At 68.9% G+C, this 57671-nt stretch carries 50 protein-coding genes; 33 read left to right on the top strand and 17 right to left on the bottom strand.

Features of this window, described 5'->3' with window-relative positions; translation table 11 throughout:
- Positions 1-13 precede the first annotated feature (13 nt).
- From ACFOWZ_RS18205 to ACFOWZ_RS18195, 3 genes are read right to left on the bottom strand one after another with little or no spacing between them, the layout of a single operon-like run.
- The gene (locus ACFOWZ_RS18205) at positions 14-1252 is read right to left on the bottom strand and encodes a cytochrome P450 family protein (protein WP_382373934.1); all 1239 of its coding nucleotides are present in this window, start codon (positions 1250-1252) and stop codon (positions 14-16) included.
- Between the two features lie 32 nt (positions 1253-1284).
- A complete protein-coding gene (locus ACFOWZ_RS18200; RefSeq protein WP_382373932.1) occupies positions 1285-2046 on the bottom strand; it encodes an Fpg/Nei family DNA glycosylase in 762 nt (253 codons plus the stop codon).
- Positions 2039-2884, bottom strand: coding sequence for a ParA family protein (locus ACFOWZ_RS18195; RefSeq protein WP_382373930.1), 846 nt, complete (start codon positions 2882-2884; stop codon positions 2039-2041). The genes ACFOWZ_RS18200 and ACFOWZ_RS18195 overlap by 8 nt, the downstream gene beginning before the upstream one ends.
- 33 nt (positions 2885-2917) lie before the next feature.
- Here ACFOWZ_RS18195 and ACFOWZ_RS18190 point away from each other — a divergent pair, with 33 nt between their 5' ends.
- The 6 genes from ACFOWZ_RS18190 to ACFOWZ_RS18165 all read left to right on the top strand — a co-directional run bounded on the left by ACFOWZ_RS18190 (position 2918) and on the right by ACFOWZ_RS18165 (position 7173).
- Complete coding sequence (locus ACFOWZ_RS18190) at positions 2918-3637, top strand: class I SAM-dependent methyltransferase (protein WP_382373928.1); 720 nt, start codon at positions 2918-2920, stop codon at positions 3635-3637.
- Between the two features lie 100 nt (positions 3638-3737).
- Positions 3738-4307, top strand: coding sequence for a sigma-70 family RNA polymerase sigma factor (locus ACFOWZ_RS18185; RefSeq protein ID WP_382373926.1), 570 nt, complete (start codon positions 3738-3740; stop codon positions 4305-4307).
- Positions 4304-5020 carry a class I SAM-dependent methyltransferase gene (locus ACFOWZ_RS18180; RefSeq protein WP_382373924.1) on the top strand — a complete coding sequence of 239 codons (717 nt, stop codon included), beginning with the start codon at positions 4304-4306 and terminating at the stop codon, positions 5018-5020. The genes ACFOWZ_RS18185 and ACFOWZ_RS18180 overlap by 4 nt, the downstream gene beginning before the upstream one ends.
- An 84-nt stretch (positions 5021-5104) precedes the next feature.
- A complete protein-coding gene (locus ACFOWZ_RS18175; protein ID WP_382373922.1) occupies positions 5105-5671 on the top strand; it encodes a sigma-70 family RNA polymerase sigma factor in 567 nt (188 codons plus the stop codon).
- A gap of 102 nt (positions 5672-5773) precedes the next feature.
- The gene (locus ACFOWZ_RS18170; protein ID WP_382373920.1) at positions 5774-6451 is read left to right on the top strand and encodes an RNA polymerase sigma factor; all 678 of its coding nucleotides are present in this window, start codon (positions 5774-5776) and stop codon (positions 6449-6451) included.
- Between the two features lie 209 nt (positions 6452-6660).
- Positions 6661-7173 (top strand): sigma-70 family RNA polymerase sigma factor, encoded by a 513-nt coding sequence (locus ACFOWZ_RS18165; protein ID WP_382375076.1) that lies wholly within the window; start codon positions 6661-6663, stop codon positions 7171-7173.
- Here the strand turns inward: ACFOWZ_RS18165 and ACFOWZ_RS18160 are convergent.
- Positions 7154-8464: a glutamine synthetase gene (locus tag ACFOWZ_RS18160; RefSeq protein WP_382373918.1), complete on the bottom strand. Its 1311-nt coding sequence runs from the start codon at positions 8462-8464 to the stop codon at positions 7154-7156. The genes ACFOWZ_RS18165 and ACFOWZ_RS18160 overlap by 20 nt on opposite strands.
- A 12-nt stretch (positions 8465-8476) precedes the next feature.
- Here ACFOWZ_RS18160 and ACFOWZ_RS18155 point away from each other — a divergent pair, with 12 nt between their 5' ends.
- The 3 genes from ACFOWZ_RS18155 (at position 8477) to ACFOWZ_RS18145 (ending at position 11619) form a co-directional block, all read left to right on the top strand.
- Entirely contained in the window at positions 8477-9565 is a 1089-nt protein-coding gene (locus ACFOWZ_RS18155) for an amidohydrolase family protein (protein WP_382373916.1), read from the top strand.
- Positions 9566-9599: 34 nt separating this feature from the next.
- Positions 9600-10874 (top strand): DNA polymerase IV, encoded by a 1275-nt coding sequence (locus ACFOWZ_RS18150; RefSeq protein ID WP_382373914.1) that lies wholly within the window; start codon positions 9600-9602, stop codon positions 10872-10874.
- Between the two features lie 85 nt (positions 10875-10959).
- Complete coding sequence (locus ACFOWZ_RS18145; protein ID WP_382373912.1) at positions 10960-11619, top strand: hypothetical protein; 660 nt, start codon at positions 10960-10962, stop codon at positions 11617-11619.
- Between the two features lie 526 nt (positions 11620-12145).
- Here ACFOWZ_RS18145 and ACFOWZ_RS18140 read toward each other — a convergent pair.
- On the bottom strand, positions 12146-13240 hold the full coding sequence (locus ACFOWZ_RS18140) for a DUF4034 domain-containing protein (protein WP_382373910.1): 1095 nt from the start codon (positions 13238-13240) through the stop codon (positions 12146-12148).
- Positions 13241-13259: 19 nt separating this feature from the next.
- Positions 13260-14759: a M48 family metalloprotease gene (locus ACFOWZ_RS18135; protein WP_382373908.1), complete on the bottom strand. Its 1500-nt coding sequence runs from the start codon at positions 14757-14759 to the stop codon at positions 13260-13262.
- Positions 14760-15023: 264 nt separating this feature from the next.
- On the opposite strand from ACFOWZ_RS18135, the gene ACFOWZ_RS18130 reads away from it, so the two are divergent.
- Both ACFOWZ_RS18130 and ACFOWZ_RS18125 read left to right on the top strand, forming a co-directional pair.
- On the top strand, positions 15024-18173 hold the full coding sequence (locus tag ACFOWZ_RS18130; RefSeq protein WP_382373906.1) for a S8 family peptidase: 3150 nt from the start codon (positions 15024-15026) through the stop codon (positions 18171-18173).
- A gap of 398 nt (positions 18174-18571) precedes the next feature.
- A complete protein-coding gene (locus tag ACFOWZ_RS18125) occupies positions 18572-18967 on the top strand; it encodes a DUF3040 domain-containing protein (RefSeq protein ID WP_030471828.1) in 396 nt (131 codons plus the stop codon).
- Positions 18968-19173: 206 nt separating this feature from the next.
- On the opposite strand, the gene ACFOWZ_RS18120 is transcribed toward ACFOWZ_RS18125, so the two are convergent.
- From ACFOWZ_RS18120 to ACFOWZ_RS18110, 3 genes are read right to left on the bottom strand one after another with little or no spacing between them, the layout of a single operon-like run.
- A complete protein-coding gene (locus ACFOWZ_RS18120; protein WP_382373903.1) occupies positions 19174-21648 on the bottom strand; it encodes a transglutaminase family protein in 2475 nt (824 codons plus the stop codon).
- Position 21649: 1 nt separating this feature from the next.
- Positions 21650-22915: a DUF58 domain-containing protein gene (locus tag ACFOWZ_RS18115; protein WP_382373901.1), complete on the bottom strand. Its 1266-nt coding sequence runs from the start codon at positions 22913-22915 to the stop codon at positions 21650-21652.
- Positions 22916-22917: 2 nt separating this feature from the next.
- On the bottom strand, positions 22918-23970 hold the full coding sequence (locus ACFOWZ_RS18110; RefSeq protein WP_372497488.1) for an AAA family ATPase: 1053 nt from the start codon (positions 23968-23970) through the stop codon (positions 22918-22920).
- Between the two features lie 406 nt (positions 23971-24376).
- On the opposite strand from ACFOWZ_RS18110, the gene mraZ reads away from it, so the two are divergent.
- The 5 genes from mraZ (at position 24377) to ACFOWZ_RS18085 (ending at position 29793) form a co-directional block, all read left to right on the top strand.
- A complete protein-coding gene (gene mraZ / locus ACFOWZ_RS18105) occupies positions 24377-24808 on the top strand; it encodes a division/cell wall cluster transcriptional repressor MraZ (protein ID WP_030471832.1) in 432 nt (143 codons plus the stop codon).
- A 167-nt stretch (positions 24809-24975) separates the two neighbouring features.
- Entirely contained in the window at positions 24976-25929 is a 954-nt protein-coding gene (gene rsmH / locus ACFOWZ_RS18100) for a 16S rRNA (cytosine(1402)-N(4))-methyltransferase RsmH (RefSeq protein WP_382373898.1), read from the top strand.
- The gene (locus tag ACFOWZ_RS18095; protein ID WP_382373896.1) at positions 25926-26504 is read left to right on the top strand and encodes a hypothetical protein; all 579 of its coding nucleotides are present in this window, start codon (positions 25926-25928) and stop codon (positions 26502-26504) included. Before rsmH ends, ACFOWZ_RS18095 begins: the two co-directional genes overlap by 4 nt.
- Complete coding sequence (locus tag ACFOWZ_RS18090) at positions 26504-28414, top strand: peptidoglycan D,D-transpeptidase FtsI family protein (RefSeq protein WP_382373894.1); 1911 nt, start codon at positions 26504-26506, stop codon at positions 28412-28414. Before ACFOWZ_RS18095 ends, ACFOWZ_RS18090 begins: the two co-directional genes overlap by 1 nt.
- Positions 28415-28629: 215 nt before the next feature.
- A complete protein-coding gene (locus ACFOWZ_RS18085) occupies positions 28630-29793 on the top strand; it encodes a putative glycoside hydrolase (protein WP_382373892.1) in 1164 nt (387 codons plus the stop codon).
- Here the strand turns inward: ACFOWZ_RS18085 and ACFOWZ_RS18080 are convergent.
- Together ACFOWZ_RS18080 and ACFOWZ_RS18075 are read right to left on the bottom strand one after the other, a co-directional pair.
- Positions 29790-34880 (bottom strand): NACHT N-terminal helical domain 7-containing protein, encoded by a 5091-nt coding sequence (locus tag ACFOWZ_RS18080; protein ID WP_382373890.1) that lies wholly within the window; start codon positions 34878-34880, stop codon positions 29790-29792. The two genes, ACFOWZ_RS18085 and ACFOWZ_RS18080, sit on opposite strands and share 4 nt — an antisense overlap.
- A 44-nt stretch (positions 34881-34924) precedes the next feature.
- Complete coding sequence (locus ACFOWZ_RS18075) at positions 34925-35674, bottom strand: universal stress protein (RefSeq protein ID WP_382373888.1); 750 nt, start codon at positions 35672-35674, stop codon at positions 34925-34927.
- A 275-nt stretch (positions 35675-35949) separates the two neighbouring features.
- On the opposite strand from ACFOWZ_RS18075, the gene ACFOWZ_RS18070 reads away from it, so the two are divergent.
- The 8 genes from ACFOWZ_RS18070 (at position 35950) to ACFOWZ_RS18035 (ending at position 46175) form a co-directional block, all read left to right on the top strand.
- Entirely contained in the window at positions 35950-37476 is a 1527-nt protein-coding gene (locus ACFOWZ_RS18070; protein WP_382373886.1) for a UDP-N-acetylmuramoyl-L-alanyl-D-glutamate--2,6-diaminopimelate ligase, read from the top strand.
- Complete coding sequence (locus tag ACFOWZ_RS18065; protein ID WP_382373884.1) at positions 37473-38933, top strand: UDP-N-acetylmuramoyl-tripeptide--D-alanyl-D-alanine ligase; 1461 nt, start codon at positions 37473-37475, stop codon at positions 38931-38933. Before ACFOWZ_RS18070 ends, ACFOWZ_RS18065 begins: the two co-directional genes overlap by 4 nt.
- Positions 38930-40015, top strand: coding sequence for a phospho-N-acetylmuramoyl-pentapeptide-transferase (mraY, locus tag ACFOWZ_RS18060; protein WP_030471841.1), 1086 nt, complete (start codon positions 38930-38932; stop codon positions 40013-40015). The genes ACFOWZ_RS18065 and mraY overlap by 4 nt, the downstream gene beginning before the upstream one ends.
- Complete coding sequence (gene murD, locus ACFOWZ_RS18055; RefSeq protein ID WP_382373881.1) at positions 40015-41388, top strand: UDP-N-acetylmuramoyl-L-alanine--D-glutamate ligase; 1374 nt, start codon at positions 40015-40017, stop codon at positions 41386-41388. Before mraY ends, murD begins: the two co-directional genes overlap by 1 nt.
- Positions 41389-41533: 145 nt before the next feature.
- The gene (gene ftsW / locus ACFOWZ_RS18050; protein WP_449280283.1) at positions 41534-42922 is read left to right on the top strand and encodes a putative lipid II flippase FtsW; all 1389 of its coding nucleotides are present in this window, start codon (positions 41534-41536) and stop codon (positions 42920-42922) included.
- A gap of 21 nt (positions 42923-42943) precedes the next feature.
- Positions 42944-44047, top strand: coding sequence for an undecaprenyldiphospho-muramoylpentapeptide beta-N-acetylglucosaminyltransferase (gene murG, locus ACFOWZ_RS18045; RefSeq protein ID WP_382373877.1), 1104 nt, complete (start codon positions 42944-42946; stop codon positions 44045-44047).
- Between the two features lie 41 nt (positions 44048-44088).
- Positions 44089-45426 carry a UDP-N-acetylmuramate--L-alanine ligase gene (murC, locus tag ACFOWZ_RS18040; RefSeq protein ID WP_382375074.1) on the top strand — a complete coding sequence of 446 codons (1338 nt, stop codon included), beginning with the start codon at positions 44089-44091 and terminating at the stop codon, positions 45424-45426.
- Complete coding sequence (locus tag ACFOWZ_RS18035; RefSeq protein WP_382373875.1) at positions 45423-46175, top strand: cell division protein FtsQ/DivIB; 753 nt, start codon at positions 45423-45425, stop codon at positions 46173-46175. The genes murC and ACFOWZ_RS18035 overlap by 4 nt, the downstream gene beginning before the upstream one ends.
- On the opposite strand, the gene ACFOWZ_RS18030 is transcribed toward ACFOWZ_RS18035, so the two are convergent.
- Positions 46172-46654 carry a hypothetical protein gene (locus ACFOWZ_RS18030; protein ID WP_382373873.1) on the bottom strand — a complete coding sequence of 161 codons (483 nt, stop codon included), beginning with the start codon at positions 46652-46654 and terminating at the stop codon, positions 46172-46174. The two genes, ACFOWZ_RS18035 and ACFOWZ_RS18030, sit on opposite strands and share 4 nt — an antisense overlap.
- Positions 46655-46839: 185 nt before the next feature.
- Positions 46840-46965 carry a hypothetical protein gene (locus tag ACFOWZ_RS18025; RefSeq protein WP_269083667.1) on the bottom strand — a complete coding sequence of 42 codons (126 nt, stop codon included), beginning with the start codon at positions 46963-46965 and terminating at the stop codon, positions 46840-46842.
- A 94-nt stretch (positions 46966-47059) separates the two neighbouring features.
- Between ACFOWZ_RS18025 and crtI the strand changes: the two genes are divergently transcribed.
- Both crtI and ACFOWZ_RS18015 read left to right on the top strand, forming a co-directional pair.
- Positions 47060-48475 (top strand): phytoene desaturase family protein, encoded by a 1416-nt coding sequence (gene crtI, locus ACFOWZ_RS18020; RefSeq protein WP_382373870.1) that lies wholly within the window; start codon positions 47060-47062, stop codon positions 48473-48475.
- A 27-nt stretch (positions 48476-48502) separates the two neighbouring features.
- Positions 48503-48994, top strand: a complete 492-nt coding sequence (locus ACFOWZ_RS18015; protein ID WP_382373868.1) for a DinB family protein — start codon at positions 48503-48505, stop codon at positions 48992-48994.
- Here the strand turns inward: ACFOWZ_RS18015 and ACFOWZ_RS18010 are convergent.
- Both ACFOWZ_RS18010 and ACFOWZ_RS18005 read right to left on the bottom strand, forming a co-directional pair.
- Complete coding sequence (locus ACFOWZ_RS18010) at positions 48991-49872, bottom strand: RICIN domain-containing protein (protein WP_382373866.1); 882 nt, start codon at positions 49870-49872, stop codon at positions 48991-48993. The genes ACFOWZ_RS18015 and ACFOWZ_RS18010 overlap by 4 nt on opposite strands.
- Positions 49872-50765, bottom strand: coding sequence for an RICIN domain-containing protein (locus tag ACFOWZ_RS18005; RefSeq protein ID WP_382373862.1), 894 nt, complete (start codon positions 50763-50765; stop codon positions 49872-49874). The genes ACFOWZ_RS18010 and ACFOWZ_RS18005 overlap by 1 nt, the downstream gene beginning before the upstream one ends.
- A 331-nt stretch (positions 50766-51096) precedes the next feature.
- On the opposite strand from ACFOWZ_RS18005, the gene ftsZ reads away from it, so the two are divergent.
- The 7 genes from ftsZ (at position 51097) to ACFOWZ_RS17970 (ending at position 56692) form a co-directional block, all read left to right on the top strand.
- Entirely contained in the window at positions 51097-52428 is a 1332-nt protein-coding gene (gene ftsZ / locus ACFOWZ_RS18000) for a cell division protein FtsZ (RefSeq protein WP_382373860.1), read from the top strand.
- A gap of 474 nt (positions 52429-52902) precedes the next feature.
- Positions 52903-53607 carry a peptidoglycan editing factor PgeF gene (gene pgeF / locus ACFOWZ_RS17995; protein WP_382373858.1) on the top strand — a complete coding sequence of 235 codons (705 nt, stop codon included), beginning with the start codon at positions 52903-52905 and terminating at the stop codon, positions 53605-53607.
- A complete protein-coding gene (locus ACFOWZ_RS17990; RefSeq protein ID WP_382373856.1) occupies positions 53604-54302 on the top strand; it encodes a YggS family pyridoxal phosphate-dependent enzyme in 699 nt (232 codons plus the stop codon). The genes pgeF and ACFOWZ_RS17990 overlap by 4 nt, the downstream gene beginning before the upstream one ends.
- Before the next feature lie 68 nt (positions 54303-54370).
- Positions 54371-55027, top strand: coding sequence for a cell division protein SepF (locus ACFOWZ_RS17985; protein WP_382373854.1), 657 nt, complete (start codon positions 54371-54373; stop codon positions 55025-55027).
- A gap of 18 nt (positions 55028-55045) precedes the next feature.
- Complete coding sequence (locus tag ACFOWZ_RS17980; RefSeq protein WP_035914134.1) at positions 55046-55324, top strand: YggT family protein; 279 nt, start codon at positions 55046-55048, stop codon at positions 55322-55324.
- A 48-nt stretch (positions 55325-55372) separates the two neighbouring features.
- Positions 55373-56188, top strand: a complete 816-nt coding sequence (gene wag31, locus ACFOWZ_RS17975) for a DivIVA-like cell division protein Wag31 (protein WP_030474154.1) — start codon at positions 55373-55375, stop codon at positions 56186-56188.
- A gap of 15 nt (positions 56189-56203) precedes the next feature.
- Entirely contained in the window at positions 56204-56692 is a 489-nt protein-coding gene (locus ACFOWZ_RS17970; protein ID WP_382373852.1) for a hypothetical protein, read from the top strand.
- A 7-nt stretch (positions 56693-56699) separates the two neighbouring features.
- On the opposite strand, the gene ACFOWZ_RS17965 is transcribed toward ACFOWZ_RS17970, so the two are convergent.
- Both ACFOWZ_RS17965 and ACFOWZ_RS17960 read right to left on the bottom strand, forming a co-directional pair.
- The gene (locus ACFOWZ_RS17965; RefSeq protein ID WP_382373850.1) at positions 56700-57170 is read right to left on the bottom strand and encodes a hypothetical protein; all 471 of its coding nucleotides are present in this window, start codon (positions 57168-57170) and stop codon (positions 56700-56702) included.
- Entirely contained in the window at positions 57170-57595 is a 426-nt protein-coding gene (locus ACFOWZ_RS17960; RefSeq protein WP_382373848.1) for a hypothetical protein, read from the bottom strand. The genes ACFOWZ_RS17965 and ACFOWZ_RS17960 overlap by 1 nt, the downstream gene beginning before the upstream one ends.
- Positions 57596-57671 lie beyond the last annotated feature (76 nt).

The following is a 57671-nucleotide window of genomic DNA, read 5'->3' as shown; positions in this document are numbered from 1 at the left end:
TCTCCGAACAGCGTTACATCGGCTTCTGGACCTTCACGGTCATCTGCTCGTCGAGCGGCATGGCGGGCTTGGTCCGGAACGTCACCGGCAGCGACCTCAGGCCCCTGCTGCCCAGCGACACCCGCCACCCCAGCGGCTGCGAGGCGTCGAGCGTCAGCCCCGCGCACCGGCCGAGCAGGGTCCGGAACGCCACCTCGCCCTCCAGGCGGGCGAGCGGCGCGCCGAGGCAGAAGTGGATGCCGTGCCCGAACGCCAGGTGCTGGCGGTCCGCCCGTTCGATGTTGAGCTGGTCGGCCCGCGGGTAGCGCGCGCTGTCGTGTTCGGCGGAAGCCAGCGAGAGCAGCACGACGTCACCGGCCGGGATCTGCACGCCGCCGATCGTGAGCGGCTGTGCGGCGAACCGCACCAGGTGCGAGGTCGGGCCGTCGAAGCGCAGGAATTCCTCGATGGCGCCGGGCAGCAGCGACGACGAGCGTTGCAGCAGCTCGAGCTGTTCCGGGTGGCGCAGCAACGCCAGCGCGCCGTTGCCGACCAGGTCGACGGCGGTCGTGTACCCGGCCACGAGCAGCAGGAACGCGAGCGAGGCGAGCTCGGAGTCGCTCAGCGCGGCCTCGCCGGTGGCCCTCGCCAGCGCCCCGATCAGGTCGTCGTCGCCGGACGTCCGCTTGTGCGCCACCAGGTCGCCCAGGTAGCCGGAGGTCTCCTCGCGGGCCGAGGTCGCGTCACCGTCGGCCAGTCCGGTCACGACGTCGGCCCAGTAGCGGAAGTTCTCCTGGTCGACGGCGGGTACGCCGAGCAGTTCCATGATCACGGTGATCGGCAGCGGCGCCGCGAAGTCGGCGATCAGGTCGCACTGCCCCGAGTCGGCGAACGCGTCGGTCAGCGAGGCCGCGAGCTGCTCGACGCGGGGGCGCAGCCCGGCGATGCGTCGTGGCGTGAGCTCGCTCGACACCGCGCGTCGCAGGCGGGTGTGGTCGGGGCCGTCGCTGTTCATCATGTGGTCCGACAGGTCACCGAACCACCACGACGCGAAGTGCGGATGGCCGCGCAGGGGTTCGGCGAGCGCGGAGCCGTGGGAGGACAGCAGCGGGTTGTCCAACGCGGCGCGCACGTCGGGGTAGCGGGTCACGAGCCACATCGGCACGCCGAGGGTCTCGACCCGGTGCACCGGGCCTGCGTCGCGCAGGCTCTTGAGCACCGCGTAGGGGTCGTCGGTGAAGCCGGGGCGCAGCGCATCCAGATTTACCGCCATATTGGGGCACACGGCCAGGAGCGCGTCTCGGTTCAACCGGATTGGCATTTTGGGCAGAAGTACACGAACCTGCCGTCGATCTCGCCCGATCGGACTCTTGTGCCGCAACGCAAACAGGGTTTGCCGGTCCGCTCGAAAACGTAGTGCTGGACGCGCCGGTCACCGGTCGTGATCTGCTCGGGACGCCACTGGTTGGCCTGCAAGAGCTTGCGGGACAACGCAACGGCTCGTGCGGCATCCACAGATGACACCGGTGCCGCCGGGTGAACGCGCAACAGGAAGCAAACTTCCGCGCGGTAGAGATTGCCGACGCCGGCCATGACCCGCTGGTCCAACAAAGCGATCCCCACGGGCCGTGCGGGATCGGCGGTCAGCCGTGCGACGGCCTCGGCCGCGTCGAACTCGGGGGACAGCAGGTCGGGCCCAAGATGTGAGATGAGTTCATCTTCCCGAGAGGTCGGAATGAACTCCATGTCGTGCAACGCGAATCCGATGGCCTGCCGGTCGTCGACCTCGAACACCGCACGCGCCTGGTGCGCGGGGCGGCGCCAGCGCTCGCCGGGGCGGTAGAGGTGCCACGCTCCGTCCATCCGGAAGTGGCTGTGCAGGCTGTTGCCGTCGGAGAAGCGGGTGAACATGCGCTTGCCGTAGGTCCGGACGCCGAGCACGTCCAGGCCCTTGAGGTCCAGTGTGGACAGCCGGGGGTGGCGCAGTTCCCCGCGCCGCAGCGTCTTCCCGGCCAGCGCCTCGTGCATTCGGTGGCCGGCCAGGAAGACGGTGTCGCCCTCAGGCATCCACCGCCTCTTGGATCTCGTCGTCGTCGAAGTCGTGGTGCACGGCCCGGCGTCTGCTCCGCGAGATGCGCTGGATGCGGGCGAGCAGCAGGTTGAACGCCAGTGCCACCTCGCGTGCGCCCGGCGTGCCCCACTCGTGGATCGGCATGCACGCGCCCTGTGCCTGCTGCACGGCCAGACGGTCCGGCAACGCCACGGGCATCACCAACGGGCCGAAGATGTCCCGTAGCTCCTCGATGCGGAACTGGTGCTCATGCGAGCGTGGGCGCACACGGTTCACGACGACACCCAACGGCTGGAGGTCGGCGTTGTTCTGCTCGCGCTCGTTCTGCACCGCCTCGAACGCCCGCTGCACGCCCGCCACCGCGAACATCGTCGGCTCGGTGACCAGCAGCGCCCGGTCGGCCGCGACCAGCGCGGAGCGGGTCAGCTGGCCCAGCGACGGCGGGCAGTCGAGCAGCACGAGGTGGTACGGGAACTCGTCGTACATGTCCCGCAACGTGCGCAACGCGTCTTTCAGCCGGTGCAGCCGCGACTCGTTCGGGTCGGGGTGGTTGAGCAGCTCGGCGTCCTCGGACCCGGACAGCACGTCGATGCCGTCGCCCCACCTGCTCGGGCGGATCGCCTGTTCCAGGTTCTCCTCGGACGGGTCCTGCAGGACGTCGTAGATGCTCGCCTTGGACTCCTCGGGCTCCAGCGTCGACGTGGCGTTGCACTGCGGATCGAGATCGATCACCAGCGTGCGGACGCCACGGCGGAGAGCGGCTGAGGCGAGGCCGAGCACCACCGTCGTCTTGCCGACGCCTCCCTTGAGGCTGAGCACGGACACCGTATGCACAGACCTACTCTAGGGTCTCCTACTCTGTGTGCCATGCGACCGGACGCCGTACACAGGGTGCTCGACGCCGAACTGGCCGCCGCGCGCGAGCGCAGGGGCGGCGAACCACCGCGCGTGCTCGACGTTGGTGGCGGTAGCGGCGTCTGGGCCGTGCCTCTCGCTGCGGCGGGGTGCGCGGTCACGGTCGTGGAGCCGTCGCCGAACGCACTGGCCACGCTGAACACCCGTGCGCGCGAGGCCGGCGTGACGATCAACGCGGTCCAGGGAGACACCGACTCGCTGGGTGTTCCCGCTGGTGAGGCCGATCTGGTGCTCGCGCACGGCCTGCTGGAGGTCGTCGACGACGCACCCGCGGCGCTGTCCGCGCTGGCCGCCGCGGTGACCCCTGGTGGCGCGGTGTCGGTGCTGGTCGCGAACCGGTTCGCGGCGATCCTGCACCGCGCGATCGCGGGCCGGATCGTGGACGCGCGCAGGCTCCTGGACGACGACGCGGGCCAACTTGCGGGCACGCGTGATCCGTTGCAACGTAGGTTCGACGTTCCAGGGCTTGAGAAGCTGGTCCTGGAGGCAGGGCTTTCCGTTGAGCTCCTGCAAGGTCATGGCATTGTTTCGGATCTCGTGCCCGGCGTGGTGCTGGACGCGAATCCGGGTGCCGCCGACGCACTCGCCGAGCTGGAACTGGCCGCCGCCACGCGGTCTCCGCTCCGCGATGTCGCTGCCCGGCTGCACGTGCTGGCCCGTCGTACCGCCTGAAGCGTTTGCATCAGGGACTTTTATGTCCCGGATGAGTGGTCCCAAACGACTTTGCGGCGAAAGATGTGAAGTTCCGCTGCCGACGTGGGGGACCGACGCCATGGAGAGTTCCGACCTGCTGGCCTCTTTGGTCACGGAGGCCGTTGCGGGTGATCGACGTGCCGTCGAACGGCTGCTCGCGACCGTTCGGCCACTCGTGTCGCGGTACTGCCGTGCGCGCGTTGGCCGCAACGAGCGTGCGTACGCGTCTGCGGACGACGTGGCGCAGGAGGTCTGCCTGGCGGTGCTGACAGCGTTGCCGACCTACCGTGAGCAGGGCCGGCCGTTCCTCGCGTTCGTGTACGGCATCGCCGCGCACAAGGTCGCGGACGCGCACCGGGTCTCGGCGCGCAACCGGTCCGAGCCCGTCGCGGAGGTGCCGGACGGGCCGTCGCTGACAGTCGACCCGGAGGAGAACGCGCTGCTCGGGTCGCTCTCGGTGAGGCTGGGCCAGATGCTGCGGGGGCTGCCGGACAAGCAGCGCGAGATCTTGCTGCTGCGGGTCGTGGTGGGTCTGTCGGCGGAGGAGACCGCCGAGGCGATCGGCTCGACGCCGGGCGCCGTGCGGGTGGCCCAGCACCGCGCGCTGGCGAAGCTGCGGTCGTCCGTGGGGGTCGAGGAGCTGATTTGACCGGTGCCTTCTACGACGGTCTGGCGGGGACGTACGACCTGATGTTCCCGGACTGGGACGCGTCGATGGCCCGGCAGGCGTCGCAGCTCGCGGAGTTCATTCCGACGGGCGCGCGCGTTCTGGACTGTGCGTGTGGCATCGGTACGCAGGCGATCGGTCTGGCGTTGCGCGGCTATGAGGTCGTGGGCGCTGATCTGAGTCCCAAGGCGGCGGTACGGGCCGTTGTGGAGGCTTCTGCGCGAGGCGTCGCGTTGCGCGCGTTGGCGTCGGACATGCGTGCGTTGCCGTTCGCCGATGGCTCGTTCGACGTCGTGCTCGCTGCCGACAACGCACTGCCGCACCTGTTGACCTCTGATGATGTGCTGGCGGCGTTGCGTGAGATGCGCCGTGTGCTGCGCCCTGGTGGCCGGCTCATCATTTCGACGCGCGACTACGACACGATTCGGCGCGAACGGCCGTTGTCGACGCCGCCATCAGTCGGTCCGGGTCGAGTCGTGTGGTTCCAGCTCTGGCATTGGGACAACGATCAGTACGAATTGGAGATGTTCCAGCTGCACGAAGCCGACTCGTGGCGCGTTGTCGTGGGCAAGGCACGGTATTGGGCGATTACCCGTCACGAACTCACCGAATTGGCTGAACGTGCAGGTCTACGTCACGTTGAGTGGTCACTCCACGCCTATTACCAACCGCTGATGGTTGCTGCAAATGGGTGACGTTTGAAGTTTCTCCCTACTTTCCGCATAAGGAGTGACGTGTCGCACGTCTCCTCTCCGGGACGTCGACGAGGGGAACTTCGGATGGAGAGTACGGCTTTATCCGCGGAACTGGTCAACCTGGCCGTGCACGGTGAGCGCAGGGCCATTGACCAGCTGCTTCGCTATCTCCGGCCACTGGTGGTGAAGTACTGTCGCGCGCGTGTTGGACGTTCCGCGACAACCGCGGACGACGTCGCGCAGGACGTCTGTCTGGCCGTGCTGACGGCCCTGCCGAACTACCGGGAGCAGGGCAGGCCCTTCCTGGCGTTCGTCTACGGCATCGCGGCGCACAAGGTCGCGGACGCCCATCGGGCCATGGCTCGTAACCGTGCGGAGCCGACGGCCGATGTGCCGGATCAGGCCGTGCGCGGTGGTGGGCCGGAGGAGTTCGTCCTCCAGGACGAGCTGAACGGGACCATGGGCGAGCTGCTGCGCCTTCTGCCCGCCAAGCAGCGCGAGATTCTCGTGCTGCGCGTGGTGGTGGGTCTGTCGGCCGAGGAGACCGCCGAGGCCGTCGGTTCGACACCGGGCGCGGTCCGGGTTGCGCAGCACCGGGCGTTGGGGCGTCTGCGGAAGGAAATCGCGGCCCTGAGTGTCCCGATCGGGTGACATTCGTTTGCTTTCGCGACTAGTCGGGGCTGGGGCGTGGGGTGGACGCACCCAAACGACATACCTAGTTGCAGGAAGACACCGACATAGGGACCAGGGGGCATGGGAAGTTCGGACTCAGCGCTTGCCGCCGAGCGGCTGCGCGTCGACGGGGTGCTGGTGCAGCACTTCCGCGAGTCGGGGCTAACCGGACCGCGCTGGGACCAGTTCCACCGCCAGCTTCTCGGACACGGACTCGACATCGTTACGAAGCTCGTGAGGTCGGGCGCGATGTTCGCCCGCTGCGGGCGGCACGGTCGCTACCTGCACCAGCAGGACATCTCGCCGCAGGAGGCCGAGGAGCTTGCCAGCGACGCGGTGTTCGAGGGGTTCGTCTACTTCCGCGACCGGGGTCTGCTCGGGAAGCAGTGGTCCGTCGAGCACGGGCAGCCGCTGACCGAGTACTTCGTCAACGCCTGCGTGCTGGCGTTCCCGAACGTCTACCGGCGCTGGCAGACGCGGGTGAACGGCTGGCAGGACGTGCGGCTGGTCGACTCGTGGGCCTCCCTCGAACACGTCGTGACCGAGGGGACCCCCGAGGACGCGGTCGTCGAGCAGCAGGCGGCGAACACCGCGTTCGCCGCGCTGAGCGAGGACATCAAGCGGTTGCTCTTCCTCCATGACCAGGGCTATTCGCATGCGGAGATCGGCGAGCTGTTGCGACTCACCCCGCGCGCGGTCGAAGGACGGATCCGGAGGGCGCGGCTCGCCGTGCGCCGGCTTCCAGAAGAGGAGCGGTGATCTGCGTGGAGTTCACACCTGGCCTGCATCGGAAGGTTCCCGCGGAAGCCGTGCGGCACTCTTCTGTCGGTGGTCCGGTCTCCGCGTCGAGGGGCACCATCGACGCGTTGGTCGAGCGGACCACCGTTGAGCAAGGACCAGTCGATCCGCCCCCACCGTCGTACTACTCCCGCCGTCCAGAGGCCGCCGACGACCACGTTGCGCGCGCTGTGGCCGGTGACCGCGTTGCCATCGAACGGCTGCTGGGCACCATCCGGCCGTTGGTCGTCAGGTACTGCCGTGCGCGCGTTGGGTCGTTCGCGTCGGCGGATGACGTCGCACAGGACGTGTGCCTGGCGGTGCTGACCTCGTTGCCGTCGTACCGCGACCAGGGCCGGCCGTTCCTGGCGTTCGTCTACGGCATCGCGGCGCACAAGGTCGCGGACTCGTTCCGCAGCTTCTCCCGCAACCGCGCCGAGGCCGTGCCGGAGTTGCCGGAGTCGATGGACACGGCGGCCGGCCCCGAGCAGATGGCGATGCAGGGAGAGCTCTCCGACCAGATGGCGACGCTTCTGCGCGTGTTGCCCGAGAAGCAGCGCGAGATCGTTGTGCTGCGTGTGGTGGTGGGGTTGTCGGCGGAGGAGACGGCCGAGGCCGTCGGCTCCACACCCGGTGCGGTGCGGGTGGCTCAGCACCGGGCGTTGGCGAGGCTGCGCAAGGAGATCAGTGGCGCCAGCGGGTGACGTTGGCGATGCCCTGAGGGCTGGCGTCCTTGTACCGCTCCATCTCACCGCGCCGGACGTCGGCGATCGTGCCCGCGAGCTCCTTGCCGAACGCCTCGGTGAGCACGGCGTCCTTCTCGAACTCGTCCACGGCCTCCTTGAGCGACGTCGGCAGGCGCGGGACCTCGTCCAGCAGCGCCGGGTCGACGTTGAGGCCCTCCGGGAGGGTGGCCTGCGTGGCGATGCCGTCGAGGCCGGCCGCGATCACGCCCGCGACGACGAGGTAGGGGTTCGCGGTGAGGTCGAAGCACTTGATCTCGAGGTTGTCGTGGATCAGGCGCAGGGCCGTTTCGCGGTTCTCCTCGCCCCACGCCACGAACGGCGCTGACCACGTGTGCGGCACGAGCCTGAGGTAGCTCGCGAGAGAGGGGCAGCCGATGGCGCACAACGCGCGCAGGTGGTTGAGCACGCCCGCGCTGAACTGCTTCGCCTCGTCCTGGAAGCCGTCGAAGAGGTTCGTGTCGTCACGCCAGAGGCTGAAGTGCAGGTGACCACCGTTGCCGACACCGCCGTTGATCACCTTGGGGGAGAACGACGGGCGAATGCCGTGCCGGATCGTGACGGCGCGAATGGTCTCTTTGGTCAGTACTGCGGTGTCTGCTGCTGCGACCGGGTCTTCGGGCGCGGTGGAGATCTCGAACTGGCCGGCCGCGTACTCGGGGTGGAACTGGAGCACCTCGACGTCCTGCTGGTCCAGCGCGTTGAGGAGGTCGACGCAGTAGTCGGACAGCTCGACCTGGCGCGCGTGGCCGTACGCGGAACCGGTCGTCGCGGGGACCCAGTCGTCGGTGCCGGTCTTGCCGACGCACCACTCGATCTCGAAGCCCGCCTTGGCGGTGAGGCCCTGGCCGGCGAGGTTCTGGACGGCTTTGCGCGCTTGGAGGCGCTGGTCCATCGGGTACGGGACGCCGCTCTGGAAGTGGCGGTCGGCGGGTGCCCAGGCCCAGCCGGGCTGGCCCGCGAGCACCGTGAGGCGGTCGAGGTCGGGGTGCAGCCGCAGGTCGCCGACCGGTCCGCCGGCGAACCGGCCCTGGATGATCCAGTCGTCGAACAGGAACACGTCGAACACGGGTGAAGCGCCGACGCCGTGTGCTGCTGCGTGAGCCAGTCTGCGCAGTGGTACGGACTTGGTGCGTGTGATGCCGCTGTTGTCGACCCAGGTGAGCGCCACGACGCTCACGTCCCTGGCGTTGAGCCCGTCGAAGAGCTCCGTCGCCCGGTCGAACCGCTGGTCCCGTTCCGCAGAGTCCACGATCCTAAGGTTATGGGCATCTTGCCGTTCGTCGCCGAACTCGGGCTGATAGATCACCACTGCCACGGCGTGTTGCGCACAGACAGCACGCGTGAGGAGTTCGAGTCGCTGTTGTTGGAGGCTGACGCCGTCTCGCCGTTGGGCGGGTCCTTCTTCGACTCGGCCATCGGATTCGCGGTCCGGCGGTGGTGTGCTCCGCTGCTGGACCTGCCCCGGCACGCGTCCGCCGAGGCGTACCTCGAACGGCGGAACTCTCTGCACATCACCGAGGTGTCGCGGACGTTCCTGATGGCGTCCGGGATCCACACGTTCCTGGTGGACGGCGGGTTCCAGCCCGAGCGGTTGCTGTCAGGCGGCGAGCTGGCGTCGCTGGCCGGGGCCGACTCGCACGAGATCGTGCGGCTGGAGCACCTCGCGGAGGAGCTGTCCGCGGCTGCTTCGGCGGCCGAGTTCGTCCACGAGCTGCGTTCGCGGCTGCGGTCGCCGTCCGTGGTGGGGGCGAAGTCGGTTGCGGCGTACCGGACGGGGCTGGTGATCAGCGGCGAGCGGCCGAGTGAGGCCGAGGCGTTGCGGTCGATGTCCTCGGGGCCGGTGAAGGACCCCGTGATGATCTCGTGGCTGGTGTGGGAGGCGATGGACGCCGGGCTGCCGTTGCAGTTCCACGTGGGCTACGGCGACTCGGACATCGATCTGCACCGTTGCGATCCGTCGTTGTTGACGCCGTTCTTGCGCGCGACGGCGGGCTTGGGCGTGCCGGTGCTGTTGTTGCACAACTACCCGTTCCACCGGCAGGCCGGGTATCTCGCGCAGGTGTTCCCGCACGTGTTCTGCGACCTGGGGCTGGCCACGCACGGGCTGGGGCATCAGGCGTCGCGCGTGTTCGCCGAGGCGTTGGAGATCGTGCCCTACGGCAAGTTCTTGTTCTCCTCCGACGCGTTCGGTCTGCCTGAGTTGTACTACCTCGGTGCGTTGCTGTTCCGGCAGGCGTTGTCGGACTTTCTGGCCGATGGGTTGCGACGCGATGCGTTTCTCGAGGAGGACGCGCACCGGATTGCACGACTCATGGCGTCGGAGAACGCAGCGCGTGTGTACAAACTGTAGGATTCGCTCGAACTGACGTTCGAGAGGGGTGTTCATGGGTCGCAGTGCGAACCTGCCACGCGGCCTGCGTGACCGGTTCCGTGCTCGTGACGGCGTTTGGCCTGATGACACAGGTTGCCGCATGCTGCACGTCGACATGGACGCCTTCTACGCGTCGGTGGAAATTCGCGAACGTCCCGAGCTCGCTTCTGTGCCCGTCGTCGTCGGAGGCGTCAGCGGACGTGGTGTCGTGTGTTCCGCGAACTACCTCGCACGCGAATACGGTGTGCGTTCCGCTATGCCGACCGCGCACGCACGGCGGTTGATCCCCAACGCCGTGTACCTGCCGCCGCAGTTCGACCTCTACCAGGAGGTGTCGCGCGGGGTAATGGCAATCTTCCGCGACATCACGCCACTGGTCGAGCCGCTGTCGCTGGACGAGGCGTTCCTGGACGTCGGTGGCGCACTTCGCCGTCTGGGCATGACGCCGGGTGGTGTGGGGGAGCTGATCAGGTCTCGCGTGTTCGCCGACCACGGCGTGACGTGTTCTGTCGGTGTGGCACCGACGAAGTTCCTCGCGAAGCTCGCCTCCGGCATGTGCAAGCCCGACGGCATGATGGTCGTGCCTGCTGCTTCTGCGCTGGAGTTCCTGCACCCGCTGCCGGTGTCCGCGCTGTGGGGCGTGGGTGCGAAAACCGCTGCGCGCCTTGAGGAACTGGGCCTGGAAACCGTCGCCGACGTGGCCGCCACCCCTCTTCCTCGCCTGCGCCGCATGATCGGCGTGGCGCTGGCGGAGCACCTTTTTGCTTTGGCCGCAGGCGTCGACGACCGGGCCGTGGTGCCGACGTCGCGGGAGAAGTCGATCGGCGCGGAGGAGACGTTCGAGGTCGACCACTACGACCGCGCCGTGCTGCGCCGCGAGCTGTTGCGCCTGTCGGAACGCTCGGCAGGTTCGTTGCGCGCGAAGGGTTTGCACGGCCGAACGATCTCCATCAAGGTCCGCTTCTCGGACTTCACCACGATCACCCGCTCGCGGACCCTGCCCGTCCCGACCGACGTGACCCAGGAGGTCTACCGCACCGCCGTCGAACTCCTGGACACCCAGGTACCGCCCGGCGCGGTCCGTCTGATCGGCGTCCGAATAGAGGGTCTTGACAACGCCGACTCCGCCCAGCAACTGATCTTCGACGCCCCAGAACGCGGCTGGCGAGAAGCCGAGCAAGCCGCTGACCAGGCCCGTTCCCGCTTCGGCTCACTGGCCGTCCGCCCGGCCTCACTGCTGCGCGACAGTCCAGAAAGGACAGCCGAGCCCGAACCGAAGCCCGAGTGATCGCAACCTGTCCACACCCCCGCACTTATCCACAACTTCAGGCTCACGACGCTCCACCCCCACCGCCGAAGCGCACCATGAACCCATGCGCCACCCCATCGACCTGGAAGCCCTGGGCACCCTCTTCGTCCACCGAGTAGCCCCGGTGGCAGCCCTCATCCACATAGGACTGTCCCCGTCCCTGATCGACCAACGCTCCCGCCCAGGCGGCCCCTGGCAGCGTCTGTTCCCAGGCATCTTCCTCCTCTCCAGGGCAGGCCCGTCCCGCGAACAACTCGTCCAGGCGGCCCTCTTCTACGCCGGCGAGCGCTCGATGCTCACCGCCTTCGACGCCCTCTACCTGCACGGCATGAGATCCGTCCTTCCCACGGCAGACGCGATCCACGTCCTGGCTCCACGCCACTCGAGAGCCTGGGGCCACGCCACCCTGCGTCTGGAACGAACAGACCGCCTCCCCAAACCGGCAATCCGAAGAGGCTTCCACGTGGCCCCACTGGAACGAGCGGCGATAGACGCCATCCGCCGCACCCGCTCAATAGCCGACACGAAGGCCATCCTCGAAGAGGCAACCCACTACGTAGGCGTACAAGCCCTGCGAGCCGAACTGGCCATGGCCCCACGCAAGGGCACCACTCTGGCCCGCAAACTGCTGGGCGAATCCCCAGCCCGCCAACTGGAACTGGCTGTGATGGAACGCCGCCACCCAACGGTCCCACCGACCAGAGTCCCCCTACCAACCGGCTAACCCACCCCGGCACCCCGCGCGCGGAGCGGCCGAAACCCGAGCCGCCCCAACGCAATCGCCCCACCGACGCCGACACGTGGGTGCGGGCGCGAGCACCGCCTGGGTAGGAGCGCCGGCATCGGTGCCGCTATGTGGCGACTGCCCCAGGGGGGCGGCGACCGCTGTGCGGTGGTTCGCTGCAACCACTTCGCGCCTGCGGCAAGCGTGACCTACCGCGTGGCTGCCACCAACTGGCCCCATTGCTGCCACCCCACGGCGTGTGGCCATCCCCACCGGCGTGCGATCGCCACCTACCGACCCGAGGCCGCCCACTAACCCACCGCCATCAGCCCGCGCCTACGGCCCACCAGCCCGCGGCGTCACCGCCCACAGCCCGCGGCACCACCGCGACCCGCGAGCCCGCGGCACCACCGCGACCCGCGAGCCCGCGGCACCACCGCGACCCGCGAGCCCGCGGCACCACCATCGCCCACGGGCCCGCTGCACCACCACGAGCCCGCCCAAACCGAAAGGAGCCGCCCCAGCCCTACCGAGCCGAAGCCCTGACCCCTTTCCCCTTGGCCGCAGCCTTGACCGCAATCCCCCGCATGCTCAAGAACGTGATCCGAGGCTCCTCGAAGTAGTCCCAAGGCCCGGCATCAGCCAACGCCCCCAAAGCTCGGAACTGCCCCACCGCTTCCTCGAACCGCTCCAGCTGGATCAACCCGAAAGCCGCATACCCCCGGTCATTCCGCAGCGCATACGTGTCGGCCCCCTCATCAGCCAGCCGAGACAGCAACGCATCCAGGGAAGCCACAACAGCGGGCAACTTCCACGCATCGGAGCCGGTGCTCTCGTAGGCGGCCTGCAACGGCAGCGCCAGCAACTTCGGCGACTTGGCCGCGGCCTCCAGAGCGAACTCCAGCGCCAGCTCGTCGGAGCCGTGCCACTTGCGGCACCAGTACTGCAGGGCCTGCATGTGTCCGTTGTGGTGCAACGGGTCGCGTGCCGTCAGCTCGGACCAGATCGCGCGGAACTCCTCGTGCTCCACCTGCAGGCCGCGGGCGAGGGTGAGCAAGGTGTTCAACGGCGTCGGGTCGTCGGGCAGGACGGAGGCGGCCACCGTTGCGGCCTCGCGGGCCTCGAACAGGACGCGGTGGAAGCCCTCGAACTGTTCGCGGGTCGTTTCGGAGGCGCTCGCGCTGCCGCGGATGTCCCAGGCCAGGGACACGAGCGACATCGCGTGCACCACGAGCCAGTGCGGGTCGCGTGGGCGGGCGGCTTGCCAGGCAGCCATCCACGTGTCGTCCTTGGCGGCCAGGTCGGCGAGGGCCCACACCACTCGCTGGCGGCGGTCCCAGTCGCCGAGCGTGGCGGTCACCAGGTCGGCGGCGTTCTCCCAGTTGCCGGCTCGGACGTCGTCCTTCACGGCCGACAGGGCCAGGTCCTCGATCGGGGAGGTGGACGTCACCTCGGCGTCGGGGACCAGGCCATAGCGCTCCGGGTGGGTCTTCGGCAGGACGTGGGCGGCGACCACGTCGGTGGGGAGGTCTTCGATCTCGACGCCCAGGCGCTTGGCCTCGCGCATCAGGCGGATGACGGTGATGAGTTCCTTCGGCTTGAACAGGAGTGAGAGGACCACGGGGTTTCTCCAGGAGCTTTCAGCGCGCGGGGCGGTAGTCGGGGGCCACGCCGGCTGCGGCCAGCGCGTCGCGCAGGGCCTCGGTGCTGCCGGACACGGCGGCGTCCAGGTGTTCGGCCATGTCGAAGTCGGTGGAGGAGGTGACGAACGTGGTTCGTCCCAGCCAGTCGAGCTCCCAGTGGGCGAGGCCGGCGTCGGAGAAGGCCAGTGCCACCAACGCGGAGAGCTCGGGCAGGACTTCGCCTCGGGCCATTTCGCGGCGGGCTCGGGCGCCGGCTGCGCGGTTGCCCGGTTCGAACGAGCCGAGGTCGGCCAGGCGGCCCGCGTCCAGGGCGTCGAGGACCGTGGTGAGGGAGGGCGGCTGGTTCATCGCGGCGGCTGAGGTCTGCAGGAGACGTTCGGTGCCGTGCACCACGCGGGCACGGGCGCCGATGTGGCCGAGGGTGGCCCAGTCGACGCGTTCCTTCGCGGCCGCGTCGGACACCAGCGAGTTCAGCACGGCGGCGTCGAGCAGCGGCATCGGGTCGGCCAGCAGTTCCAGTGCGGGGCGGTCGCCCCAGCCCGACTCCGGTTCCAGGGCCATGGCCTCGATGGCGGTGATGCGGTTCTGCAGCGGCGGGTGGGAGTCGTACGGGCCGCGGTCGGGGTCGGACGGGTTCTGGCGGATCTCCTCGAGTTTCTCGTGGAGCTCCGGTGCGGTGCGCAGGCGGGCGAAGCCGTCGAAGAACGTCGTGGGGAGGTAGCCGAGCTCCCACGCGACGGTCAGGTGGCGGTTGGTGAAGAGGTCCCACGCGGCGTCGATCACCGGCAGTTCGCGCAGTGCGGACGCGGCGGCGGACGAGCCGGCGAGGGAGGCCGAGAAGCGGTCGGCGGCGAACTCCTGGCGCCTGCTGATCGCCTGGGAGACGCGGAGGTAGAGCTTGGCGTAGCCGCGGAACAGCTTCGCGATCATGCGCTGGAACCAGTGCTCGACGTCCATGTGGGAACCGGCGCGCAGCATCGCGTCGCGGCCGGAGACCACGACGCCGGCCAGGCGGGTGTCCTTGTTGGCGTAGTGCCCGAGCTCGTGCGCGAGCACGGCGATGAGTTGCTTCTCGGTCAAGGAGGTGAGCAGGGGAGCACCGATGAACATCCTGCGCTTCACCACGCGCAGGCCCAGGAAGCGGGTGTCCTCGGCGACACCGGCGTTCACCGCGGCGAGGATCCGGATCTCGTCCGGCGGTCGGGTGCCGACGTCTGCGGCCAGGCGGCGGACGAGGTCCCACAGCGCCGGCTGCTCCGCGGGCGTGACGAGGGTGCCGGGCACCTCCTCCTGCGCGCGGCGTTCCAGCGACACCAGGCCCTTGCCCAGCGCGAACACCACCGGCACGACGAACAGCGCCAGCTTCAGGCCCACGAACGGCCTGTTGATCAGGGCGTAGGTCTCCAGTGCGAGCAGCCCACCGATCAACCCGAAGGCGAGCACGTAGAAACCGACCAGCAGTGTGACCGCGATGGCAGCACGAAATGAAACACGCATGAGTAGAGCGACCTTCCCCCAAGCCCCCAGTGCCGCGCAGACGGCAGCAGCACGCAGTGTGCACGATGGACGGTCACGACTCAATCCCGAAAGGCGGCGGGCACGAACGCGCCGTGGGTGTGTCAACCAGTCGATCGGCCAGTCCTCGTACCTCTGCGGGATGACATCCGTGCCGGGACCACCGGCCTTCAGAGGGAGGTGAGGTGACGCTCGGTGTCCCTACGGTCACTGAGGAAACACCTCATCGAGCAGTGGAGGTAACCAGTGAGAACAGGACAGCGAGGTGCCCGTCGGGGGATCACCGCGCTCGCACTGTCGGCAGGCCTCGTCACCGCGGCAACGGGGACGGCGGCGGTCGCACACGCGGAGGCGCCTGCCTCGGGAGAGCGCGACCACAGCGTCACGCTGATCACCGGCGACCGGGTGCAGCTGGCGGGCAACCGCGTCGTGCGATACGTACCGGGACCGGGCAGGGAGAAGCTCCCCGTGCGCACGTTCACGCGCGACGGACACCAGCACGTGGTTCCGTTGGACGCGTTGCCGTTGGTGGGCAACGGAAAGCTCGACCCGCGGTTGTTCGACGTGACGTCGCTGGCCGAGTTCGGCTATGACGACGCACGGCGCGACACCGTGCCTGTGATCGTGCGGCCGGCGGCGGGCGCACGATCGGGCATCACCGCGTTCGACGCCAAGGGATCCGTGGCCGGCCTGGTGACCGGCGCGGTCGCGAAGTCGGGCAGCGCCTGGGAGTCGCTGCGCGGCGGCGCGGTCGAGAAGGTGTGGCTCGACGGCGTCCGCAAGGTGACGCTCGACCGCAGCACCAAGCAGATCGGTGCACCGGAAGCGTGGCAGGCGGGCGTGACCGGCCAGGGCGTGAAGGTTGCCGTGATCGACACCGGTGTCGACGAGAAGCACCCGGACCTGCAGGGCAAGCAGATCGCCGAGAAGAACTTCACGGACTCGCCGGACACCACCGACGAGGTCGGGCACGGCACGCACGTCGCGTCGACGATCGCCGGCAAGGGCGAGAAGTACCGCGGTGTCGCGCCGGACGCCGGGATTCTCGACGCCAAGGTCTGCCGGCCGGGCGGGTGCACCGAGTCGGCGATCCTCGGCGGCATGCAGTGGGCGGCCGAGCAGGGTGCGCAGGTCGTCAACATGAGCCTGGGCGGCGGCGACACCCCGGACATCGACCCGCTCGAGGAGGCGGTCAACCGGATCTCGCGCGAGACCGGTGCGCTGTTCGTGATCGCGGCGGGCAACTCGGGCCGTCCGGAGACGATCGGGTCGCCCGGCAGCGCCGAGTCCGCGCTGACCGTGGGTGCGGTGGACCGCAACGACGCCATCGCACCGTTCTCCAGCCGCGGCCCGGCTGCGGACGGCGCGGTCAAGCCGGACGTCACCGCGCCCGGTGTCGACATCGTGGCGGCCGAAGCCGGTACGCAGGGACACGTCGCCATGTCCGGCACGTCGATGGCGACGCCGCACGTCGCGGGTGTCGTCGCGCTGCTCAAGCAGCAGCACCCGGACTGGACCGGTGAGCGGCTCAAGGCGACCGTGATGGCGTCGGCGAAGGCCAATACTGCGTTGACGCCGTTCGACCAGGGCACCGGTCGCGTGGACGTGCCGAAGATGCTGGTGCAGCAGGTGGTCTCGGAGCCCAGCAACATCAACTTCGGCGTGCAGCAGTGGCCGCACGACGACGACCAGAAGGTCGTCCGCGAGGTCACCTACCGCAACGGCGGCAAGGAACCCCTGACGCTCGACCTGACCGCGGACGTCAAGGGACCGGACGGCAAGCCCTCGCCCGCCGGTCTGGTCGCGGTGTCCCCGGCGAAGATCACGGTCCCGGCCGGAGGCGAGGCCAAAGCGACGATCACGGCTGACACCAAGGTGAACGCGCCCGACGGCGCCTACAGCGGTGTGATCGTCGCGTCGAACGGCCTGCGCACGCTCGTCAGCGTCAACCGAGAGGTCGAGAGCTACGACGTCGGCGTCTCGGTGATCGGTGCCGACGGCAACCCGGCGGACGACCACGCGACGGTGTTCGTCAACACCAGCACCGGCAAGGCGTACCAGGGGACGTCCAAGAACATCCGGTTGCCCAAGGGCGAGTACCTCGTGGACAGCAGCGTCGTCACTCCGGACTTCAAGGTCTCGTTCATGGTGCAGCCGAAGTTCCAGGTGACCGGCAAGACCTCCACGACGATCGACGCGCGCACCGCCAAGCCCGTCGCGCTCAAGACCCCGGACGCCGCGGCCAAGGGGATCATCGGCACGATCGGGTACAGCACGCAGGTGGCGGGCACGGTGTTCGGCCACGGCTGGGCGTTCTTCGACGGCATGGCCGGCCACGTCTCCACCGCCCAGATCGGATCGGCGCCGCCGGACTTCGTGACGACCGTCGCGGAGCAGTTCCAGGGCACGCCCCGGGACGAGAAGACACCCGTCAGCTATCGCCTGATGTACTCGCAGAAGGGCATGCCGACCGGCTTCGAGCACACGGCGAAGGCGAGCGAACTCGCCCAGATGACGACTGGTTTCCGCTCCGCCGGTGAGGGCCGCAAGCACCTCGTCGCCGTGCTGCCGAACCCGGACGACGGCAGCGGCGGCTTCGGCTGGTTCACCCCGATCCCCGAGGGCGGGCGAGGCATCGATCTCGTCAGCACCGCGACCGGCAAGTGGATCTGGCTCTACGAACGGGTCGCCGCGGACGGCAACAGCGAGTACTCGACGGAGACCCCGGTCCGTTCCTTCAAGGCGGGCAAGAAGTTCTCGCAGACGTTCGGCGGCGCGGTCATGGGTCCGTCGGTGCCGGCCGCGCCCAGCTTCGGCCTCGCCCGGCTCGAGGACCAGATCGCCGTCAGGGTCCCGCTGTTCACCGACGCCAACGGCGGCGCGGGCAGGGCCTACGGCGGAACGGCGAAGACGTCGTTGTCCTACAACGGCACCAAGGTCGGTGAGTCGGACCGGCCGAGCGCGATCTTCGACGTGCCCGCGGCGGAGGGTTCGTACCGCGCCGAGATGGAGCACAGCCGGACGGCGGAGCTGTCGACGAAGGTGAGCGGTGCCTGGACGTTCAAAGCCAAGCACACCACCGACATCACGCACCTGCCGCTCACGGTGGTCCGCTTCCTGCCCAGGCTCGACGACAAGGACACCGCGCACGGCCGTGTGCTGGTCATCCCGCTGAAGGTCGAGCAGGCGCAGAACACGCCGAAGGTCAGGCGCACGACCGTCGAGGTGTCGTTCGACGACGGCGCCACGTGGAAGCAGGTGCGGGTGGCCGGCGGCAACGCGGTCGTGCAGCACCCGAAGGGCGCGAAGTTCGCCTCGCTGCGCGCCAAGACCACGGACGCGGCGGGCAACACCGGTGAGGTGACGATCATCCGGGCCTACAAGATCGCGGGTTGATCGGGATGCGAGGGCGGGCTCCGGTCCGCCCTCGCGTCCTCCTCACGATCGAACTGAGACGTCCGACGCGCAGATGTCACGCTCTGTCGCACCCCCGCCGAAGGGGCGTCGGCAAGACCCTAGATCGGGACGCCGCGCCGTGCCGGAGGGGAATCACCTGGCCGGACCAGGCGTGAACACCCGCTCCTAAGGGCCGTGTGGAGGCCTCACGACAGCCTCACCACTGCCCCAGGAGGATGATGGTGACAGAACCGACCGTATGAGAAGGCCCACTGGGTAGTCGCCGGGGCGCGCGGATCGTATCCTGGAGGGTGACGTCCCCAGGGTGGGCCGTCCGCCGGGTTCGGCGGAAACCGAGAACACCCGGCGCCCGCGACCGCTGTGCCGGAGGAGGAACGATGCCACTCTCCGAGCACGAGCAGCGACTGCTCGACCAGATCGAGCGCGCGCTCTACGCCGAAGACCCGAAGTTCGCATCCACCGTACGAGGCGCCAAGCTGCGACGGCCGTCCAAGCGGCGCCGCGTGCAAGGCATCGTGTTGTTCGTGGTCGGCGTGGCCGCGCTCATCACCGGCGTGATGCTGCCGCAGCTCGCGATCGCCAGCATTCCCGTGGTGAGCGTCTTCGGCTTCCTGCTCATGTTCTTCGGTGTGCTCATCACCCTGACGACATTGCGTCGCGGTGACCAGGTGGCCGAGGGCGCGCAGGAGGACGGCAAGCCGACGCGCAGCCGCAGCTCGTTCTCCGAACGGATGGAGGAGCGCTTCCGTCGTCGTTTCGACGAGGAGCAGTAAGACCTTCAGACGGCAAAGCGATGGGCCCGCCCCCGAGAGGGAGCGGGCCCATCGCTTTGCGTCAGCTAGCGCCTGTATCGAAGTCCGCACCGAGCCCTTGCTGTTTGGCGCGAAAAGCACGTTCGGGCCGATAGATGGCCCGAACGTGCTTTTCGCGCCGAAAAATATGTCCGGTAGGCCTGAGCCGCTCTACCTCGATACAGGCGCTAGACCGGTACCGGCTCGCGTTCCTGCGTCTCGGCCACCGGCGCGGGCGCCGGCTTCAGCACCGACTTGGGGAACATCCTCGCCCGCAGCGACAACGGAGCGTTCTGTCGCAACGACTGTCGCACGGCCGCCAGCGCACCGGGCAGCGACGGGTCCGCGACCGGGTTCGCGCTGTACCAGGACCGTTCGATCGCCCCGACGACCACGCGCAGGCCGTCCTTGCCCGCGTCGTCCAGGTTGTGCTCACGCGCCAACCGGCGAGCGGCTGCCCTGATCGTCTCGGCGGCGGGCACGGGTGCGCCGCGGTCGATCGACTCCGCCATGAGCTCGCTCCAGGCCGCCGAGGACGCGCCAGGACCGAGGGCCGCCACCGTGTGCAGGCGGTTGTGCCTGCGTACGCCCCGCACGAGCAGAGGCGTCAGGACGACTCCCGCCACCACCAGCACGACCGCGAGCCACCACGAGATCAACGCCGCCGCCAGGCCGACTCCGACGAGCCACAACCCGGCCGCGGCCGGTATCAGCAGCTTGCGCGCCCACGAGACGCCGATCAGGCCTGCACTGATCACGCCGAGCAGCCCGAGCACCAGGAACAGCGTCACGAGGAACGCCAGCACCAGCACCACGCCCAGCGCCCACAGGTGCCACGGCTGCGGCCCGGTGCTTCCGGCGTCCGGCAGCGCCTGGCCCTGGTCGGTGCCGTCGGGCGACGCGGACGCCTGGGTCGAGCCGTTCACGGACGACGTCACGGTCTCGGTCTTCGTCTCCGCGGTCGGCACCTCGTCGCCGCCCTGCGGGGTGTCGCGCAGGTACGGCGGCACGACGCCACGGCCGTCGGAGATCGGGGTCGGGTCGAAGGTCATCCAGCCGTGGTTCGGGAAGAAGATCTCGACCCACGCGTGCGCGTCGTCCGTGCTGATCACGCGGTAGGAGTTGTCGGCGGCCGCGACGCCCGCGGTGAAGCCGATCGCCACGCGGGACGGCAGGCCCACCACGCGGGCCATCACGGCCATCGCGGAGGCGAACTGCTCGCAGTAGCCGACCTTGCCGCGCGTCACGAAGTCCGTCAGCGCGTCCTTGGTGACGTCGCCCTGGGTCTTGAGGTCGTACTTGAAGTCGCTGAGGGGCGAGTTGAAGAACTCGCTGAGCTTGGCGGCCTTGTCGAAGTCGTTGGTGGCGCCCTCCACGATCTTGTTCGAGAGGTCGATCACCTCCTGCTCGACGCCTTCGTACTTGTAGTACTCCTGGTCGACCAGGTTCTTCGGCCCGGACGCCATCCGCAGTGCCTGCTTGGTCGGCGTCGACAGCACCGTGTCGAGCTCGTAGGCCTCCGGCTCGCGCTCCCGCTGCGTGAAGATCACGCCCTTCTTCGTGTCGAAGCGGTAGTCGTCGTCCGGGGTCTCGATGCGGCGCACGGAGCCGTAGGTCGGCAGCCAGAAGCTCTTCCAGTCGCGCGGCTCGATGTTGATCCGCGTGGTCTTGCCCTCGCCGCGGTCACCCGGCTGCAACGGCAGCTCGCCGCGCGCGGGCTGGCCACCGGGGTCGCTGCCGCGTTCCCAGCCCTTGTTCGGCACGTACCTGGCCAGCGTGGACGCCCGCATGTACGTCTGCTCCGGCAGGCCGCGGACGTAGAAGACCTCGGCCGTCCTGCCGCGGTTGAGCATGCCGCGCAACGACGTCATCTCGCTCAGGCCGATGCCGCCCTTGCCGCCGCCACCCGAGCCACCGCCCGGCAGCCTGCCGACCGTGCCGACGATCGTGAAGCCCGCACCGACGATCAACGCGATCACCATCGCGATGCTCGCCACCGTGGTCGCGGAACCGCCGGACCCGCTCGCCGACCCCGACCCGAGCCTGCCCCGCCACGCCTCGTGCCGGTGCTGGCCGTCGACGGCGAGCAGCAGCGCGAACGCCGCGGCGCCCAGGATGAACGTCCAGAACGGCAGCATCTCGTCGGCCAGTGACGCGGGCACCGCGAACACGCACAGCAGCACGAGCCCGGACGCCGCCGGGGCCGCCGCCGCCACGGCCAGCGTGTCCACCAGCACCGCGACCAGGCCGATCGCCAGCACCACGAGTGCCTGGATCGCCGGTGTCGCGTGCACCGGCGGGACCCCGGTCTGCACCTGCGCGACGGACTCCGCGAGCACGTCGCCGAGCTCGCCCAACGCGTCGGGGCCGGGGATGAACAGGAAGATGCCCGACCGTGTGTGCAACGCCGTGAGCAGGCACAAAAGCACGAAGACCTGGGCGACGGCGACGAGCGGCGGGGTCAGCCTGGTCGCCCGCAGGAACGCGCCGGTCACGGTGATCGCGACGATCACCACGCCGATGCGCACGAGCCACAGGTCGCCCTCGATCACGCCGGAGAGCGCGGTCGACGCGCACAGCACGGCCAGCGCCGCGATCCACGGCGTCGCCGAGGTGAACCACTCGGGTTCGGTGTTCCTCGACGGCGCGGAACGGGACCCCATCTCAGCCCACCTCCGAGCGAACCGACGGTCCCCGGTTGCCTGCCGAGGCGCACAACTCCTGCCACACCTGCTGCATCGACGCCGACGGCCGTGCGATCGCCACGCCCCAGCCGGCGCCCACCAGCAGCCTCCGCGCGTCCTCGGGATCCGGCGCCGAGGCATCGGACCCGCCGGCCCACGCGTTCACGTCGAGCAGCACGGCCAGGCTGCGCATGCCGCGCGGCCGGTACCGGATCAGCTCCTCGACCGACGCCGGCGACACGCCACCCAGCACCGCGATGACCTCCTGGCCGGCACCGGGGTCGATGCCGCCGCTGAGCTCACGCCGGTGCGAACCCTGCAGCGCCGCCAGCGAGTCCAGCACCACGTGGTCGCTGTGCCCGCCGTCGGACGATCCGCCCGCGAGCACCCGCCCGTCCTCGGAGACCAGGCGCACCTGGTGCCCGAAGTGGTGCAGGTGCAGGCAGATCGACGCCACGAACGAGATCGCCCATTCGAGCGATGCGGTCGGTCCGCTGCCACGGTGTGCGTGCACCCGGTGGTCCAGCAGCACCGTCGTGCCACCGCGCCACGGGCGTTCCTCGACGCGCACCATCAGCTCGTCGCGCCGCGCCGTGGACCGCCAGTGCACCTTCCGCAGGTCGTCGCCCTGGCGGTACGGGCGCACCACCGCGTCGTCCTCGCCCTGGCCGGCGCGCAACCGCACCGAGCCGTCGTCGCCCGCGCCCATGCCGGAACCGCCGGGCAGACCCGCCAGCCGCACGACCCGCGGCACCACGACCAGACGAGACCGGCCGGCGAGCTCGCGGTCGAACTCCGCGAGCCCGAACGGGTCGGTGATCCGCGCCATGAGCGGGCCGACCTGCTGGATGCCGCGCATCACCGGCTTGAGCGGGTAGCGCAACGTCGTGGGCGTGTTGCGGGGCAACCGCTCCACCAGGAACCGCGGCCGTGCGCCCAGCGCGTACGGAACGGTGTCCTCCAGCATCAGCCCGCCCGTGGGCAACCTGCCGGTGCTGCGCAGGTCGAGCTTCACCTCGGACGCGGCCCCGACCGGCACGCGGCTCGGCGCGAGGTACCGGGCGGCGCGCAGGCCCACCCGAGCCCTCGTCGCGAGCCACGCGGCCAGCAGGGGCAGCGCGATGACGAAGGCCGCGACCCGAAGCAGGTCGCGCTCGTTCAGCACCGCGGCGCACACTCCTGCGGCGAACCCCGCGGCGAGCAAGCATCTTCCGCGTGTGGTCAGACCGGAGAGTGCGGTTCGCATCGTTAGCGTGGCGTCCCTGCGTTGTTGTTGTTCATGCTCCGTACGAACGCAGCACTCGGGTCGAGTGCCGCCGTCGGCACCGGCACCCGCTGCAGCAGTGCCCTGATCAGCTCGGCGGGGGACCGGCGAGCGGCCTGCGCCTCCGCGGTCATCACGAGCCGGTGCGCGAGCACCGGGATCGCGATCGCGTGGATGTCGTCCGGCACCACGAAGTCGCGGCCCGCGAGCGCGGCCTGCGCCCGTGCGGCCCGCACGAGGTGGAGCGTGGACCTCGGCGACGCACCCAGCCGCAGCTCCGGCAGACGACGCGTGGCCGACACCAGCTCGACGGCGTACCGGCGCACCTCGGGGGAGAGGTGCACCCGGCGCACGGCCTCGATCAGCCGCAGGATCTGGGCCGCGTCCGAGACGGGCCGCAGGTCGTCGAGCGGGTTGTGGCCGGCGTGCTCGTCGACCATCGCCAGCTCCGCCGCCGGGTCGGGATAGCCGACCGACACGCGCGCGGTGAACCTGTCGCGCTGCGCCTCGGGGAGGGCGTAGGTGCCCTCCATCTCGATCGGGTTCTGCGTCGCGATCACCATGAACGGCGAACCCAGCGGGTACGTGTTCGCGTCGACCGTGACCTGGTGCTCCTCCATGCACTCCAAGAGCGCGGACTGCGTCTTGGGGGAGGCGCGGTTGATCTCGTCGCCGACCACGATGTTCGCGAAGATCGGTCCCGGCCGGAACTCGAAGTCGTTCTCCTGCCGGTTGTAGATGGACGAGCCGGTGATGTCGCTGGGCAACAGGTCCGGCGTGAACTGCACTCGACTCACGGTGCAGTCGATCGAACGGGCAAGCGCTTTCGCAAGTGAGGTCTTGCCGACTCCCGGCACGTCCTCCACGAGCAGGTGCCCCTCGGCGAGCAGCGTGACCAGGGCCAGACGGACCACGTCGGGTTTGCCGACGAGCACCCGTTCGACGTTGGCGGCGATCCGCTGGACGGCGCCGTGCAACTCCCCCAGGACCTGATCGACCGGCGCGTGGCTGTTCGCGCTTGGGCTTCCCGGTGTCACTAAACCTCCAGCAGCCGTGTCCGGAACACGGACGTGTGAGCGTTTCACGCAGTGTGTCAAACCACGGCTAAGTGCCCTACACCTGCGGGCTACATCGGGTTCGCACCACCAGTTTCCACCTTCCCCCACCACCGCGCCTCAACCCCACGTTTTGCCTGAAATTTCTAGGCCGTTCGAGTGGCAAATCAGTCCCCAACCCTCACCCGCGAAGGTGGAGCCTGACCGGGCTCCCCACCGTCCCCCCACGCCTCCCCACTCGATCTACCTGGGAAAACGGGTCACGAGTTGGTGTGTAAACACCTGTTTCAACGTTGACTGTGGTGAAAAGTGGGGTACTGTGGCGGCCGGTGGGGCAGACGGGGGCTCCACTGCCGGTCTCGTCGCCCGGCAAGGGAGGTGACTGCCGATGTTCCTCGGCACTCACTACCCGCGCCTGGACGACAAAGGTCGGCTGACACTGCCTGCGAAGTTCCGGGACGAACTGGCGGGAGGTCTCATGGTCACCAAAGGCCAGGACCACTGCCTGTACGTGTTCCCCCGGGCTGAGTTCGAGCAGATGGCGAGGAAGGTCGCCGAGGCGCCGTTCACGAACGACGCCGTACGCGCCTATCAGCGGTATCTGTTCGCAGGTACGGACGAGCAGCGTCCGGACGGTCAGGGCCGCGTTCTGATCGCACCGGAACTGCGCCGGTATGCCGGGCTGACCAAGGAGTGCGTGGTCGTCGGCGCGTTCACCAGGTTGGAGATCTGGGACGCGGCGGCCTGGCAGACCTATCTCGAAGAGCACGAGGACGGCTACGCCACGGCTCGCGAGGAGGTCATTCCGGGCGTCTTCTGATGGCGGTCAGCCGAGCAACAGGCCGGATGTTCCACACGCGATTCGGGTGCCGTGAGGCCTCGGTCCGCTCGACTATCGGCCCTGGCGCACCTTCCCCGGCGCCAGGTTCGACGGGCGGGCGGGGACCTGACGTCACCCGAAACGCGCATCAGGGGAGTCGAGGGACGATGGATCAGCCGCGGCACGTTCCGGTGCTGCTGGACCGCGTCCTGGAACTCTTCGCTCCAGCGCTGCACGGCAAGCCCGCAGTCGTCGTCGACACGACGCTCGGCATGGGCGGCCACTCCGACGCGTTGTTGAGCGCCCACCCGGAACTCACGCTCATCGGGCTCGACCGCGACCCGCAGGCCATCGAGATGGCAGGCAGGCGTCTGGCGCGCCACGGTGATCGCGTTCACCTGGTCAACGTCACCTACGACCACATCGGCGAAGCCGTGGAAGACCTCGGCTACTCGCATGTGGACGGTGTGCTGATGGACCTCGGCGTGTCCTCGTTGCAGCTGGACGAGGAGGACCGCGGGTTCGCGTACTCGAAGGACGCCCCGCTCGACATGCGGATGTCCAAGGGCACCGGCATGACGGCGGCGGACGTGCTCAACACGTACTCGCACGGCGACCTCGCGCGGATCCTCTCCACCTACGGCGAGGAGCGGTTCGCGGGCAAGATCGCGTCGGCGGTGCTCAGGGAGCGCGAGAAGGAGCCGTTCACGAACTCCGGCCGGCTCGTCGAGCTGCTCTACAACGTCGTTCCCGCCGCTTCCCGCCGCACCGGTGGGCATCCGGCCAAGCGCACGTTCCAGGCGTTGCGGATCGAGGTCAACGGCGAACTGGAGTCGTTGCGGCTGGCGCTGCCCGCGGCGCTGGGCGTGCTGGGCGTGGGCGGGCGGATCGTCGTGGAGTCGTACCAGTCCCTAGAGGACCGGATGGTGAAGCAGGCGTTCGCGGAACTGGCGAAGTCGAAGACGCCGCCGGGGCTGCCGGTCGAGCTGCCGGGTCACGGGCCCGAGATCAAGTTGCTCACGAAGGGCGCGGAGCTCGCGTCGGAGCAGGAAATCGAGGACAACCCGCGTGCGGCGCCGGTGCGGCTGCGCGCGGCGGAACGGATCGGAGAACCGAGATGACGGCTGCACCCGCGAGGGTCGGTGGGCCGTCGCCCCGAGACCCCTCCAAGAAGAAGGCCGAGGAGCAGGACAAGGCACGGCGGCGGACCGCCGGTGCCGAACGCGCCTACGCCCGGCGGGCCCAGCGCGCCCAGAACCTGCGGGGTGCCGCCGCGGCGCCGCAGCAGAAGCCGGTGTCGAAGGCGCCGTTCGTCGTGCTGGTGATGCTCGTGCTCGGCGCGGGCGTCGCCGGGATCATGTACTTCTCGACCCAGGCCGCCGCCGACACGTACCGCCTGCAGGAGGCGAAGGCCGAGGCGGAGAAGCTGACGTTGCGGATGGAGCAGCTGCGCCGTGAGGTGGCGCTGCTCGAGTCGCCGACGGACCTCGCGCGCAGGGCCACCGAGATGGGCCTCGTCGAGCCGTCGAACCCGGCGCGCCTGCGGCAGAACCCGGACGGCTCGATCGAGGAGTTCGGCAAGCCGAGCGCGCCGACCAAGTCGACGCCTCCGCCACCGCCGTCGTCCGAGACGCCCACCCCGCCCGCCGGTCAGACACCGCCTGCCGGCAACCAGACCCCTCCGGCGGGTGGCTGATGCCGGGTCCGCAGCAGAGGGGGCCGCGCCGCCCGTTGTCGGTGCGCGGCCCTCGCCCGGCTGCGCGCACGGGCGGCAACAGCCGGCTGCGCATCGCGGTCGGCCGGATCCTGCTGATCGGCGCGTTGCTGATCGCGGGCGTGAAGCTCGTGCAGGTGCAGGGCATCCAGGCCGACGAGCTCGCGGACCAGGCCAAGAAGCAGCGCACCACGCGCCTGAACATCCCCGCCGAGCGCGGTTCGATCCTCGACCGCAACGGCAACCAGCTCGCGTTCTCGATCGAGGTGCGCGCGCTCTACATCCTTCCGCAGCGCGCGCGCAAGACGTGGGACGAGGCCCGCGCGAAGGAGCCGGAGAAGTACCCGCTCTCCTACGACGACCACATGCGCGAGGTCGCGAAGTTCATCTCGTCGACCCTCGGTCCCGAGGTCAACGGCGAGAAGACCGACGAGGAGTCGGTCTACCAGCAGCTCGTGAAGGACATCAGCTACGAGGTCCTGGTGAGCGAGGCCGAGCCGGCCAAGGCCGCCAAGATCGTCGAGAAGTACCCGGCGGAGATCGGCTCGGAGTACCGCTCCAAGCGCATCTACCCGAACGGCGATCTGGCCTCGAACATCATCGGCGCGGCGAACTGGCGCCAGGACGAGAAGCCCCCGACCGTGCAGGGCATCCTCGGCCTGGAGAGCGCCCAGGACAACGTGCTGGCCGGCCGCATGGGCCGCCGCGTCGTCGACACGATGTCCGGTGACGACACGTTGATCATCCCGAACACCGAGCGCGAGCTCGTGAAGCCGCAGCCCGGCAAGAGCCTCGAGCTCACCATCGACATCGACACGCAGTACGCCGTGCAGAAGATGGTCACCGACTACGCCAAGAAGTCGGGTGCCAAGAACGCGTCCGCCGTCGTGCTGGACAGCCGCACCGGTGAGATCGTCGCGATGGCCAACGACAAGACGTACGACCCGACCGACTTCGGCAAGGCGAACGAGGACCAGCTCCGCAACGGCGCGGTCTCCTCCAGCTTCGAGCCCGGTTCGGTCAACAAGATCGTCACGGCCGCGGCAGCCGTCGAGTACGGCCTGTTCAAGCCGGACGACGTGCTGCAGGTGCCGGGTTCGCTCAAGGTCGCCGACCGGGTCATCAGGGACGCGTGGACCCACAACACGGTCCCGATGTCGTTCACCGGCGTCTTCGCCAAGTCGTCCAACGTCGGCACGCTGCTCGCCGCCCAGGAGGTCGGCAAGGAGCGCTACGCCGAGATGCTGCAGAAGTTCGGTCTCGGCCGCCGCACCCAGTCAGGCGTCCCCGCCGAGGAAGCCGGTGTCGTGCCGCCGCTGAACCAGTGGTCGGGCTCGACCTTCGGCAACCTGCCCATCGGCCAGGGCCTCTCGATGACCCTGCTGCAGATGACCGGCATGTACCAGGCCATCGCGAACGACGGCGTGCGCATCCCGCCGCGCCTGATCCGCGCCGAGATCGGCGAGGAGGGCGCGCGCTCCGAGAAGCAGCGCCCGGAAGGCGTCCGCGTGGTGTCGAAGGAGACCGCGAAGACCGTCCGCGACATGTTCCGCTCGGTCACGCAGTCCGACCCGCGTGACGCGAACCAGAACGGCACGGGCAAGCAGGCCGCCATGCCCGGCTACCAGATCGCGGGCAAGACCGGCACGGCGCAGCAGATCGACCCGACCTGCAAGTGCTACTCGCAGTCGCAGTACTGGATCACGTTCGCCGGCATCCTCCCGGCCGACAACCCGCGCTACGTCGTCGGCATCATGCTCGACGCACCGCACGGCACCCAGTTCAGCGCCTCGGCGGCACCGCTGTTCCACGACATCGCGACCTTCCTGACCCAGCGGTTCCAGGTGCCGATGTCGGCGGAGCAGACGCCGTTCGTGCAGCTGCAGATGTAGATCATTTCATCGGGTCGCGCATTCTTGGTGACGCCTGCCGTTTTTGCAAGTGACGTGTGACACGCCCAGGCGTGACCGTGTGACATTCATTGTTTAACAGTGAAAATTCCGCAGTGTGCGGACTTAATTGAGACGCATTTCGTCTTGTCTAATACCCCGAAACCAGTGGGCAAGGCGAGATGGGGTTCGGCGTGCGTTTCTGCGGTAAATTGATCATGGCGGGTGTCCTGGCGGTGACATTGGTCCCCGCCGCTCATGCAGAGGAAGAGGGCTGGTCAGCGCAGTCGTACTGGCTGCACATGAACAGCACGCCGACGTCCGACGAAATGATCGCCACTGAGGCCTCCCGCCGTTCCTACGTCGTTCTCAACGCCTGGGAAACCGATCTTGCCGCGAAGTTCAAGGCGGCCAACCCGAAGATTCAGACGTTCGTCTACAAGGACCTTTCGTCAACGCGTAGTTATGCGTGCACGGACGGTGTCGACGATTCCGATCTCCCGACCGGCGTCGGTTACTGCGCGGCCGACTCTTCCTGGTTTCTTCTCGACCCGAACGGTCAGCGCTTCTCCTACGACGGCTATGAAGGCCATTGGCAGATGGACGTCGGCAACACCGACTACCAGAACGCCTGGGCCGACAACGTGATCGCGTCCTCGAAGGGATCGTTCGACGGCGTCTTCATGGACAACGCGCTCTTCGCCTGCGACACCTACCACGACGGCGTCTGCCCGGCCGCGTACCCGACCGACGAGTCCCTGCGCGACGCCTACCGCTCGATGCTCGCCAACACCCGGCAGAGGTTCGTGGAAGCGGGCCTCAAAACCGTCGCGAACATGTCCAACGCCCGCCTCCACGAGGGCGCCTGGGACAGCTACGTCGAGTACCTCGACGGCGGCTTCGACGAGTGGTGGCTGACCTTCAACGACAACGACCTGCTCTCCGAGTACCCGGAGGGCTGGAGCCGCCAGGTCGCCGAGATCACGGCCAACGAGGCCAAGGGCAAGATCACCTGGGTCCAGCCCCACCACAGCGGCGCCGATCAACCGTTCCGCTACGCCTACGCGAGCTACCTGCTGGCGGCGGGCTCGCACGCCGCGATCTCGGAGATCCAGGAGACCGACCGCTACGACAACGCCTCCCAGTGGCGCGCCGAGTACGACTGGAACCTGGGCGAACCTCTCGGCGCGTACTTCCCGGTGGCGTCGAACGTGTTCCAGCGCGACTTCACGTGCGGCACGGTGGTGGTCAACGCGAACAAGACAGGCAGCGCCCCCGTCACGGTGCGCTTGCCCTCAGTCCACACGAACGAAAACGGCGCGTCGGTCGATGCTGTCTCGCTGCCGGGCACTTCGGGCACGGTCCTGCGCAAGACCTGCTAGGCCCACCTGGGGTGTCTGTCGGTGATGCCCCAGATCAACTGCTCGATCGGGTCGGGGTCGGCCGTCCGCATGTCGACGGTCGACCACACCCGCAGGAAGCCGGGCAGTTCCGGTTCGTTCTCGGTGCCGTCGAGGATCACCGGGATCACCCGCCGGCTCTTGTTGCGCGCGGACCAGTCGTTGATGAGTTCCATCTCCGCCTCGTGCCACGGCCCCGGCCCGGCGGGACCGATGAGCACGGCCGCCGACCTGCTCTTCTCGATGCCCTTGGCCATCTCCTGCTGCCACCGCGACCCCGGCTGGATGTCGTGGATGTCGAGCCACGGCAGGATGCCGCGTTCGTGCAGCTCGTGGACGATCTTGAGCACCGCGGGCTTGTCCCTGACGTTGTGGCACAGGAAAACGTCGTAGTCCCCGGCCTCGCGCTTGCCCTTCAGGGTCGTGGCGGCGACGTCCTGGTCCCGCTGGGCGTTGGCGTTGGAGTTCATCTCCGCGACCGCGGGCCGCACGTCGGGCTGCTCGTCGTCGGTGATCGGGACGACCCCGTCGCAGATCTGGCAGGTCACCGTGGTCAGCCCGCGGCCGAGCCTGCGCTGCACGACTTCGTCGTCGATGGCGTAGTCGCACGCCTTGCACCTGCGCACCCGGCGCACGGCGACGCTGCCGGCGCGTTGCTCCAGGTGCTCGACGACATAGGCCTCGAACTGCCGCCGGACGATCGGCTGGACCTGCTCGTCGTGGAAGACCACCAGCTCGCCCCTGCCCTCCGCGATCTCGCGGATGGCGATCCCGCACGTTCCTCCGGTGTCCGGCCGATAGGTGGCGGAGTTGTGCCACATCTCGTCCTTCTTGAAGAACCTCGAGTGCGACAGCCGCACGGCGAGCGTCGAGTAGATCGACGCCAGGTCGCCGTCGAACGTGAACACCACGTCCTGGCCGGGCACCTGCGGTGCGTCAGGACGTTCCCGGGTGAACTGCGACGGGAAGATCAGGTCGACCTCCTTGTCGGTGACCTCCTTCAGCGCGATCTCGCGCCGCAGCAGTTCCTCCACGACCGTGATCAACAGGATCCGTTCCTGCTGCCGGTTGTCCAGCCGCTCGGACTCCGGCATCCGGAACGTGCCGGCGAGCGCGTCGGCCTCCGGCACGAAGCCGAGTCCGTCCGGCTCGTCCTTCGCCGCCTGCACGAGCGACGACACGTAGGCGTCCAGGAGTTCGGGCCGCAGCAGGACGTAGTCGCCGAACGCCATGCGCCTGATCACGCCGATGCTCTCCAGACGCCCGAGACAGGCGGTGAACTTGTCGATCAGGTCCTCGGCCGGCGTCTCGTCCTGCTGGATGCGGCGGAAGCTGTGCAGCAGGTCGTCCACAGTGGACAGGATGCGGCCCTGTCGCTTCTCCTCCAGCACGAAGTCCTTGATCGACTGGAACAACGCCGTGGAGCTGACCACCGGCATCGCGTCCCAGTCGATCGCCTCGCGCGCCCTGCGGACCAGCTCGTCGACGCCCCACCCCTCCTTCGCGCTGGTCTCGACGAACCCGTCGAATCCGTACTGCCGCACGGCCTGCTCGATCCGCGCAGTGCCCACGGCCGTGCCACCGCGGTCGGTTCTCGCGGCGACCAGATACGCGCGGAGACGGACAGCCGTCGCACCGTCGAGCCGGCGCGCCTGGGCGAGTGCGCGGCTCCAGTACTGGACGCCGGCGAACGGATCCGTCTCGCTGCGCGCGTCGAACACCACCAGCGCCACCGCGACCTCGTTGAGGTGCAGCTGGTGCACCATCCGGTAGCCGGGCTGGCCGGCGAGGTCCCACAGCAGCGTTTCCCTGGTCTGGACGTCACCGGACGGCGTCGTCTCGATGGACTTCTCGAACGTCCACACGTTGCGTCCGTGCGTCGAGTCGGTCGGTGCGAACGGCCGGCCGCTCATCACCAGCCCCAGCCCCGACTTGCCAACGCCGGTGTCGCCGACGAGCACGATCTTGGCGTTGGCGTACTTGCGTGACGTCCGCGCTGCGCCGATCGTGCCGAGCACCTGGAGGTCGAGGCGCACGATGTCGACGGTGCTGCCGTCCTTGACCGCCAGCAGGGGCTGCGTCGGGTGGAACGCGAGACCGCCGCGGCCGCTGATCTCCTTGCGCGGCAACACCGCGACGCACTGCCAGTCCTCGCACCGCCAGATCCTGACCGTGTTGTCCTCGGACAACGACGTGAGGAAGTCACCGTTCGGAGAGAACCGGACGCAGGTGATCGTGTTGGTGTGGCCTTCGAGCTGTGTGGAACCGCCGCCGTCAGGGAACGACCTGATGATGATGTCTGGTCTGTCGGGAGAGGTGAACGCGACCAGGCCCTGCCTGCTCTCCTGCACGAACACGTCACGCGCGAACAGGTCGAAATGGCCCACGGGCGCCGGACTTCCGTCCGTGGGCGCAATGCACACGACACCCCCTGCGGCGACCCAGATGTGGTCGCCGCTCTCCGACCAGCGCGGTCGCAGCCGGTAGGACTGGTGGTCGAGGTCCTGGAACGTCGTCGCGGTTCGCCGTTCGCCGGTGGTGACGTCCACGATCCACAGGTCCTGGGGGTTGAACACGGCGATCGATCGGCCGTCGGGCGACCAGGCGATCCGGGAGAGCGGCTCGACCGCGCACACCGCACGGGTCGTTCCGTCCTCGAAACGCGTGACCATCACACGACGTGACCCGGTCTTCCACGCTCGCTGCACGACCGCGGCGATCGGACGCGTCGGATGCCAGGCGACGTCCGTGAGTTCGGACAGTTGGCCGATGACGTGTGGCGGCCTGTTCTCCGCGACCCGCCAGCACACGACGGTTTCGCCGCCGTAGCTGATCGTCAGCAGCTCGCCGTCGGACGACCAGGTGACCTGGGAGACCGTGCGCTCGCTGGCCGTCAGTCCGCGGTGGACGAATTCGACGCCCGCGGGCAGGCCGTCGGGATCGAGCCGCGCTGTCGACGTGGCACGGGGCGGACGCCGAGCGAAGCCGGTGGCGTCGGAGGAGATCAAGGCCTGGAGCGAACTGTGGGCAATGGTGTCCAACCCCGTCGACCACAGGTCGATCAGGGCGCCTGCCTGGTCGCCTGCGATGCGGGTCCTCTCGTCGACCGGCTGCATGAACAACCGCAGCAGAACGAGGTTCGCCGTGTAGGCGGCCGCGGAACGGGTCTGGTCGGGCGGGGTCGGCCGGTAGTCCGGGTAGCGACCTGCCCTGGTCCTGGTGCGATGTCCGGCGAGCAGATCGTCGAGGAATCGCTCTAGCTCGGCCCGATGTGCGGCCGGTGGCTCCTCCAGCAGGAACTGCCTGATGAACGTCAGCGTTGCCGGGCGGAGCGACAGGGGTGCGTGCGACAGCAGAGCGAACAGCAGCTCGTCGTCCTGTTCCTGCAACGTCCTGACGAGCACGTTCACGATCAGTGAGGCGATGTGGTGCTCGGCGAACGTCGTGGGCTGCTGATCGAGATCGTGTAGAACGGACTCGACCGTGCTCATGCCCGTGTGGCCGAGTGCCGCGAGGTCGGCGCGGAGCTCCTCCTCGGAGATCGGCCGCCAACCGCGGTTGAGCATTCCCAGTGCGCCGACTCCCGGCGTCAAGTCCCAGACGACCGGATCGGTCAGCTGCCGCGTGAGCATGGTCAACTGGAACGGGTTTCGCGCCAGTTCCCGATGTGCGAGTGCCGTCTCCAGCGTCATGCGACGCCGTCCGGTGCCCGCTGTCGCCCGGTTCCACTGTTCGATCCAGCGGCTGATCTGAACGTCGTCGAAGCTCGCGAGCCGCACGACCGGTGTTTCGTCGGGGATGAGCAGGTGATCCAGGTACGACGTCCGGAAGGTGACGAGGACCGCCACCGGATGGTCGGCCGCGAGCTCGGTTCGCTGGAACCTGATGACCTCGTCGAGGTAGTTTCGCGACGACGAGGATCGCGGCATCTCGTCCAGACCGTCCAGCACGACGAGGCGGATCTTGCCGACGAGATCGCTCCAGCCGACCTGGCCGTCGGTCTGACGTCGCAACGCCTGATCGACCTGTTCGCGCACGAACGTGTCCGGGTCGGTCATCCGCATGGGCACGCGCACGATGACGTGGTCGGTGTGGACCCCGCGGGCGGCGAGGACCTTCGCCAACGCCGATTTGCCCGAGCCCGGCCCGCCGACGACCAGCACGGGCAGCCGGTAGGCGCCCGGGCTGGTGAGATGGGCGGCGAGCATCTGGTTCAGGTCGTGCCGCCGCCGCGTTTCCGACGCCCACCAGCTCTCGTCGATGAACCTCGCCAGCGGACTCGCCACCGCGAGGCGGTAGTCCGGCGTGGCGTAGAGGTCGCCGAGCGAAGGAAGGTCCTGGCTGTTGGACAGCGGGTCGTCCAGCACGGCCTGGTTGGCCTGGAGCAACGTCGCGTGCGCGTCGTTCACGATGCTGTCGATCGCGGTGGACCTGTCAGATGGCCATCGCGTCATGCCTGCCCACACCGCGAACTCGACCACCTCGGCCGCTAAAGTGCGGACGCCTGACTCGTAGCGCGCTAGCACACGCTGCGCGAAGGCCGGCGACAGCAGCAACTTGCTACCGCTGCCGGGGCTCGTTCTGTGCAGAACGCGGTGAACATGCTCACCGCGTTCAGTCGCCCACCTGCTGATGGGGTCGAGGTCGCTCGCGAGGCGGCGGGTGATGGACGGGCTGGGCACCTCGTCCAAGTACAGGTACGAGACGAATGAATGGTCTTCCTGCTGCCAGTCGCTCTTGCCCAGCTTGAGTTCGTGTGTGAGGACTTCGCGAACGGTCTCGAAGAAAGTCGTCACCACCAGCAACGTGTGCACGGCGGTGACAGGGGCGAGCCGCTGCCGGCTGCTCATGCCCGGTAGTTGTGCGGCCACGTCCGCCAGCCGGTCCCGGATGAGCTTTGGTGCGTCTCCGCCGTTGATCCACCCGTACAACCCGTGGATCGACGTCTGGATCGAGGGGATGGTCAGCACCCGCCCCAGCCGCCGGTCGACCGCCTCCAGCCACGCCTCGTCGTCCTGGGCGAGGGTCAGCAGAGCGCCTCGGAGCGTCGTCGCGTCAACAGGCGGCATCGGCACAGGCTAAAGACTTCGTGCGCGGCCGAACGAGACTTCGGTTACGGCATCACCCGATCGTCGTGAAGCGGCTCCGGCCGAGCCACCAACACAGGACACGAGGCGTGGTACAGCGCCGCCCGCGTGATCAATCCGACGCCGTCACCCTGTCCGCCGCGCCCGACAACGACGAGATCGGAATCCAAAGAGGCCAGAGCCTCGTGCGGATGACGGGACTCCACGAGGACCTCGGGCGTCAGCTCCGGAGCCGTGGTGCGCAAGAACAACACGGCACGGCGGACCGCAGCCTCGTCGCGCGCCACCACCACCCCGTGCTGGGCCGGCGGGTGGACGTGCAACAGCCGCAAAGACGCTCGGCGGGTGCGGCAGAGCTCGACCGCGCGCCGCAGCACGACCGGGTCTTCGCACCCGCCGACGGCGGCGGTGATCCAGCCGTACTCGCCACGGATCGCCGGGGGTCGTCCGCGCACCACTACGACTCCGCACCGCGCGCGGCGCAACACCGGGAGGACGAGGGAGCCCAGACCCAGGCTGCGGTGCTGTTCGCCCTTGCACCCCAAGACCAAGGTCGCGCTGGAGTCCGACGCCCTCACCAGTGCGGCCACCGGGTCGTCACCGCTCGGGCGGAAGTGGGCGGTGAGCATGGGGAGTCGTTCCAGGACTCGCTGGACCGTCGTGTCGCCGGGGTCCGCGAGGTAGACCTGGAGATCCGTCCTGAGTGCCCACGCGTGGCGCGCGGCCCACTCGAAAGCGTGATACGCGGATTCGGAAGTGTCGACCCCTACCGTCACGGAACGACTGAAATCCGGTGCCCAGAAGGAGAATCTCCTCGGTTGCACCGTCGTGGTTGTCCTCATCGCCGCCTCCTGCCGCCTCTACCTCACCTCGACTGCACCGCTGGTCACAGGGCCCAAAGTCACAAACCGGGCAGGAACTTGTTCGGCCGGACGGGCTCACTCCTGAAGACCGCCGCGCGAGGCCACTCGAACGGCTCAGCGGGACCGATCATCACCCGAACGCCAACGCGCCGCTCGGCCACTCTGTGTACGCCGGTAGCCTCTTGCCCGTGCCTGCCAAGCTCGAGGGCAAGGTCGCGACCGCCCCGCCCCGCCCCAACGCCATTCGCCCTGCTTCCGTGGCTGCTCTCGCCGCGGTTGCCGACGTGCACCTGACCAGGCCAGCACATGCCGACGTCCAGGTGACGGGGGTGACGCTGCGTGCTCAGCACGTGGTCCCCGGCGACCTGTACGCCGCGCTGCCTGGTGCGCGGGTGCACGGTGCCGACTTCGCCGAGACGGCGATCGCGAACGGTGCCGTCGCCGTGCTCACGGACGAGGCCGGTGCCGCGCGCGAGGCCCTCAAGGACGTGCCCGTGCTGATCCACCCGCGTCCGCGTGAGGTCGTGGGGCTGCTCGCCGCGCACGTCTACGGCCGGCCGTCGACCAAGATCAGGTTGTGGGGTGTCACCGGCACGTCCGGCAAGACCACCACCACGTACATGATCGAGTCGGTGCTCAAGGCCGCCGGGAGGAAGACGGGCCTGATCGGCACGGTCGGCACGCGCATCGGTGACGAGCAGCTCGACAGCTCGCACACCACGCCGGAAGCTCCTGACCTGCAGGCGTTGTTCGCGGTCATGGCCGAGCGCGGCATCACCGACGTCGCGATGGAGGTCTCGAGCCACGCGCTGGAGCTCGGCCGCGTCGCCGCCACCGAGTTCGAGATCGGCGCGTTCACGAACCTCAGCCAGGACCACCTCGACTTCCACGCCTCGATGGAGGAGTACTTCGAGGTCAAGGCGCAGCTGTTCGACGGCCGTGCGCGCAAGGAAGTCGTCTGCGTCGACGGCGAGTGGGGTCCCCGGCTCGTCAAGGACGGCACGATCACCGTCTCCACCACCGGGCCCGCCACCTGGACCGCGAGCGGTGTCGAGGTGAGCCCGACCGGTGAGCAGACGTTCACCGCGCACGGGCCCGACGGCGACGTCGAGATCCACCTGCCGCTCGCGGGCAGCTTCAACGTCGCGAACGCCCTGCTGGCCATCGCCTGCCTGCACGCGGAAGGCATCAGCGCCGAGGCCGTCGCGGAGGGCCTGCGCACGGTCCAGGTCCCCGGCCGCATGCAGCGCGTCGACGAGGGGCAGGACTTCACCGCCGTCGTCGACTACTCGCACAAGCCCGCCGCCGTCGCGCTCGCGCTGGACGCCGTGCGCGCCAAGACCGACGGCCGGGTGATCATCGTGCTCGGCTGCGGTGGTGACCGCGACCGGGCCAAGCGTCCGCTGATGGGCGAGGCCGCCGCGCAACGAGCCGACGTGTTGATCATCACCGATGACAACCCGAGGAGCGAAGACGCGTCCTCCATTCGGGCCGCCATGCTCGAAGGGGCCCTCGCCACCGTGAACCGCGGCGAGGTGCTGGAGATCGGCGACCGGAAGCTCGCGATCGAAAAGGCCGTCGAGCTGGCACATCCGGGCGATGTCGTCGTGGTGGCGGGCAAGGGACACGAGACGGGACAGGAGATCGCCGGCGTGATCCACCCGTTCTCGGACGTCGAGACGCTGACCGCCGCGATCAGAAAGGCGCACCGTTGATCGCACTCACGCTCGCCGAGATCGCTGAGATCGTCGGCGGACGGTTGCACGCAACCGATGGCAGCCCGGTGGTCACCGGCTCCATCGAGTTCGACACCCGCAAGGTCACCGAGGGCGGCCTCTTCCTGGCGCTGCCGGGTGAACGCGTGGACGGCCACGACTTCGCCGCCCAGGCCGTCTCACAAGGGGCCGCCGGTGTGCTGGCCGGCCGCGAGGTCGATGCTCCCGCGGTGATCGCACCGCCGGTGGAGACCAAGCACGCCAACGCTTACGTGCTCGCGGGCGACAAGAACGGCGAGGGCGCCGCGGTGCTGGCCGCGCTGGCCAAGCTCGCCCGGTACGTCACCGACCAGCTCAAGGACCTCACGATCGTCGGCATCACCGGCTCGGCGGGCAAGACGTCCACGAAGGACCTCATCGCCCAGGTGCTGAGCCCCACCGGCGAGACCATCGCGCCACCCGGTTCGTTCAACAACGAGCTCGGGCACCCGTGGACCGCGCTCAGGGCCACTGAGGACACGAAGTTCCTCGTGCTGGAGCTGTCCGCGCGCGGCATCGGCCACATCGCGAACCTGTGCGAGATCGCCCCGCCGCGTTTCGGTGCGGTGCTGAACGTCGGCAGCGCGCACCTGAGCGAGTTCGGCTCCCGGGAAGGCATCGCGCAGGGCAAGGGAGAGCTGATCGAGTCGCTGCCCGAGGACGGCGTCGCGATCCTCAACGCCGACGACCCGCTGGTCGCGGGCATGGCGAGCCGCACGAAGGCCAAGGTCGTCCTGGTCGGGGAGAACCCGAAGGCGGACGTCCGGGCCGAGAACATCGAGCTGGACGAGCAGGCCCGCGCTTCGTTCACGCTGAAGACCGCCAAGGGCGACGCGCAGGTCGAGCTGGCCCTGAACGGCCCGCACCAGGTGGGCAACGCGCTGGTCGCCGCCGCGATCGCACTCGAACTGGGTGCCACGCCGGAGGAAGTGGCGCAACGGCTCAACGCGGCGGAACGGGTTTCCGCGCACCGCATGGTCATCACCGACCGGGCCGACGGCGTGACGGTGATCGACGACGCGTACAACGCGAACCCCGACTCGGTGCGAGCGGCGTTGAAGGCGCTCGCGACGATCTCGCGCGCCACCACGCCCGCCCGCCGCAGCTGGGCCGTCCTCGGCCCGATGGCGGAACTGGGCGACGACGCGGTGCGCGAGCACGACGAGATCGGCCGGCTCGTGGTGCGTCTGGACATCAGCAAGCTGGTCGTCATCGGTGACGCGGCCCGCGCGATGCACCAGGGTGCGCACCTGGAAGGATCTTGGGGAGAGGAATCCGTCCTGGTGCCGGACGCGGACGCGGCGATCGCGTTGCTGCGCGCGGAAATCCGGCCCGGTGACGTCGTGCTGGTCAAGGCATCCAACGCCTACCGCCTGTGGCGCATCGCCGAGGCCCTGCTGGAGGCAGGAACCAAGTGAAGAGCATCCTGATCGCGGCAGCGATCGCACTGGCAGTGTCGATCCTGCTGACGCCCTACCTGATCAAGATCTTCTCCCGTCAGGGCTTCGGCCAGGAGATCCGCGAGGACGGTCCACAGCACCACAAGACCAAGCGCGGCACGCCGACCATGGGTGGCCTCGCCATCCTGATCGCGATGTGGGCCGGTTACCTCGGCACGCACCTGGTGAACTCGATGTCGGCCTCGGCGTCCGAGCAGACCCCGTCGGCGTCCGGTCTGCTCGTGCTGATGCTGACCACGTCGCTGGGGCTCGTCGGCTTCCTCGACGACTTCATCAAGATCCGCAAGGCTCGCAACCTGGGCCTGAACAAGACCGCGAAGCTGGTCGGCCAGTTCATCGCGACGATCACGTTCGCGATCCTCGTGCTGCAGTTCCCGAACAAGGACGGCCTGACGCCCGCGTCGGTCAACCTGTCGTTCGTCCGCGACATCACCGTGGTCTCGTTCGGCGTCGTCGGGTTCATCGTCTTCTGCTACGGCATGGTCGCCGCCTGGTCGAACGCCGTGAACCTGACCGACGGCCTCGACGGCCTGGCCGGTGGCTCGTCGGCGATGGTGCTGGGCACCTACGTGGTGATCTCGTTCTGGCAGTTCCGCTACAACTGCTCCACGTTCGCCGTCGCCGGCTGCTACGACGTGCGCGACCCGCTGGACCTGGCGGTGGTCGCTTCCGCCGCGATGGCCGGCTGCATCGGCTTCCTCTGGTGGAACGCCGCCCCCGCCAAGATCTTCATGGGTGACACCGGTTCGCTCGCTTTGGGTGGCCTCGTCGCCGGTCTCGCGATCGCGACCCGCACCGAGCTGCTGATGATCGTCATCGGTGGTCTGTTCGTGGTCGAGGCCCTGTCGGTGGCGTTGCAGGTCGCGGTCTTCCGCACCTCACGACGGCGCCTGTTCCGCATGGCACCGTTCCACCACCACTTCGAGCTGGCGGGCTGGGCGGAGACCACGGTCATCATCCGGTTCTGGCTGATGGCGGGCATCTGCTGCATGTTCGGGCTCGGCGTGTTCTACAGCGAGTGGCTGACGGGCGGGTTCTGATGACGAAGCTGGCCGGTTCACGGGTACTGGTCGCCGGTGCTGGTGTGACCGGCCGGTCCGCCGCGGAGGCGTTGCTCGCGGCGGGCGCCGAGGTCGTGGTGACGGATTCGTCGCAGGAACGGCTGATGGCGCTGGAGACGTTGCTCGAAGGCGTGGAGCTGGTGCCCGGCCTGACGGAACCGCCCGCCGGGACGTCGCTGGTCGTCACCTCGCCCGGCTGGCAGCCGTCGAGCCCGCTGCTCGCGGCCGCGGCGTCGGCGGGCATCGAGGTGATCGGCGAGGTCGAGCTGGCGTGGCGGATGGCCGCCGAGCTGGCCGACCCGCCGGTGTGGCTCGCGGTGACCGGCACGAACGGCAAGACCACGACGGTCGGCATGCTGGAGTCGATCCTGCACGCGGCCGGTGCGGACGCCGTGGCCTGCGGAAACGTCGGCCTGCCCGTGGTGGACGCGTTGCTGGCCGGCCGCCGGGTGCTCGCGGTGGAGCTGTCGAGCTTCCAGCTGCACTGGGCGCCGTCGGTGCGCCCGCAGGCCGGCGCGCTGCTGAACCTCGCGGAGGACCACCTCGACTGGCACGGGGGCATGCAGGCCTACGCGCAGGCGAAGGCCCAGGTCCTCACCGGTGACGTGGCGATCGGCTGGCTCGACGACGACCTCGTCGTGGACCTGCTGGAAGACGCTCCCGCCCGCGACCGCGTCGGCTTCACCCTGGAAGAGCCGGAGCCGGGGCAGCTCGGCGTGCGCGACGGCTGGCTGGTCGACCGGGCGTTCGCGGATGACGAGCCGTTGGTCGAGGTCTCGAAGATCCGCCCCGCGGGCCCTCCCGGCATCGCGGACGCTCTGGCCGCCACGGCTCTGGCGCGTGCATACGGTGTGCCGTCCGAGGCCGTGCGGGAAGGGCTGGAGGCGTTCGAACCCGCTGCTCACCGCGCCGTGCTCGTCACCGTCGACGCAACTGATATCCAATATATCAATGACTCGAAGGCGACGAATCCGCATGCCGCGGTGGCGTCGCTGCGGGCGTTCGACAACGTCGTGTGGATCGCGGGTGGCCTGCTCAAGGGCGCGTCGGTCGACGAAATGGTGCGTACGGAATCCCATCGACTGCGTGGTGCGGTGCTGATCGGGGCCGACCGTGCGGTGATCGCCGAAGCACTTGCCCGGCACGCGCCGGACGTGCCGGTGCGGGTGCTCGACGTCGCCGACGACGACGAGCCGATGGTCGCGGTCGTGCGAGCCGCGCAGGAGTTCGCGCAGCCGGGCGACACGGTGTTGCTGGCGCCTGCGGCGGCGTCGATGGACATGTTCACCGACTACGCGCACCGCGGGCAGTCCTTCACGGAGGCCGTGAGGCGCCTCACGGGTGGCCGGTAGCCTTCGAAACAGGCGACACGCCCCAGGAATCCCCGTTCGAGCGCTTGACACAGGAGACGATGATCTGGTGACCGTCGTCGCCGACAAGCCGAAGAGCAAGCGCAAGGTTCGTCCCGCGGGCCGCGTCGCGTCGTTGCGCGGCGGCATGACCGCGTGGCTGAGCCGGCCGCTCGCGGACTTCCACCTCCTGCTGGCGATCTTCGGCATGCTCACCGTGCTGGGCCTGGTGATGGTGCTGTCGGCGTCGGCGCCGGGGCAGGTCGCCTCCGGTGTGTCGGCGTACAGCGTGTTCCAGAAGCAGCTCATCTACGTCTGCATCGGCTCGGTGTTGTTCTGGCTGGTGCTGCGGTTCCCGTTGCGGCGGCTGCGGCACCTGTCGACGGCCGCGATGGGCATCGGCGTGCTGTTGCTGGCGCTGGTGCTGACGCCGCTGGGTGACGTCCGCGGTGGTGCCCGGTCGTGGTTCACCGTCGGGCCGATCTCGTTCCAGCCGATCGAGGCCGTGAAGCTCGCGCTGGCGTTGTGGGGCGCGCACGTGCTGGTCACCAAGCGTGCGTTGCTGTCGCAGTACCGGCACCTGCTGGTGCCCGTCGTGCCGGTGGCGATGCTGGTGTTCGCGCTGGTCATGTTGCAGCCCGACCTCGGTGGCACGATCACGCTCGGCGTGGTGCTGATCAGCCTGCTGTGGTTCGTGGGCGCGCCCATGCGGTTGTTCGGCGTGATCGCCGGTGGTGCGGTGGCGGGTGCGATCGTGCTCGCGATCGGTGCCGCGTACCGGCTTCAGCGCGTCACGACGTTCCTCAACCCCGACGCCGACCCGCTGGGTGCGGGTCTGCAGGCCCGTCAGGCGATGTTCGCGCTCGCCGAGGGCGGCCTGTTCGGCAAGGGGCTCGCGCAGGGCAGCTCGCAGTGGCGGTACCTGCCCAACGTCGAGTCGGACTTCATCTTCGCCGTCATCGGCGAGGAGCTCGGGTTCGTCGGGTGCGCGCTGGTGCTGGCGCTGTTCGGCGGGCTCGCGTGGGTCGGGCTGCGGGTGGCCGCGCGCAACACCGACCCGTGGATCCGGATCGTGTCCGCGACGCTGACGGTGTGGCTCGTCGCGCAGGCCGCGATCAACATCGGCTACGTCGTGCGGCTGCTGCCCGTCACCGGAATCACGCTGCCGATGATCTCCTCCGGCGGCACCTCCGTCGTCACGACCATGGTCGTGTTCGGCATCCTCGCGAACTGCGCGCGGCACGAGCCCGAGGCCGTGGCGGCGCTGCGTTCACTCGGTCCCGGACGTGTCGGCGGGCTGCTCAAGCTGCCCGCGCCCGAGGCGTACCGGCCGCCGCCCAAGCGCAAGCCGGTCCGCCCGTCCACGCCCCCGCGGGCACCGGGACGCCGCACGCAGCAACTTCCAGTGGTCGACGAACGTCGTATGGCTGGGCGATCAGCTCCGCCCTCGGAGTACCGTCGCCGCGAAACGCGGCGGGTGAACCAGGGCCGTCCAGAGCAAGGCCGGTCGACCCGTGGTCGCGGGCGATACAACTGATTTGATCTCTCGGAGGAAGTCTTGACCGGGCACCCTGCCCCCAGTGGTCCGTGCGTCGTGGTCGCCGGCGGTGGCACCGCCGGACACATCGAGCCGGCACTGGCGCTGGCCGACGCGGTCATGCGGCTGCGACCGGACGCGCGCGTCGTCGCGCTCGGCACCGAACGCGGCCTGGAGAGCAAGATCGTGCCGGCACGCGGGTACCCGCTGGAGCTGATCCCGCCGGTGCCGATGCCGCGCAAGCCGACGCTCGACCTGCTGAAGCTGCCGCTGAACGTGCGCGGCGCGGTGAAGCAGACGCGTGAGGTCCTGGAACGCGTCGGTGCGGACGTCGTCGTCGGGTTCGGCGGCTACGTGGCGCTGCCCGCGTACCTCGCCGCGCGTGGCCGCGTGCCGATCGTGGTGCACGAGGCGAACGCCAAGGCCGGTCTCGCGAACAAGGTCGGCGCCAAGTTCGCCGAGCACGTCGCCGCGGCCGTGCCGGACTCCGGCCTGGCGGACGCGCAGATCATCGGCATCCCGCTGCGCCACTCGATCACGACGCTGAACCGCGCCGCGTTGCGCGACGAGGCCCGCCGGTTCTTCGGCCTGGACCCGCACGCGCCGACGCTGCTGGTGTTCGGCGGCTCGCAGGGCGCGCGCTCGATCAACGAGGCCGTGGCGCCCGTCGCGGCCGAGTTCGCTCGTGCGGGCGTGGGCGTGCTGCACGCACACGGCCCGAAGAACACCCTTGCGGTGCAACAGGTTCCTGGCGCGCCCGCGTACGTGCCGGTGCCGTACCTGGAGCGGATGGACCTCGCGTACGCCGCCGCGGACGCCGTGCTGTGCCGTTCCGGCGCGATGACCGTCGCCGAGGTGTCGGCCGTCGGTCTGCCCGCGATCTTCGTGCCGCTGCCGCACGGCAACGGTGAGCAGGCCCTCAACGCCGGCCCGGTCGTCTCCGCGGGTGGTGGCCTGCTGGTGCCGGACGAGGAGCTCACGCCGCAGAAGGTGGCGTCGCTGGTCGTGCCGCTGCTGGCCGACCGCGCCCGTCTCGCCGCGATGTCGCAGGCGACCCTGAGCACCGGCCGTCGCGAGGCCGACGAGGTCCTCGCCCGCACAGTCCTGGAGGTGATCAAGAAGTGAGCCTGGAGCGCGTTCACCTCGTGGGCATCGGTGGTGCCGGCATGAGCGGCATCGCCCGGATCTTGTTGGCGCGTGGTGCGCAGGTGTCCGGATCGGACGCCAAGGACTCGCGGACCGTGCTCGCCCTGCGTGCCCAGGGCGCGCGGATCGCCGTCGGTCACGACGCGTCGAACCTGGACCAGCTCGTCGGCGGTCCGACCGAGGTCGTGGTGTCGACCGCGATCAAGGAGTCGAACCCGGAGTACGCGGCGGCCCGAGAGCGCGGCGTCACGGTGCTGCGGCGTGCCGAGGCGCTGGCCGCGTTGATGGAAGACCACCGTGTCGTGTGTGTTGCGGGTACGCACGGCAAGACGTCGACCACGTCGATGCTGACCGTTGCGTTGCAGCACTGCCGGTTGGACCCGTCGTTCGCGATCGGTGGTGACCTGAACGAGTCCGGCGCCAACGCCCACCAGGGCACCGGTGGCGTGTTCGTGGCGGAGGCGGACGAGTCCGACGGCTCGTTCCTGTTCTTCTCGCCGTCGGTCGCCGTCGTGACGAACGTCGAGGCGGACCACCTCGACCACCACGGCACCGTTGAGGCTTACACGGCCGTGTTCGACTCGTTCCTGGAACGGATCACGCCCGGCGGTGTGCTGGTGTCCTGTGTGGACGACCCCGGCGCTGCTCGCCTGATCGCGGAGGCTCGTGCGCGCGGGATCCGTGTGCGCGAGTACGGCCGGACTGCGACCGACGCGCGCATTGTCGACTACAAGCCGTTCGAGTCCGGTGGCTTGGCTTCGATCGAGATCGACGGTGTCGCTGTCGAGGTCCGCGTGGCGGTGCCGGGTGAGCACATGGCGTTGAACGCCGTTGCTGCTCTTCTGGCAGGCCTGGAGCTCGGTGCGGACCAGACCGGGATGCTCGAGGGTCTGGCGGCTTTCGGTGGCGTGCGGCGGCGGTTCGAGTTCAAGGGCCGTGCCGGTGGCGTGTCGGTGTACGACGACTACGCGCACCACCCGACCGAGGTCGACGCACAGCTGCGTGCCGCGCGTCCGGTCGCGGCCGCGGGTCGTGTCGTCGTGGTGTTCCAGCCGCACCTGTACTCACGCACCCGCACGTTCGCCACGGAGTTCGCCGCCGCGTTGTCGCTGGCGGACGAGGTCGTGGTGCTGGACGTGTACGGCGCCCGCGAGGAGCCGGAGCCGGGCGTGACGGGTGGGCTGATCGCCGACCAGGTGACGACGTCGGTGCACTACGAGCCGTCGTTCGACCGGGTGCCGGCGCTCGTGGCGTCGCTGGTGCGGGAGGGCGACCTGGTCGTCACCATGGGCGCGGGCGACGTGACGATGCTCGGCCCCGAGATCGTCAGCGCGTTGTCGAGCGAAGAGCAGGCATGAGCGCCCCGGTTCGCGGCAGGTCCACGCGAGTACGCCCCGCCTCGAACCGGCGGCAGAAGAGCGCGGAGTACCGGGCGCGGCGCAGGGTGATCGTGCGCCGCCGCCTGGTCGCTCTGCTGACGTTGCTTTCCGTGGTGGGCCTGACCTACTGCGTGTTCTTCACGCCGTTGCTCGGCGTGCACCAGGTGGACGTGCGCGGCTCGGTGGTGCTGACCGACGACGAGGTCCGCGACGCCGCGGCGATCGAACCGGGTTCACCCCTGGTCCGGCTGGACCTCATCGGCATCCACGACCGGGTGGCCGCCCTGCCGCGCGTCGCCGCGGTGGAGGTGGAGCGCCAGCTCCCCGGCACGGTCCGCCTCCTGATCACCGAACGCGTCCCCGTCGGCTCGGTGAAGCTGCCCGACGGCTTCCACCTGGTCGACTCCACCGGCAAGGACTACGCCGTCCTCCCGACGGCGGCACCGGGCGTGCCGGAACTCGTGCTCGCCGCGCCGTCGTCCGCGGACCCGGCCACTCGCGCCGTGGTCGGGGTCGTGAACGAGCTGCCGGAGAAGCTGCGGCCCGACGTGGTGCAGGTGTCGGCGACGTCCGGTGCGGACGTGAAGGTGACGCTGACGGGGAACCGCGTGGTGAAGTGGGGCAGCGCCGACGAGACGCCGCGCAAGGCGGCCGTGCTGATGGTGATGCTGACGCGGCCGGGGCTGGCGTTCGACGTGTCGGCGCCGGACCTGCCGACCGTGTCCTAGCCGAGCGTGAGGTGGAAGCCCTGGTACTTCGCGTCCTGCTCGGAGTGCCAGATGACACCGCGGTTCGCGTTGCCGATCTTCGCGCCGTAGAGCCGTTCGCCCTCGGGGATCCCGCTGACGGTGAACTTGAACGAACACGGGCCGGCACCGGTTTGGAGCGCGCCGACACCGAGCACCTCGTTGTCCTGGTTGACGATCTCGACCTGACCGCCGCGGCTGATGTCGCTGTAGCCGCCTGAACCGCAGACGCCGTTGACCGTCATCGTCCCGGTGATCGTGAAGACGTCGGGAGACGAAGAGGTGGATGTCGCGACGGACGACGCCGTCGACGTCGTCCCTGCGGACCGCAGGAGGTCGGGACCGGTGGCTCTGCCCAGCCCGAACCCGATCCCGCCTGCTGTGAGCGCCACCAGCGCGAAGCCGATCGCCAGCCAGGGCGGCCGGCGCGTCGGCGGTGGTTCTGGTCCTGCGGTCAGCACTGGTGGAAGTGGTTCCACTGCGGTCCTTTGATCGAGGGTGAACTGGACTCGCCAACCACCCTGGAGTTGGCGAGTCGGCTCACGGCCGCGGTGCGGGCGGCCGTGACGGCGTCGGCAGCCGGCGGAGGCGGCGCGGGAACCGGGGAACCGGTTGGGAGCACACGGAATCTCTCCTGACTCGCCTGCTAGCCGTTCGGCCTCAGCCGCGCCGTCGCCACCCGCACGAACAGGCTGCCCAACCTGCTCGTCACGAGTTCCAACACGATCGCTTCGATGACGAGCGAACGCACGGACGCGGGTGCGGGTGCCAAGACGTGCCTCCTAGTGATGAACGACTAGCGTGTTCATCGGACTGCTCCGCGCGGCATTAGCCGCATTGGTCGTTGTCACCCGAAGGAAGTACTCATGGCGGACCACGTCGTGGTGGTGGGCGCCGGTCTCGCCGGACTGTCGGCCGCGTTGCACCTGCAGGGCAGCGGGCGGCGGGTCACCGTGCTCGAAAAGGCTGACGTGCCGGGCGGTCGCGCCGGGACGGTTCAGGTCGGCGGGTTCGTCGCGGACAGCGGGCCCACGGTGCTGACGATGCCCGAGTACCTCGACGAGGCGTTCGGTGCTGTGGGGGAGCGGCTGGCTGACTGGCTGACGCTCGACCGGGTCGATCCGGCCTACCACGCGCGGTTCGCGGACGGGTCGCGGATCCGCGTTCACACCGATGCCGGTGCGATGGAGGACGAGGTCCGCACCGTTTGCGGTGCAAGGGAAGCGGCCGGGTACCGGGAGCTGCGGCGGTGGCTGGGCGAGTTGTACGCCGTGCAGCGCGAGCACTTCATCGGGGCGAACTTCGACTCGCCGTTCGACCTGGTGAGGCCGGAGTTGCTGAGGCTCGCGCGGCTGGGCGGGTTCGGCAGGCTGGAGCCGCAGTTGCGGCGGTTTCTCACGGACGAGCGGTTGATCCGGCTTTTCTCGTTCCAGGCGTTGTACGCGGGTGTGCCGCCGCAGCACGCCCTCGCGGCGTACGCGGTCATCGCGTACATGGACACCATCGCCGGTGTGTATTACCCGCGAGGTGGGATGCATGCGGTGCCTCAGGCGTTGTCGAAGGCGGCTGAGAAGCACGGTGCGGAGTTCCGTTGGGGTGCAACGGTCACACGGTTGGAGTGGAGCGGTGCGCGCGTCACGGCCGTGCACACCGCAGAGGAGCGCATCGCGTGTGACGCGGTGGCGCTGGCGTGTGAGTTGCCGGATGCGTACAGGTTGTTGGGGAAGCGGCCGCAGAGAGTGCTCAAGCACCGTTGGTCGCCATCGGCCGTGGTGTTGCACGCCGCGACGGATCGCACGTGGGACCTGGGGCACCACAACATCCTGTTCGGCAACGCCTGGAGCACGACCTTCGACGAGATCGTCCACAAGGGACGGTTGATGTCGGATCCGTCGTTGCTCGTCACGCACGCGCAGGACGGGCTGCACTACGTGCTGGCGCCGTGCCCGAACCTGCGCACGAGCACGATCGACTGGCAGCGCGTCGGACCCCGGTACCGCGACGAGCTCGTTGCCACGCTGGAGAAGCGCGGCCTCGACGGCTTCGGTGCGGCGATCAGGGACGAGCACCTCGTCACGCCGCTGGACTGGGGCAACGCGGCGGGCACGCCGTTCGGGCTCGCGCACACGTTCGCGCAGACCGGGCCCTTCCGGCCGCGCAACGTCGTCAAGGGCGCGGAGAACGTGGCGTTGGCCGGAGCCGGCACCACGCCGGGTGTCGGTGTGCCGCCGGTGCTGATCTCCGGACGGCTCGCGGCCCAGCGGATAAATGCGGTGCGGTGACGAAGGCGCTCATGCAGGCTGCGCCGCATGACACGAACTGCACCACCACTGGTCGCCGACGAGCGTGCGACCTACACGGCCCTGCTGGACTATCTGCGCGCCACGATCGAGATGAAAGTCGACGGTCTGCGCGATGACGACGCAACGCGCGCGGTGCTGCCGTCGAAGCTGACGACCGCTGCCGGTGTGGTGAAGCACGTGCGGTGGACGGAGCACCATTGGTTCGAGGTGGTGCTTGCCGGACGTGAGTCGCGCGCGCCGTACACGATGGAAGACCCCGACGCGGACTGGCGCGTCGAAGAAGACGAGACGCTCGCAGGCCTGCTCGACGGTTACCGGCAGCAGTGCGAGATCAGCCGCCAGATCCTGCCCGAGGACCTGGACCGCGTCGTGCCCTTCCGGGGCGACCGGACGGTCTCGGCCCGATGGGTGCTCGCGCACGTCATCGAGGAGACCGCCCGGCACGCCGGTCATCTGGACGTCGTCAGGGAACTGCTGGACGGAACCACCGGCGACTAGGCCGCCGTCACGTGCCAGGTCTGCACGCTGATGAAGGGCGGGAACTCGGCGGCCGCCCAGACGTGGTCGTCGCCGGGCGTGAGCAGACGCTCGCCCGACCGGACGCGGAACGTGCCGGTGACGCCGCGGTCGAGCTTCCAGGTCTGGCCCGCGTCGAGGGCGTCGCACCCGGCCAGCGCGTCGACGATCACCTCGGCGCCGTCCACCGCGTGCAGGCACTTGCCGTTCGCCAGGCTGCGCAGCGCGGTGCCGCCGTCGGCGAGCTCGATCCGCTGGAACTTCTGCCCGGCCACGTCGGCGCAGGGCATCGTCTTGGGCACGGACCTGTCGTCGACGGTGAGGCAGCCGTAGCCGAGCGCGACCGCCTCGATCCGCACCACCCCTCCCGCGGTGTCGGCGGGCGGCGTCGTCGTGCCGACCTGCCGCACCCGCCAGCGCTGGCGGTCCGAGTCGGCGAACCGCGCCATCCACATGGAGCTGTGCTGGTTCTCGACGTACTCGCTGCCGTACTTGATCCGCACAGTGCCGCCCGCGTCCGGGACCAGCTCCGCCTGCTGGTACTCGGACCTGTCGTCGCACCAGAAGTTCTTGACGCTGGCACCGGCCTCCAGGCAGTCGCGCGACGTGATGCTGCGCAAGATGACCTTTCCACCGCCCGCCGGGATCTGCTCCCAGCGCTGCGCAGGAGCCTCCGTGCAGCTCCTGAGCACCGGCCTCGGCCAGTCCGGCGCGGCCTCGACCTGCAGCTGCGCGCACATGCCGTCGGCCGCGCTCACGATCTCGACGACCGGATTTCCCTCCGCCGCACTCGCGGGTGCGACCGTCACCGCCCCCAGAGCGATCGCGGCCAGCGCGACGCTCAGCATCTTCGTCCTCATCAGGCCGCCACCAGTTCCCAGAGCTGCCAGGTGTTGGTCTCGCGCTGCCGCGGGTAGGCGAACACCCGGTCGGAATTCGGCGTCAGGTAGTGGTCGCCGGTGAACAGCCGGGCCGCACCGGTCTTCGTCGGTTCGATCGTCCAGTGGTGCCGGGTGGTGTCCGCGGCGCAGTCGGCCAGCACCTCGATCCTCGTGGGCGACTGCTCGTTCTGGGCGATGCACTTGCCGTTGGCGAGGCTGCGCAGGGCTGTCGTGCCGTCAGCGAGCTCGATCCGCTGGAACTTCTGGTACTCCGTCTTCCCGCACGGCAGCGACAGCGTCATGAGCTGGTTGTCGCTCGTCACGTACAGGCAGCCGTAGGTCGCGTCGACGGACTTGATGTGCACGATCTGGCCCTTGGTGTCGGCTGGCGGCGTCGTAGTGCCCACCACGCGCACCTGCCAGAGCTCCTCGGCCGGGTCGCCGCGGAAGCTCGGGAACCAGATCTCCCGCGAGCCGTCGCCGAAGGTGAGTCCGGTCATGTACTCCGCGCCGAACTTGACCCGGACGGCGCCAGAAGCGTCCGGCACGAGTTCGGCGAACATGTCGGCGCCCTCGTCGTCGCACCAGTAGCTGCCGAACTTGGTGCTCACGCACTCGGTGCTCGCGAGGTTGCGCAGCAGGTATCTGCCGCCGCCCACCGCGATCTGCTCCCAGCGCTGGTTGCTCGCACCGGTGCAGGCCCCGACACCGGGACCGGCGTGCGGCTGCGGCGTGTCGGGCTGCAGGCAGTCGCCGTGTGCGACGCTCCTGATCTCGATGATGTCGTTCCCGGTCGCGGCGCTCGCGGGCGCCACCGTCACTGCCCCCAGAGCGATCGCGGCCAGCGCGACGCTCAGCATCTTCATCCCCATCTACCGACAGTAGCCAGTGATCACCTGGAAAAGAGGTGGAACTGACGAAGGTGTGGGCGAGACGATCTCTGATTCGAGGTCCGACTACGCTTATGGTGCGCCGTGCTCGGCACCGTGCGTACTGCTTGACGGCACGACCGGGGAGTAGTAGCGCACAGTGTTGGGACTCTGCGGCGTGGCTGCTGGACCGACGCACCGCCGGTGCTTACCGTCCAGCAGGAACATATGGGGTTGACATAACTCTGGACCTCGAGCAGGGGTTGAGAGTTTCAATCCGGGTGCATCACCACCCAGCACCACAGCACGGACCACGATCAGGAAGGCGGATCCGATGACGCCCCCGCACAACTACCTCGCGGTGATCAAGGTCGTCGGCATCGGTGGTGGCGGCGTCAACGCCGTCAACCGCATGATCGAGGTCGGGCTCAAGGGCGTCGAGTTCATCGCGGTGAACACCGACGCACAGGCCTTGCTGATGTCTGATGCCGACGTCAAGCTCGACATCGGCAGGGAGCTCACGCGCGGCCTCGGTGCCGGCGCGAACCCCGAGGTCGGGCACAAGGCCGCCGAAGACCACCGCGAGGAGATCGAGGAGGTCCTCAAGGGGGCCGACATGGTCTTCGTGACCGCCGGCGAGGGCGGCGGCACGGGCACCGGCGGTGCGCCGGTGGTGGCCTCGATCGCCCGCAAGCTCGGCGCACTCACCATCGGCGTCGTGACGCGCCCGTTCTCGTTCGAGGGCAAGCGCCGCGCCAAGCAGGCCGAGGACGGCATCCAGGCCCTGCGCAACGAGTGCGACACGCTGATCGTCATCCCCAACGACCGACTGCTCCAGCTGGGCGACATCGGTGTCAGCCTGATGGACGCGTTCCGCTCGGCCGACGAGGTGCTCCTCTCCGGTGTCCAGGGCATCACGGACCTGATCACGACCCCCGGTCTGATCAACCTGGACTTCGCCGACGTCAAGTCGGTCATGTCCGGTGCGGGTTCGGCGTTGATGGGCATCGGCTCGGCCCGAGGCGAGGGCCGCGCGGTCCAGGCCGCGCAGAAGGCGATCAACTCGCCGCTGCTGGAGGCCTCGATGGAGGGCGCGCACGGCGTGCTGCTGTCGATCGCCGGTGGCTCCGACCTGGGCCTTTTCGAGATCAACGAGTCCGCGTCGCTGGTCCAGGAGGCCGCGCACCCGGATGCCAACATCATCTTCGGTACGGTCATCGACGACTCGCTGGGCGACGAGGTCCGCGTGACGGTGATCGCGGCCGGGTTCGACAGTGGCGGGCCCACGCACAAGAAGCTGGAGCCGACGGCGTTGTCGTCGCCGCCTCGGACGGCTTCTGGGCCGATCGCTTCGGCTTCTGCTGTGCCGGCTGCGCATGTGCCGCCGCCGGTGGTGCAGGCGCCTCCGCCGGTGGTTCAGGCGCCGGTTTCGCAGCCGGTTTCACAGCCGATCTCGCAGGCGCCGGTTCCGCCGGTTCCTCCGGCTGAGGTTCGGCAGGCCCCGCAGCCTGGTACTACGGTGCCGCCGCAGCCTTCGCCGGGGAACGGGTACGTGCCGTCTGTGCCTCGGTCGTTGTCGCAGAACGGGTCGTTGCCTTCTCGGCCGGTGCCGGTTACTGATGACCCGGATGATGAGGTGGATGTGCCGCCGTTCATGCGGCGGTAGGTGGGTTCCACCGATTCGTGACCAGGGCGGACACGTTCCACGTGTCCGCCCTGTGGCTTTGAGGCGTCTGCAAGTACCACCAACTCATGATCGAATCGCCTGTAACTACACCCATCCAGTTCGGCGGACACCGAACAGGATGGGTGGAGTTACAGGCTTGTTGATGTTGGGTTGGTAGTACTTGCAGACGCCGTGGCCAACAGCGCTGTGTGTGGCAGAGCGCGCGGCGGCGGGGGTTGGAACCCGCTGAGTACGTTTGGGCTCAGGGGTCCTGCTTAGAGGGGACGCCTGCGTTCGCCTGCGGTTTTGGGGTGTTTGGGGAGCGCCAGGGTCGCGTGAGAACGCGGTTGGCTCGCCTCGGCTTCGCCATCGGGCTTGAGCTCGCCTTCGCTTGGGGCTCGGCTGATGAGTGCTGAGCCTGTCGTCCTCGCCGTGCCGCGAGGTGTGTTGCCGGGTGCGAACTAGGGTGTGGGTGTGCGCATTCGTCGTGTTGTCACCACCCGCGCCGGTGGCGTGTCCAAGGGGCCCTATTCGTCCTTCAACCTCGGCGATCACGTTGGGGATGAGCCGGGGGCCGTGGAGGCCAATCGGGGGCGCTTGGCTGAGGGGATTGGGCTTGCGCCCGATCGGTTGGTGTGGATGGAGCAGGTTCACGGGCGGACTGTCGGGGTGGTTGACGGGCCGCAGAGCGAGGCGCTTGAGGCCACTGATGCTGTTGTGACGAAACAGGCTGGTCTCGGGCTTGTGGTGTTGACGGCTGACTGTGTGCCGGTGTTGTTGGGGGATCAGGAGGCCGGGGTTGTCGGTGCTGTGCACGCTGGGCGTGTCGGCGCGCGTGTCGGGGTTGTGGTCGAGGCGCTCAAGGCGATGATGGGGCTGGGGGCTGAGCTCGAGCGGATTGAGGTTCTGCTCGGGCCTGCTGTTTGTGGTGAGTGCTACGAGGTGCCTGCTGAGATGCAGAAGGACGTGGACAAGCACCTGCCTGGTAGCGCTTCGAAGTCGCGGCGGGGGACGCCTGCGTTGGACTTGCGGGCCGGGTTGTGGAACCAGCTCGCCAGTGCCGGGGTGGCGAAGATCGGGGTGGATCCGCGGTGCACGTTCGAGGAGAAGGATCTCTTCAGTCACCGCAGGGAGGCGCCTACCGGAAGGCTCGCGTCGGTCGTTTGGATCGAGCCGTGAGTCGGGAGGACGAGCTTCGGGCGAACCTCGCTGAGGTTGAGGAGCGCATCGCGAAGGCTTGTGAGGCTGCTGGGCGGGATCGGGGCGACGTGATGTTGCTCGCGGTGACGAAAACCTGGCCGGCGAGCGATGTGGAGATCCTTTATGGACTCGGGTTGAGGAACTTCGCCGAAAATCGCGATCAGGAGGCCAGTGCCAAGGTCGCCCAATTGAGACATCTCGAAGAGGCTCGGTGGCACATGGTCGGGCGATTGCAGCGGAACAAGGCCAAGTCCGTCGTCGAATGGGCCGATCAGGTCGATTCGGTGGACAGCGTCCGGTTGGCTGAGGCGTTGGCCAAGGCGGCTCGGGCGCACGGGAAGAAGCTCGACGTGTTGCTGCAGGTCAGCATCGACGGAGACACGTCGCGGGGTGGGTGTGCGGTCGAGGACGTGCCGGAACTGGCTGGCGTGATCACTCGTTCGGGTGATCTTATTCTTCGAGGTGCGATGACCGTCGCGCCATTGACGATGAAGCCATCGCAGGCGTTTGACGCGTTGGCATCGGTGGTATCAGGGCTACGTGATGATCATCCCACTGTCCGCAGTGTGTCAGCGGGAATGAGCGGGGACCTGGAAGATGCCATCTCGCACGGATCGACCTGTGTGCGTGTCGGAACGGCGTTGCTCGGCGGCCGGCGACTAACCTCGCCATAGGTTGTCGGGAACCTCGGGACCGTCCGCACCGTCCCTATGAGTGGGGAACTCGCCGAGGAGGGGCTGGAATGAGCGCGCTGCACAAGCTGAAGGCCTACTTCGGGATGGTCCCCGCCGAGTACGCAGACGACCCCGGCTACGACGACGACCGCGGCCGCTACGGCGACTACCGGTCCGAGTACGCGGCCGAGGCCGACGACTACGACCCCTATCCGCGGCGCAGCCGTGTGTTCACACCGGGCCGGTCGGAGCTCCAGGGCTCCGGGTACCGGACCGACATCGACGAGTCGGACGACTACGAGCCGGAGTCGCGGCGCGGGGGCGGCAGCCCTTCGAGCACGCGGCGCTGGTCCGCTGACGCACCTGTGCACGGTGCGCTGGCTGTCGAGCCGCAGCGCGAGCCCGTGAGCAGGCTGCGTCCCGTCGCGGAACCGGCAGGCAACCCGTTGGCGCGCATCACCACGCTTCACCCCCGTAACTACAGCGAGGCGCGCACGATCGGGGAGCACTACCGCGACGGCACTCCAGTGATCTTGAACCTGACCGACATGGACGACGCGGACGCGAAGCGTCTCGTCGACTTCTCGGCCGGTCTCGCGTTCGCTCTGCGCGGGTCCATGGACAAGATCACCAGCAGGGTGTTCCTTCTCTCACCGCCGAACGTTGACGTCACGGCGGAGGACCGCAGGAAGCTGGCGGAGGGTGGGTTCGGGAACCACGGTTAGAGTTGACCCGTGGACCCGATCCGTCTCGTCATCTTCTACGTCCTCTTCGCGTTCTCGCTGTTCCTGACCGCCCGTGTGGTGGTCGAACTGGTGCGGACGTTCGCGAGGGAGTGGCGCCCCGCGGGCGGCGTGGCCGTGACGCTGGAAACCGTGTACACCGTGACCGACCCACCGGTCCGCGCACTGCGTCGGGTGATCCCGACAGTGCGGATCGGGGGCGTCGGGCTGGACCTATCGATTATTGTGCTGTGGCTGCTCGTTATCATTTTGATGCAAGTTGCAGATCCCAGGCCGTGACGGGGAAGCCGGGGATGACCGCAGCCCAGGAGTGCGAGAGGTGATCCGATGCCGTTGACCCCCGCTGACGTGCACAACGTCGCGTTCAGCAAGCCGCCGATTGGCAAGCGGGGCTACAACGAGGACGAGGTGGACGCGTTCCTCGACCTGGTTGAGGGCGAACTCGCCCGCTTGATCGAGGAGAACAACGATCTCCGTCAGCAGGTCGAGCAGCTCGACCAGCAGCTCGAGACCACGCGTGCCGACCTCGACGACGCGCGTGCGAAGGCTTCTTCCGGCCCCATGACGAGCCGCATGCCGGTGGAGGAGCCGCGCCGCCTGGCGCCGGTCCCGCCGCCCACGGTGATGGAGCAGACGTCCCCCGGTGGTGGCGGTGACCACCACGTGCAGGCCGCGAAGGTCCTGGGTCTCGCCCAGGAGATGGCGGACCGGCTGACCGGCGAGGCCAAGGCCGAGGCGGACGGCATGCTGTCCGAGGCGCGCACGAAGTCCGAGCAGTTGCTGTCGGAGGCTCGTGCCAAGGCCGACACGATGGTCAACGAGGCGCGCACCCGCGCCGAGACCATGCTGAACGACGCGCGCACGCGCGCCGAGACGCTCGAGCGGCAGGCCCGTGAGAAGGCCACCGCGCTCGACCGCGACGCGCAGCGCAAGCACGCTGAGGTGATGGGCAACATCACCCAGGAGAAGAACACGCTCGAGAAGCAGATCGACAAGCTGCAGACGTTCGAGCGCGAGTACCGCACGCGACTGAAGACCATGCTCGAGTCGTCCCTGCGCGACCTCCAGGACCGCGGCCCGGCCGCTCCGTCCGAGGGCCGTTCCCAGGGCTACTCCTTCGGCGCACGCGCCGAAGCGGGCTGAACTACTGTCCATTAGGTGCTCTTCGTAGTTCTACTTCTGGTGCTGGCTGCCCTCGGGTTGCTCGTGCCTGCGCTGACCACGTCCAACACGATCTGGGCGTGGTCGTCCGTGGGCGCGAGCGTGCTCGCCGCCCTGGTCCTCGCTTGGGACTGGTGGCGACGGCGACCGGGGGACCCCGCTGCCGACGCGCAGAGTGTAGATCAACAGGCTGTAGCTGATGATCAACGGGTAGTGGTTCCGGCAGAAGCCGACACGCCGCCCGCTGACGAGGAACCACCGGAAGAGGACACCGACGCGGCGGACCTGCTCGTCGTGGCCGATCTGGTGGACGAGGTCCGGGTGCTGGACGAGCGGCCCCGGTACCACCTGAGCTCGTGTTCCTGGCTCGCCGGGAGGCCCACGCTGGGCCTCCCGGTGCAGGAAGCACGGCAGTTGCAGTTCACGCCCTGTGCGGTGTGCACGCCCGATGCGGTGCTGGTGCGCAGAAGCCGTACCAGCGGTTAGCCGTTCTTCATGATCGACTGAAGCGGATCTTCATCCGCAGCGCGTTGTCCGGGCTGCTGCTGTACTCGCAGCGGTGTTCAACTGCGCCGTAGAACGTGTCGACCGAGCCGTCGGCGGCGCGTTCGAGCTTCTCGACGGTGACGTCGGCCGCCTGGTCGACGCAGCCGAGTCCGCGGTTGACGACCTGCGTCTTCACGTCCGTGTAGGTGCCCTCGGTCAGCGGTTGGCCGTCGGGGCGGGACAGCTCCAGGTCGACGTAGTCCCGCAGGCCGTTGTACTCGGCCGCCACCCGAAGAGTGCCGTTCTGCCGGAAGCCGACGCGGAGCTCCAGTCCGGGCGGCGTCCAGTGGCCCGCGCGGTTGGTGATCGGGGCGGCGTGCGGCTCGGCGTCGAAGACGAACTCCTGGGACGGCTCGGCCGAGGCGATCCCGGTGGCGGCGAGCATCAGCGCGGCGGTGGCCAGAGCGGTGCGGATCATCACGAGTCCTCCAGGACGTAGTGGATCTCGGCGGTGAAGGTCTTGTCCTGGCTGCGCTCGCAGTGGTGCTCGACCGAGCCGTCGAACTCGGTGATGCGGCCGTCCGAGTCGCGGACCAGGTGCGTGACCTCGACGCGGCCCTGCGGGTCCTGGCAGCCGATGCCACCGAAGACGACCACCACCTGGCGGTGCTGGACGCCGGTCTCCGCCTGAGCGCCTGGCAGCAGCACGCGGACGTCGCCGCCGGAGCCGCGGCCGTCGAGCAGCAGGTCGCCGTCGAACTCCCAGACCTTCACGCCGGTCCGGTGTCCGGAGAGCTCGCCGACCGGCTGTGCGCCGGCCTGCGAGACGAAGTCGAAGGACGAATCAGCAGACGCGCTGGCGACACCCGTGGACATGGCCACGATCGACGCCAGCGTCAACACGCCGCGAAGCATGTTCAACCCCCCATGTCGAAGTGCTGCCGAGTCTGGCGCAGCACCGGGGAGGCGTGAATCAGTG

Source organism: Lentzea rhizosphaerae (genome assembly GCF_042649515.1).
In the GTDB taxonomy this organism is placed as follows: Bacteria; Actinomycetota; Actinomycetes; order Mycobacteriales; family Pseudonocardiaceae; genus Lentzea; species Lentzea aerocolonigenes.
The sequence above is the reverse complement of the archived record's forward strand: the minus strand, read 5'-3'. Positions and strand labels throughout refer to the sequence as shown.

What these genes read in the sequence shown, in the direction of transcription:
- ACFOWZ_RS18205 (WP_382373934.1), bottom strand. Translation starts at nt 1,252, where the DNA reads ATGGCGGTAAATCTGGATGCGCTGCGCCCCGGCTTCACCGACGACCCC.
- ACFOWZ_RS18200 (WP_382373932.1), bottom strand. Translation starts at nt 2,046, where the DNA reads ATGCCTGAGGGCGACACCGTCTTCCTGGCCGGCCACCGAATGCACGAG.
- ACFOWZ_RS18190 (WP_382373928.1), top strand. Translation starts at nt 2,918, where the DNA reads ATGCGACCGGACGCCGTACACAGGGTGCTCGACGCCGAACTGGCCGCC.
- ACFOWZ_RS18185 (WP_382373926.1), top strand. Translation starts at nt 3,738, where the DNA reads ATGGAGAGTTCCGACCTGCTGGCCTCTTTGGTCACGGAGGCCGTTGCG.
- ACFOWZ_RS18175 (WP_382373922.1), top strand. Translation starts at nt 5,105, where the DNA reads ATGGAGAGTACGGCTTTATCCGCGGAACTGGTCAACCTGGCCGTGCAC.
- ACFOWZ_RS18170 (WP_382373920.1), top strand. Translation starts at nt 5,774, where the DNA reads ATGGGAAGTTCGGACTCAGCGCTTGCCGCCGAGCGGCTGCGCGTCGAC.
- ACFOWZ_RS18155 (WP_382373916.1), top strand. Translation starts at nt 8,477, where the DNA reads ATGGGCATCTTGCCGTTCGTCGCCGAACTCGGGCTGATAGATCACCAC.
- ACFOWZ_RS18150 (WP_382373914.1), top strand. Translation starts at nt 9,600, where the DNA reads ATGGGTCGCAGTGCGAACCTGCCACGCGGCCTGCGTGACCGGTTCCGT.
- ACFOWZ_RS18145 (WP_382373912.1), top strand. Translation starts at nt 10,960, where the DNA reads ATGCGCCACCCCATCGACCTGGAAGCCCTGGGCACCCTCTTCGTCCAC.
- ACFOWZ_RS18135 (WP_382373908.1), bottom strand. Translation starts at nt 14,759, where the DNA reads ATGCGTGTTTCATTTCGTGCTGCCATCGCGGTCACACTGCTGGTCGGT.
- ACFOWZ_RS18125 (WP_030471828.1), top strand. Translation starts at nt 18,572, where the DNA reads ATGCCACTCTCCGAGCACGAGCAGCGACTGCTCGACCAGATCGAGCGC.
- ACFOWZ_RS18120 (WP_382373903.1), bottom strand. Translation starts at nt 21,648, where the DNA reads ATGGGGTCCCGTTCCGCGCCGTCGAGGAACACCGAACCCGAGTGGTTC.
- ACFOWZ_RS18115 (WP_382373901.1), bottom strand. Translation starts at nt 22,915, where the DNA reads ATGCGAACCGCACTCTCCGGTCTGACCACACGCGGAAGATGCTTGCTC.
- mraZ (WP_030471832.1), top strand. Translation starts at nt 24,377, where the DNA reads ATGTTCCTCGGCACTCACTACCCGCGCCTGGACGACAAAGGTCGGCTG.
- rsmH (WP_382373898.1), top strand. Translation starts at nt 24,976, where the DNA reads ATGGATCAGCCGCGGCACGTTCCGGTGCTGCTGGACCGCGTCCTGGAA.
- ACFOWZ_RS18095 (WP_382373896.1), top strand. Translation starts at nt 25,926, where the DNA reads ATGACGGCTGCACCCGCGAGGGTCGGTGGGCCGTCGCCCCGAGACCCC.
- ACFOWZ_RS18090 (WP_382373894.1), top strand. Translation starts at nt 26,504, where the DNA reads ATGCCGGGTCCGCAGCAGAGGGGGCCGCGCCGCCCGTTGTCGGTGCGC.
- ACFOWZ_RS18085 (WP_382373892.1), top strand. Translation starts at nt 28,630, where the DNA reads ATGGCGGGTGTCCTGGCGGTGACATTGGTCCCCGCCGCTCATGCAGAG.
- ACFOWZ_RS18080 (WP_382373890.1), bottom strand. Translation starts at nt 34,880, where the DNA reads ATGCCGCCTGTTGACGCGACGACGCTCCGAGGCGCTCTGCTGACCCTC.
- murD (WP_382373881.1), top strand. Translation starts at nt 40,015, where the DNA reads ATGACGAAGCTGGCCGGTTCACGGGTACTGGTCGCCGGTGCTGGTGTG.
- ftsW (WP_449280283.1), top strand. Translation starts at nt 41,534, where the DNA reads ATGACCGCGTGGCTGAGCCGGCCGCTCGCGGACTTCCACCTCCTGCTG.
- murC (WP_382375074.1), top strand. Translation starts at nt 44,089, where the DNA reads ATGAGCGGCATCGCCCGGATCTTGTTGGCGCGTGGTGCGCAGGTGTCC.
- ACFOWZ_RS18035 (WP_382373875.1), top strand. Translation starts at nt 45,423, where the DNA reads ATGAGCGCCCCGGTTCGCGGCAGGTCCACGCGAGTACGCCCCGCCTCG.
- crtI (WP_382373870.1), top strand. Translation starts at nt 47,060, where the DNA reads ATGGCGGACCACGTCGTGGTGGTGGGCGCCGGTCTCGCCGGACTGTCG.
- ACFOWZ_RS18015 (WP_382373868.1), top strand. Translation starts at nt 48,503, where the DNA reads ATGACACGAACTGCACCACCACTGGTCGCCGACGAGCGTGCGACCTAC.
- ACFOWZ_RS18010 (WP_382373866.1), bottom strand. Translation starts at nt 49,872, where the DNA reads ATGAGGACGAAGATGCTGAGCGTCGCGCTGGCCGCGATCGCTCTGGGG.
- ACFOWZ_RS18005 (WP_382373862.1), bottom strand. Translation starts at nt 50,765, where the DNA reads ATGGGGATGAAGATGCTGAGCGTCGCGCTGGCCGCGATCGCTCTGGGG.
- ftsZ (WP_382373860.1), top strand. Translation starts at nt 51,097, where the DNA reads ATGACGCCCCCGCACAACTACCTCGCGGTGATCAAGGTCGTCGGCATC.
- ACFOWZ_RS17985 (WP_382373854.1), top strand. Translation starts at nt 54,371, where the DNA reads ATGAGCGCGCTGCACAAGCTGAAGGCCTACTTCGGGATGGTCCCCGCC.
- wag31 (WP_030474154.1), top strand. Translation starts at nt 55,373, where the DNA reads ATGCCGTTGACCCCCGCTGACGTGCACAACGTCGCGTTCAGCAAGCCG.
- ACFOWZ_RS17965 (WP_382373850.1), bottom strand. Translation starts at nt 57,170, where the DNA reads ATGATCCGCACCGCTCTGGCCACCGCCGCGCTGATGCTCGCCGCCACC.